Source organism: Streptococcus mitis (assembly GCF_009496155.1).
GTDB lineage: Bacteria > Bacillota > Bacilli > Lactobacillales > Streptococcaceae > Streptococcus > Streptococcus mitis_BQ.
On the sequence record NZ_WIJP01000001.1, the window covers coordinates 114,749 to 172,419 of the forward strand.

Below are 57,671 nucleotides of genomic sequence, written 5' to 3' on the forward strand. Positions count from 1 at the left end.
GCAGTTCCATTAAAGCCTTCATAACCGTCTGGTAGAGTTGAAATGACTTGCATGCGTTCAAATTCGCCAACACCATCGTAGATTAGAACCTCGATAGTGCTATTGAGTTCACAAATCAGATAAGCGATTTTATAGTGGTTATGGAAAATGATATGGCGTGAGCCTGCTCCTGGCTGGCTGTGATAGGTATAGAGTTTAGATAATTTCCCTTCTTGATCAAGGTCATAGGTAATGACCTGGTCAGTTCCCAAATCACAAGTCACTAGATAGTGGTCAGGTGTTAAGTCTGTAAAGTGAACATGGGGGGAAGCTTGGTTTTCGTGTGGACCTTGGCCACTATGTTGAACCACATCACTAAGTAGAAGACTGCCATCTTCCTGACGTTTATAAACAAGGACTTGTCCCTTGTGGTAGTTGGCTGCATAAACCAAATTACGCTTTTCATCAACGGAAACATAACAATGGGGAGCTCCCTCTTCAACGACATGATTTAATAAAGTCCCGTTAGTTTGATAGGCTGCAATCCCTCCCTTATAGTCTTGACTACCAACAGTGTATAAATGTTGGTGTTGGTCAAAGGCAAGGTAGGTTGGACTTGGCTCAGTAGCAAAAAGTTCTAGATTTGAAAGCTGACCAGTTTCTGTATCAAAGTCTGCCTTGTAAATCCCTTGGGAAGTACGACGTGTGTAAGTTCCAAAATAAACAGTTTCTTTCATAACTTTACCTCTTTATAAAGATAAGACTATTATATCACAAAATAGATTCACAATATGATATGCAGTACAATTCAATGGTATGTAAGCACTTTAAAAAAGAGTTATTTTTTCCTAAAAATGATATAATGAGAGAACGATAGAAAGGAAGTATTTATGGAGCAAAAAGAGAAACATTTTAGCCTATCTTGGTTTTTTAAGTGGTTTTTGGATAACAAGGCCATTACGGTATTTTTGGTAACCTTATTATTGGGACTCAATCTTTTTATTTTAAGTAAGATTAGTTTTCTATTTTCACCTGTTTTGGACTTTTTGGCAGTTGTGATGTTGCCTGTCATTTTGTCTGGACTGCTATATTATTTGTTAAATCCTATTGTTGATTGGATGGAGATGCATAAGATTAATCGTGTTATAGCTATCAGTATTGTCTTTGTCATCATCGCCATCTTTATCATTTGGGGCTTGGCAGTAGCTATTCCAAATCTGCAGCGTCAGGTCTTAACATTTGCAAGAAATGTTCCAGTCTACCTGGAAGATGCTGATAGGGTTATTGATGATTTGGTCACCAAGCGTTTGCCAGATGATTTCAGACCTCAGTTAGAACAAGTCTTGACAAACTTCTCTAGTCAGGCTACAGTTTGGGCGAGCAAGGTTTCATCTCAGGCAGTCAACTGGGTGAGTGCCTTTATTAGTGGGGCATCTCAAGTGATCGTTGCCTTGATTATTGTCCCTTTCATGCTCTTTTATCTCTTGCGTGATGGGAAAGGATTGCGTCACTATTTGACTCAATTCATGCCAACAAAATTGAAGGAGCCTGTGGGGCAAGTTTTATCAGATGTGAATCAGCAGTTGTCCAACTATGTTCGAGGGCAAGTAACAGTAGCTATTATTGTAGCAGTAATGTTTATCATCTTCTTCAAGATTATCGGTCTACGTTATGCGGTTACGCTGGGTGTTACTGCTGGTATTTTAAATTTGGTTCCTTATCTGGGTAGCTTCCTAGCCATGCTTCCTGCCCTAGTATTGGGCTTGATTGCTGGGCCAGTTATGCTTTTAAAAGTAGTGATTGTCTTTATCGTAGAACAAACTATTGAAGGCCGTTTTGTCTCTCCATTGATTTTGGGAAGTCAATTAAACATCCATCCCATTAATGTTCTCTTTGTTTTGTTAACTTCAGGATCCATGTTTGGAATCTGGGGAGTTTTACTTGGTATTCCGGTTTATGCCTCTGCTAAGGTTGTCATTTCAGCCATTTTCGAATGGTATAAGGTAGTCAGTGGTCTATATGAATTAGAGGGCGAGGAAGTCAAGAGTGAACAATAGTCAACAGATGTTACAGGCTTTGGAGGAGCAAGATTTAGCCAAGGCAGAGCACTATTTCGCCGAAGCTTTAGAAAATGATCCAAGTGACCTTCTTTATGAATTAGCCACTTATCTAGAAGGGATTGGTTTTTATCCTCAGGCCAAGGAGATTTACCTGAAAATCGTAGAAGATTTTCCAGATGTTCATCTTAATCTAGCAGCTATTGCTAGCGAGGATGGTCAAATCGAAGAAGCCTTCGCTTACCTTGAGGAAATCCAAGCTGACAGTAACTGGTATGTTTCGGCTTTGGCACTTAAGGCAGACCTTTACCAGATGGAAGGTTTGACAGATGTGGCGCGTGAGAAATTGCTGGAGGCTTTGACCTATTCAGAGGATCCTCTCTTGATATTGGGTTTGGCAGAGTTGGATAGCGAGTTGGAAAATTACCAAGAGGCTATTCAGGGCTATGCCCAGTTAGATAATCGTACTATTTATGAGCAAACGGGTATTTCTACCTATCAACGGATTGGATTTGCCTATGCCCAGTTAGGGAAATTTGAAACGGCTACAGAGTTTTTGGAAAAAGCCTTGGAGTTAGAATACGATGACCTAACAGCTTTTGAGTTAGCCAGTCTTTACTTTGACCGAGAAGAATACCAAAAGGCCGTCCTCTACTTTAAGCAGCTTGATACCATTTCTCCTGACTTTGAAGGCTATGAGTATGGCTATAGTCAGGCCTTACATAAGGAGCATCAAGTTCAAGAAGCCCTGAGTATCGCTAAGCAAGGCTTGGAGAAAAATCCCTTTGAAACTCGTCTCCTGCTAGCTGCTTCACAATTTTCTTATGAATTGCATGATGCTAGTGGAGCAGAGAACTATCTCCTTACTGCAAAAGAAGACGCTGAGGATACAGAAGAAATCTTACTCCGTCTAGCCACTATCTATCTAGAGCAGGAGCGTTATGAAGACATTCTAGATTTACAAAGTGAGGAGCCAGAAAATCTTTTGACCAAGTGGATGATTGCTCGTTCTTATCAAGAAATGGACGATTTGGATACTGCTTACGACCTTTACCAAGAGTTGGCAGGAGATTTGAAGGACAATCCCGAATTTCTGGAACATTATATCTATCTCTTGCGTGAATTGGGCTACTTTGAGGAAGCAAAAGTCAATGCTCAAGCTTACTTAAAACTGGTTCCAGATGATGTGCAGATGCAAGAACTATTTGAGAGATTGTAAGAATTCATACATTACAGAAAACTGCAAGTTATTTGAAGACAACTGCGGTTTTTTACTGTTTTTTTAAAAAATAAATATGGCTGAGGTTTTATTGCAATGTGACGAGAATTTTTATATAAATCAGGTTAAGATTGTTTCATTAGAAGTATAGAGTTTTGTTTTTATTCCAAAACTCTTATCTTAAAATTTCAAAATCGATTACACACAGTGGGCTACGGCTTGTGTTTTTTGTTTGACAAAATTAAAAAAATGTGTAAGAATAAGAAGAATTGAAAACAGGAAAACTCACCTCCTTTCGATTCGTCAAGCCTTATCGTTAGGCAATGAGGGGGCGGAGAGACGCGCTCGTCAACAGAAGTATCTCATTGGAAATATTGCTCACTTTTTAGTGAGCTTTTTATATAAGGAATAGGAATGAAAAGTAAGAAGTTAAAATTAGGTCAAATTGATTTAAAAATGTGCAAGAATTATGACCTTATTCAAGCGATGGATTATGATTTTAAGACAAAGGAAGTAATGAATAAAGGAAGGTGATTTGCGGTAACTGTTGTCAAAATACAGGGATTGACTTTCTTGATTCCATTTAGAAGTTATATTCCTAAAAAGTATCAGTTGAAGTATAAGCTTAGAAATTCGGCAAAAGCAGGATATGTTGAAGGGTTAGATATTGGTAAAACCTTGATTTTAGAAGAAAAAAGTTATTTACTAAATACAACTTTTCGCCTTCGGAAAATCGAAGATTATTATAAAGTAATGGATAACGATAAAGCTATAATCAATAAGTTAGTGAAAGCTATTATAGATTATAACCGCGTTTTAGAAATAAATGATAGAAACAAACTTGAAGATCCTAAACGCTTTAAATTCTCAACATTCCAGAATTATTCTACTAGATTAAAAGTAATTACAGAAAAAGACTATTTAGAATAGATAATGTTTTCGCAGGCTACGGCTTGTGTTTTTTTTGTTTGACTAAAAATGTGGGTTTAAAATCCAGGAAACATAAATAGGATAGTCAGATTTCAAATCCGTAAAATCATTTTCTTGAAGGAGTAGTCGTTTTGTCAAAAGTAAATACAGTGAAATGACTCATTGATCCTTTTGGAAACTATTAGAATCAAATTGCAAGATTCTCAACTATAGGGGCAAAGATGATTATAAAAATAAATACAAAGATGAATACGATTCTAAAAAATAACAGTAATTGCTGAAAATGATTTTAAAGAAAAAATAAGTAAAAACTCAATTATCAATAAGCAACAGAAAGCATTTGTAAACACCAATCTCTTATGCTATAATAGGAACAATTATTTTAAGGAGGTGTCAGTATGTCTTATTTATTTGAGATATTACCGAGTTTATTGAGCGGTGCAAGCATGACTTTACAGGTTTTTGCACTGGTCTTGATTTTTTCTATTCCCTTGGGCGTTTTGATTGCCTTTGCCTTGCAAGTCCATTGGAAGCCCCTCCATCATCTGATTAACATTTATATCTGGATTATGCGGGGGACACCCTTGCTCTTGCAATTGATCTTTATCTATTATGTACTACCAAGCATTGGGATCCGTTTGGACCGTCTTCCTGCAGCTATTATTGCCTTTGTTCTTAATTATGCAGCTTACTTTGCCGAAATCTTCCGTGGGGGGATTGATACCATTCCTAAAGGTCAATATGAGGCCGCTAAGGTTTTGAAGTTTAGCTCTTTTGACACAGTTCGCTATATTATCTTGCCCCAAGTGACCAAGATTGTTCTTCCTAGTGTCTTTAATGAAGTTATGAGTTTGGTTAAGGATACTTCTTTGGTCTACGCTCTAGGAATTTCAGATCTTATCTTGGCGAGTCGAACAGCTGCCAACCGTGACGCTAGTTTGGTCCCTATGTTCTTGGCAGGAGCCATTTACTTGATTTTGATTGGTATTGTGACCATTCTTGCCAAAAAAGTTGAGAAGAAGTACAGTTACTATAGATAGGAGGCTGCCATGTTAGAATTACGAAATATCAATAAGGGCTTTGGTGAAAAGCAAATTTTATCTAATTTCAGTCTAAAAATTCCTGAAAAGCAAATTCTGGCAATCGTTGGGCCTTCTGGTGGAGGTAAGACAACCCTCTTACGTATGCTTGCAGGTCTTGAAACCATTGATTCAGGGCAAATCTTTTATAATGGAGAACCTTTAGAATTGGATGAACTGGAGAAGCGGAATCTACTGGGATTTGTATTCCAAGATTTTCAACTGTTTCCTCATTTATCAGTTCTAGATAATTTGACCTTATCACCTGTGAAAACAATGGGAATGAATCAGGAAGAGGCTGAGAAGAAGGCGTGTGGACTCTTGGAACAGTTAGGATTGGCAGGACATGCAGAAGCCTATCCCTTCTCGCTATCTGGTGGGCAAAAGCAGCGGGTGGCTTTGGCGCGTGCTATGATGATTGACCCAGAAATCATTGGCTACGATGAACCAACTTCTGCCCTAGATCCAGAATTGCGCTTGGAAGTGGAAAAACTGATCTTGCAAAATAGGGAACTTGGGATGACCCAGATTGTCGTTACCCACGATTTACAATTCGCTGAAAATATCGCAGATCAGATTCTCAAGGTTGAGCCCAAGTAGGAGGTGCCGATGACTAATAAGAAAATTGCTTTAGTATTGGTTTCTCTCCTGACTCTCTTTTTAACGGCCTGTACTCAGAAGGTTAGTGATCCAAAGCAGGATAACTGGGATAAGTATCAAGAGCAGGGTGCCATTACTATTGGTTTTGACAATACCTTTGTACCCATGGGTTTTGAAGAAAAGAATGGCCAATATACAGGCTTTGATATTGACTTAGCACAAGCTGTCTCTGAAAAATTAGGTTTTAAGGTTCAATTTCAACCAATCGACTGGGATATGAAGGAGACGGAACTGCAAAATGGAACCATTGATGCCATCTGGAATGGCTATTCTGCTACTGATGAACGCCGAGAAAAGGTTGCCTTTAGCATTCCATATATGGAAAATCAGCAAGTTCTGGTTGCTAAGAAAAGTCAGCAGATTCGTTCAGTAGAGGATATGAAGGATAAGATTTTGGGAGCCCAAGCAGGTTCCTCTGGTTACTTAGACTTTGAAGCCCAGCCAGATTTACTGAAAAATCGTGTCAAAGACCAGAAGGCTAATCAGTATCAGAGTTTCAATGAAGCCTTGATTGACTTGAAAAATGACCGTATTGATGCCTTGTTGATTGACCGAGTGTATGCTAATTATTACCTCCAGTCTGAGGGGATATTAAATGACTATAATGTCTTTTCAGCTGGATTTGAAAGTGAATCTTTTGCTGTCGGAGTTAGACCAGCTGATAAAAAATTACTGCAAGCTTTAAATCAAGCCTTTGTTGAACTACATCAAGAAGGGAAGTTCCAGAAAATCAGCCAAAAATGGTTTGGAGAAGATGTAGCAACTAAAGAAGTGAAAGAAGGAAAATAGATAAGAAGCCTAGTTTTGTCTTTAAAACTGGGCTTTGTTTTTTTATAGACCTTATTTTATAAAGTAGGAGTAACTTCTAAATTTTTTAACTATTTTGGGCAGATCTTGTGTATCTAGCGTAATTCTGTAATCCCTTATCTATAGCTAAAACTCAATGAAGACCTAATAAAAAATATCAGAAAATTCCTTTTTGTAATCAAATTATATGAACAGTCGAATAATATAGAAAATCTCTAAAGTAATATAACTTTTATTTTTGTAAGGGCTTACCATAAATAGGAGTTTGTGAAATTACTTTGGCGAGTATACCTCAAAATGTTTGATTTATAGACATAAAAAGAGTATAATAAGTTGTAACCCTTTAAAATATACCTATATATTTTAGGGGGGGCTTTTTATCTAGCCTTCCTAAATATATTAACTGATAGTTATCAGAAAAAAGGAGTAAGGGAATGTTTAAACCCAAAGGGCGACATGTTCGCCAATCGCAAGTGGAGAAATTCACACGTTACAGTATTCGTAAGGTTAGTTTCGGTGCGGCTAGTGTGGCTGTAGCTACTGGATTGTTTTTCCTTGGTGGAGGAAGCGTCCAAGCGGCTGAACCAGTAACTAATTCAGAACCTACAGAAGTTCAAAATCCTCAAAATGTAAATGAGAAGTCCTCGGAACCCTCTAAGGAAGTTGCTGGACAAGGATCTGCTACTGCTAAAGAGCCCGATGGACAAAATAATACTTCTGTAAAAGAGTCTACTACTGACAAACAAGCCAGTGCAGTTGAAACTCCAAATGGAGTGACAGAAAAAGTAGCTATTAATACCGCATCGTTAGAAGATTTAGTTGCTAAAGTTGAAGGTAGATTGAGTCAATTAACTGAAGACAAGAAAACAAAATCAGTCATTGATGATGCTAAAAATTTGGTTAATAAAGCAAAAGATCTTTTAAATGATGACACAAAAACACAGGCAAAAGTTAATGCATTGGCTAAACAACTTTCAAGTAGCCTTTTCATTTTAAACAGTATCAAATCAGAAGCAACAAAAGTAAACAAAAACCAAAATCCTAGAAATGGACAAGCTATCCCAAGCAATGGAGAAAGTGGGTTTAGAACAGTAGATACTACGGTGGATACTACAGCTGCAAATGCTGCATCAGAAGCAGAAAAATATAAAGGTATTCGTGATGCTGCTATTCCAGAGTTGCAAGCAAATATTGATAAAATTCAAGCTCAAATAGCGAAAGAAGAAGCTAAGCCAGCGAATAAAAAAGATCAATTTAAAATTGATGTTTTAAAAGGTATTAAACAAAAAGCAGAAAATGTTATTACAACTGCAAATGCAGCGGATGTAAGTTCAGCTCAAATTATGAGCCAACAAGCAGAAGCGGTAAAATCGGAACGTGATTTATTAGCGTTATACTTAGCAGGTAAAGCAGATTTGGGAGCACCTGTTAGTGAAAACCACGTAGCGTACGGAAATAACCCAACTAATGGTGTCTTTGAGAGTCTGAAAGAAGGTTTTGGGGATAAAGTAACCTTTACGGATGCTGATAAGAAATCTAAGACAATTGTTAAACAACAAGCGGGTCCAGGAGAAATCAATGCTCGTACACCTGGTATCGGTAATGCTACTTACAACTGGCAAGAAAGAACAATTACAAAAGCAGAAGCAGAAGCTGGTTTGTTAAATGGTTGGAAAATTGAAAAAGGTGAGAAAGTAAATGCCGTTAAACCACTTGAAGTAACAGATATTACAGATAAAGATGGGGCACCAAGTACTAGGGTAGTACCTAAATCAAAAATATATACAAACGATGAAGAATTAATACAATATCAAAGAGAGGGTGCTCAATTATCGTATAATGCTGGTAGTGGTATCATTCCAACGATAACTCCTACTATTAACGCAATGAGAACCAATGCTTTTGGTGAAGTGAAAAATCGTGATTATTATCTTGAGTTAGGAAGCAAAGGGACGACAATATCTAAAGAATTTGATGTGAATGGAAATTCTAGACTTAATGTTAATTTGATTCATAGTGGAGCATATGGTCATGCATCAACACCTAGTACGGGTGAAAAAGTTAAACTGAAAATTGTAGATGCGTTTACTGGTGCAGAGATTAAACCAGTAGATGGTAAAAGTGGTCCTCTATCTACGGAACAAGGTCCTGGGGGAGGAAACGGATGGACCTATATGGCTCGTCTATATGATATTCCTGCGACTACTACAAAAATTAAAGTTTTAATTGAAGCGGGAGATCAAGGAACAGGATTGACTACTAATCCTTTCAATAGAAAAGGAGCTGAAATTAAAGATGGATACCTTGTAGGAGGTATCGGTATTGCTACAGCTCCAGCAGCTGAAATTGTAACAGATGTTTCTTCAGGACGAAATAAAAATGAGTATGGCTATACACCAGACACAATTTATGATAAGAATCAAAAAGGTAGTTTTAACTTTACTCTGAAAGATACGGCTGGAATGAATATTGATTACTACGCAGCTTCAAATGTTCAAGTAACGATAAAAGTACCAAAAGGTGTAGTTTTAGAAGATCGTGTAATAAACGCTAATGGAGGTAGTGCATTCCTTGGAGGTGTTTATGCTAATTCCATTAGATGGACCCCAAATGATTCTAATGATAATTCTAAAGGTGGTACATTAACATATAACGTGCCAGCGGATAAACGTATGGCTGCAGCAGAAAAAACTACTCGTTCATCAAGTATTGTATTTACTACTGCGAATAACTTTATTGGACCAGCTGACTTCAAAGTTACAGCAACAAGTGGATTTGGAGATACTGACGCGGAAGGAAATAAATTATATTCATATACAACTAATGGTTTGAAACCAGCCTATGAAAATCAGTTCCATCGAGGAGGATTGGCAAATTCTGATAATCCAGATTTTGAATATGGAAAAGTAATCTATATTAATAGCTTACAAGCAACAGGTGTTGTGACTGTTCCAATTAATACTAACAATGATCAGTTAAAAGAAGTTGCTTATGCAAAAGCACAAGAAGAAGTTAATTCAGCTAATTTCCAACAATTGCTTAGAGATATGAATGCAACGGCTGCAATGGGTCAAATTACGAATGTTACCCTTAATTCTAAAGATAAAGTTGAAATTACAAAAATAGCCGCTGATGGACGTGGTGTTGTAAAAGTTCCTGTTACTTATACTGCTGATGGAAGAACTTATGATACAACAGTAGATATCGAAGTAAATGTTGTAAAATCAACTACAGATAAGTTAGTAGTATTTGAAGGTGATAAGATTACAAATGATCAAGTAAAATCTTCAGTCACTCCTGCTACAATCGATACTAAAGCTGGAGTTGTGAATAATCCTAATGAATCAGATGTTTTTAGTACAACTGGAAAAGCTGGAGAAGCAGGATTAAAAATTCCAACAACGGTTACTCATGATTCAAATGGTACAACTATTAATGAAACAGTAGAAGTACCAGTAACAGTATTACCAAAACCAACTGGTGAAGTTGAAGTACCAAAAGGTGAGAGTGTAGATAAAGTTAAAGAAGTTGCTAAAGCAAAAGCAACGGCATTAGTAGCGGCGACAGATTTCACAGGAAAATTACCAACAGGAGCGACAGTAACAGTTGGGGATATAACAGAAGCCGTAGCAGAAACTCTAACAAATGAAAAAGGTACAAATAAAGGTGTTGTAAATGTTCCAGCAACTTATACAGTAGATGGAAAAACATACGATACGACAATTCCAGTAACGATTAACGTATTAGGTTCAGAACCAAAAACGGTATATACATTAGAAGGAACAAAACCAGATGTTGAGAAAGTTAAGGCTGCCGTAACACCAGGTACTGGAGGTACAGTTAATACTCCGAAAGAAACAGATTTACCTGCTACAACAGTAAAAGCAGGAACACCTGATGTAACCGTACCAACGACAGTAACATATTCAACAGGAGATGAAACAGTAAAAGTACCAGTTGAAGTATTACCAAAAGCAACACCAGAAAAAGTAACGACATTAAAAGATACAACTGGTGAGAACTTAACAACAGCTGTAAAAGAAAAAGCACAAGCTGCACTAGGTAAATTAACGCTACCATCAGGAGTAACAGCAGAATTAGTTCCAAATCAAGATTATACTGTTCCAGCAACAACTTCTAATGGGGATAAGGACGCTGTACCAGTAAAAGTTCAATACAAAGATAGTACAGGTACAGTAGTAGCAGAAGATACAATTAATGTACCAGTAACAGTCGTAAGTTCAACACCAAAATCATTGGTAGTCTTCGAAGGTGATGAAGTAACAGCTGATGCAGCTAAAGGTGCAGTAACACCAGGAACAGATGGAACAAAAGGTGAACCAACAACATTACCAGAAACAGCTGGTAAAGCAGGAGCAACAGATGTTAAAGTAGACGTACCAGTAACATACGACAATGGTAAGTTAACAGAAACAGTCAGTGTTCCAGTAACAGTATTACCAAAACCAGAAGCTGATGAAATTCTAGTTGCTAAAAATAGTGATAAGGATAAAGCTAAAGAAAAAGTCCTTGCTCAAGCGAAAAAAGCAATTGAAGATTCAACATTTACAGGTAAATTACCACAAGGTGCAACCGTTACTGTTGATGAAACAGCTACAGTAACAGTGCCAGACTTAACAGAAGATACTGAAGTAGAGGTAACTGTTAAGTACACAGTTCCTGGACAAGATACACCATTAACTACAACAGTTAAAGTACCAGTAACAGTAGTTGAAGGTGTTCCACAAATCGTACCAGTGGATGAAAGCAACAAACAACCAGATCCAGAAAAGAGCATTGATAAAACAGATTACCCAGATGATGCGACATTTGAGTATAAAGAAGAAGTAGATACATCTACACCAGGGGATAAGAAAGTTACTGTTGTTGTGAAACAAGGGGATAAGGTATTAGTTGAAGTACCATCTACAGTACGTGTAGTAGGTAGCACACCTCAATTTGTAGTTGCAGATCCAGCTAAGAAACAACCAGAAGCGAAAGATAGTGTTACACCAGGAGAATATCCAGACGGTACAACATTTGAATACAAGACACCAGTAGATACAACAACTGCAGGTGAAAAAGATGTGACAGTTGTAGCTAAGCTAAATGGTCAACCAATTGCAGAAGTTCCTGCAAAAGTAGTAGTTGTAGATCCTAAGACACAATACGTAGTAGCAGACCCAAGCAAACCACAACCAGATGCTTCTAAGAGTATTGATCCAGAACAATACCCAGATGGCACAACATTTGAGTACAAGACACCAGTAGACACAACAACACCAGGCGAAAAAGATGTGGTTGTAGTTGCGAAAAATGGAGAAGATAAACTTGTAGAAGTACCAACAAAAGTGAAGGTTGTACAAGGAAATCCACAAATCGTTCCAGTAGATGAAGGTAAGAAACAGCCATCTCCTGAAGATAGTATTGATCCGAATGATTACCCAGATGATGCGACATTTGAGTATAAAGAAGAAGTAGATACATCTACACCAGGTGATAAGAAAGTTACTGTTGTTGTGAAACAAGGGGACAAAGTATTAGTTGAAGTACCATCTACAGTACGTGTAGTGGGTAGCACACCTCAATTTGTAGTTGCAGATCCAGCTAAGAAACAACCAGAGGCAAAAGACAGTGTCACTCCAGGAGAATATCCAGAAGGAACAACATTTGAATACAAGACACCAGTAGATACAACAACTGCAGGTGAAAAAGATGTGACAGTTGTAGCTAAGCTAAATGGTCAACCAATTGCAGAAGTTCCTGCAAAAGTAGTAGTTGTAGATCCTAAGACACAATACGTAGTAGCAGACCCAAGCAAACCACAACCAGATGCTTCTAAGAGTATTGATCCAGAACAATACCCAGATGGCACAACATTTGAGTACAAGACACCAGTAGACACAACAACACCAGGCGAAAAAGATGTGGTTGTAGTTGCGAAAAATGGAGAAGATAAACTTGTAGAAGTACCAACAAAAGTGAAGGTTGTACAAGGAAATCCACAAATCGTTCCAGTAGATGAAGGTAAGAAACAGCCATCTCCTGAAGATAGTATTGATCCGAATGATTACCCAGATGATGCGACATTTGAGTATAAAGAAGAAGTAGATACATCTACACCAGGTGATAAGAAAGTTACTGTTGTTGTGAAACAAGGGGACAAAGTATTAGTTGAAGTACCATCTACAGTACGTGTAGTGGAAAGCTATCCTAAATATGTACCAGTAGATCCAGCTAAGAAACAGCCAGATCCAAAAGAAAACATTAATCCAAATGATTTCCCAACTGGCACAACATTTGAATATAAAGATAACACTCCAGTAGATACAACAACACCAGGTGAGAAACCTGTAACGGTAGTAGCTAAGCTGAATGGACAACCAATTACAGAAATTCCAGCGACAATTGTAGTAGTAGAACCTAAGACACAATATGTGCCTGTAAATGCTGAAAATGATAAGAAACCAAAACCACAAGATAGCATTACACCAGATGATTATCCAGAAGGATCAACATTTGAGTACAAGACTCCAGAAGGAAAAACAGAAGCCTACGATGGTTCAACACCAGGTGATAAAGATGTTACTGTAGTCGTGAAAGATTCAGATGGAGATACACTTGTAGAAGTACCTGCGAAGATTAAAGTCGTTCAAGGTAAAGAACAATTAACTCCAGTAAATGCTGAAGATAAGGATAAACCTAAAGCTGAAGATAGTATCACACCAAGTGACTATCCAGAAGGTTCAACATTCGAATACAAAGTTCCAGAAGGACAAACAACTCCATATGATGGAACAACTCCAGGGGATAAACCAGTTATAGTAGTTGTAAAAGATAAAGATGGAAAAGTGTTAGTTGAAGTTCCAGCGACTATTAAAGTAGTTGAAACAAAACCAACACCGATTGAAACACCAGTAACCACAACACCGTTAACCCCAGAGGATTACACAAAAGGAATTAAGATTCCAGAAGGTGGTAAAGTAACGAATGTTGCAAACATTCCAGACTTAACAACGCCAGGTAAGAAAGATCCAGTTAAAGTAACGATTACATTACCAAACGGTAAATCTTATACAGTAGATGTACCAGTAACTGTAACACCTATTGAAGACATTGTTAAAAAAGAGGGAGATCCAATTACTAATGAGGATGTTGAAAAACACATTCCAAAAGGAGCAAAAGTTATTTCTATTGGAGATAAACCTACAACGGATATTCCAGGAGAAAGGCCAAGTATTCCAGTTGTTATCGAGTTACCAAATGGAATTCGAGTAACTGTAAATGTACCAGTTATCGTAACACCAAAAGTTACGCCTGTGGTAGTTAAAGTTGGAACACCAGTTACGCCAGAAGATGTTAAGAAACATATCGACTTACCAAATGGATGGAAGGTAACAAAAGTAGGAGAAATTCCAACAACAGAAACACCAGGAACAAAACCAGTTGTTTCAGTGGAAATTCAATTACCAGATGGCCGTAAGATTACAGTAGATGTACCGGTAATCGTAACACCAACTGTAAGACAAATTGTAGTGCCACAAGGAACACCAGTTACACCAGATGATGTGAAAGGTCATATCGATTTACCAAAAGAACCAGGGTGGGAAATTGTTGAAGTCGGAGAAATTCCAACAACAGAAACACCAGGAACAAAACCATTTGTTAAGGTAAAAGTCAAATTACCTGACGGTCGTATTATCACAGTGGACGTTCCTGTAACAGTAACACCTAAATCACAAAATGGTGACGGAGCAATTGCTCAAAATGGTGGTTCAACTGTGCAGATTGTAACGGAATATCTAGATGAAAATGGAAACCGTATTACTTCAGATAAAGAAGGAAAACACAATCCAATAGAGTTGGAAGGATATGAGTTTAGTCATTCAACAACGGATGCTAAAGGAAATACACTACATCACTATAAGAAAGTGAAAAAACTAATCAATCAAGAGCAACCAAGCTCTAATGACAAGAAGGAATTACCAAATACTGGTACAGAGGATAAGGCTGGTCTAGCTAGTCTTGGACTTCTTGGAATGTTGGGTGCATTCGGACTTGTAGCTCGTAAGAAAAAAGAAGACTAATACTCTTCGAAAATCTCTTCAAACCACGTCAGCTTCACCTTGCCGTAGATATGTGTAACTGACTTCGTCAGTCTTATCTACAACCTCAAAGCAGTGCTTTGAGCAACCTGAGGCTAGCTTCCTAGTTTGCACTTTGATTTTCATTGAGTATAAGAAAGAAACTTCCTTTCTAAAGTCCGACAGAAAAATAGACTGAGGTGAAAACTTCAGTCTATTTCTTTTGGCCATGAAAAAATCCTCTGGCAAGTACCAGAGGATAAGGGATTATTTCATTGTTGGGAAGAGCAATACGTCACGGATAGTAGTTGTATCAGTGAGGAGCATGCAGAGACGGTCAATACCGATTCCCAAACCACCTGTTGGTGGCATACCATATTCAAGAGCTTCAATGTAGTCGTAGTCGATACCTGTTGCTTCATCGTCACCAAGTTCTTTAGCTTTAGCTTGGGCTTCAAAACGGCTAAGTTGGTCGATTGGGTCGTTGAGCTCAGTAAAGGCATTTCCGTACTCCTTAGTCATGATGAAGAGTTCGAAACGGTCAGTAAAGCGTTCGTCTTCAGGATTCTTCTTAGCAAGTGGTGAGACAGCTACTGGATGTCCATAGACAAAGGTCGGTTGGATCAAAGTTTCTTCAACAAACTCTTCAAAGAAGGCGTTGATAATGTGGCCAACTTCAGTGTAATGTTTCTCAACTGGAACTTTCTTCTCAGCAGCGATAACTTTGGCTTCTTCCAAAGTCATGTCTTGCCAGAAGTCTACACCAGTAATTTCCTTGATAGCATCCACCATGTGAACACGTTTAAATGGTTCATTGATTTTGATTTCAGTACCTTGATAGTTAACTGGGCCATCGCCTTTGACTGATTTAGCAGCGTGTTGGATAATACCTTCAGTCAAGTCCATGATGTCTTGGAAGTCTGCATAAGCTTGGTAAACTTCGATAGAAGTAAACTCAGGGTTATGAGTAGCATCCATTCCTTCGTTACGGAAGATACGGCCAATTTCATAGACACGCTCCATACCACCAACGATAAGGCGTTTCAAGTGAAGCTCAGTCGCGATACGAAGCACCATGTCAATATTTTGGGCATTGTGGTGAGTGATAAATGGACGGGCAGCAGCACCACCTGCTTCGTTGTGAAGAACAGGTGTTTCCACTTCAAGGAAACCTTTTTGGTCAAGGTAACGACGGATTTCAGAGATGATTTTTGAACGAGTGACAAAGCGCTCAAAGCTTTCACGGTTAGAAATCAAGTCAAGGTAACGTTTACGGTAAATGGTTTCAACGTCTGTTAAACCGTGGAATTTCTCTGGTAGAGGACGAAGAGCCTTAGACAAGTGTGTAATGTGGGTTGCCTTGATAGAGAGTTCTCCCATATCCGTACGCATTACTTCACCTTCGACACCAAGGAAGTCACCAAGGTCTGCTTTTTTGAAGATTTCGTAGTTTTCTTCACCGACAGCATCTTTACGAACGTAGATCTGGATTTGACCTTCGCGGTCTTGAAGGTGGGCAAAACCTACTTTACCTTTACCACGTTTGGTTACCAAGCGTCCTGCGATAATAGCTGTTTCGTTTTTATCGTGTAATTGTTCTTTATCGAGGTCAGCATATTTATCTTTTAATTCTTGTGAATTTGCAGTACGTTCAAAGCGTTTTCCGAAAGGATCGATTCCTTGTTCACGGAGCGCAACCATTTTTTCACGGCGAACGATCTGCTGGTCATTTAGTTCTTCCATATGTTCTGTTGACATGGGATCCTCCTAGTTTTACTCAAAATTGAATACGATGAGTCATTTTTTGCGATACTTCCATTTTATCATAAATAAGCAAGAAATTCACGGATAATCTTTAAAAACTAAAAAGAACTTGACGCTAAAATCAAGTTCTGTTATTGATAGGAAGTATCATTCCAAGTATCGAGTGTAAATGTTTCAAAATCATGGGTTTCTAGAATGGTTAGGCTGGCATTTGCTAGACCGCTATCTTTACGAAGAAGAGGTTCTTTATAACCTAGAAGAGTACGAAGACTAGCAGTAAGATTGGCGCCGTGACCGACAATTAGAATACGCTCAGCTGGACTATCTTTTAATGATTTGATAAATTGGATGGTCCGTTGCGTGGTGCTATAGAGGGATTCGGCTCCAAACATTTGAGTGTCAAATTTAGCAAGATTAGATCGGAAAGCTTTGATTTGTTGCGGGTAAATAGCTTCCAAGGTTGCGATTTTCAAACCTTCCAACTTCCCCAACTGCCATTCACGGAGATTAGGAACGCATTCTAAAGGACAGGGCGTCTGGAGTTGACTTTGGATAATCTCAGCAGATCTGACCGCTCGCGGTAAATCACTTGAATAAATTTTCTTAAAAGGAATTTCCTTGAGATACTTGCCAAGTTGTTTTAGGGTGTCAATGGATTCAGGAAGAAGGGGAGAATCTCCACCAGCACCTTGAAAGCGTCCTTCTTGGTTCCAGACCGTACGACCGTGGCGGACAAAGTAGAGTTTCATTACTTGTTGTCCTCCAAAATATCTACAAAGTCAGCTTTTACAAAGTTAGCCAAGTCTTGTGGTGCGACGATAATGCTGTGACCAACTTCGCCTGCAGAGACAATCATTTGATCTAAGTCTAGAGCAATCTTATCGATAAAAATGGGGTAATGGTGTTTCTGACGAATACCGACAGGATTATTGGCTCCGTGAATATAACCAGTTGTTTTCTCAAGGTCCTTTTGTGGAATCATACTCACTTTTTTATTGCCAGAAATTTTGGCTAGTTTCTTTTCAGACAAGTGTTGAGTGATAGGGATAATTCCGATAATCGGTCCTGTCTTGTCTCCCAAAAGAGCCAAGGTTTTGAAAATCTGATTTCGGTCATAACCTTGCAGAAGTTCTCCTTCCAGAGCATTGATTTGAATCCCCTGATGTGGGATACCTGCTTTAGACAGGATTTGTTCCACCAATGTTTTTTTGATTTTAACTTTTTTTGCCATTATTTATACTTATCCTCCAATTGGCTCATCCAAATACCAAGCCAGATTCCCAGCGCAAAGAAGAAGGCGATGATGACATAACCGACAAGTGAAAGGCCTGTGTATTGAATGCTTTCAGAGTTTCCTGCATTTGGAATCAAGATCAAAAGGGTGCTTGATAGAACGATTCCGATGATAAAATGATAGACGCGTGAGTGGTAGTTGTTTAAGGCATAATCCATCAATTTTGAAAAAATGATGAGAGTTGCACCTGCACCAATTCCAATCGGGAAGAAGGTTCCCAAGAGGTCAAAGGTTTTAAAACCAGTCAACATAGGAGCATAGAGTCCCAAAATCAAAAGTAGATTTGATGGACTGAGACCAGGAACCAATACACCAAGAGCCAGTAGTGCACCTGCTAGGACGAAATTAAGAAAGCTTGCACTTAAGGTTCCAACGACGAAATTTAAGGCATAGAGTCCTAATCCAGAAATGATAAAGGTTGTCCAGAACCAAGCTAGATCAATCTTGTCTCTGTCAGATTCTCGAGTCGATTCTTTGAGGAGGCTAGGAACTGTACCAATGATGGCACCCGCAAAGCTCCATAAGACAAAGACCTGATAATTTTCAAGTAGGTATTCAATCGGGTAGGAAAATAAGCCGATTCCCAGAAGCATACCAATGGCAACTGGTATAAAATACAAAACATTTTCTTTAAAATCTTTAAAGGGATGGGCCAGAAAACCAATCATTCGTTCATAAATTCCTAAGATTGCTGCTAGAACCCCTCCAGAAATTCCCGGTAGGATAAATCCAAGAGCAATGACAATCCCTTTAATAATACGTGCTAACCATGAGAGCATATTTTTCCTCCAACTATTTCTATTTCAAAAACTCCTTACTATATTGTATCATAATCAAACACAAAAAGAAAAAGCAAATGGTAAACAAATGCTTTTAAGGTTTTAAGAAGAGTTTTCTAAAGGTTTCTTCTTTGTTTTTTAAGGAAGAGATGACGTTGATATCTAAATCGTGGTCAAAGCCAGCAATTTTTCCTTTAGAAGTGTACTGATGAATGTCGTAATCTAAATCAGTCTTAGGAGTTGCTTCGTAAAATCCTGAGTCAGAACCATAGGAAGGAATCCAAACAGAGGTAAACTTGTCTGTATCAATACTGTGTTCTTCCATGAAGTAGACCCCAACGTAGATTCCGATGTTTTTAGCACCTAACGATTCTAGTTTTGCACGAAAGGCTTCAACACCTTCGTTCATATTGGACATGGTTTTGTCTTCCACGTCTAGCCAATAGTAACTAGGAGTGTATGGTGAAGAGGCATTATAAAATACTTCGGCAGCCTTTTCCATTTCTTGGACACTTTTTCCAGCTACAAAGGCATAGACCCCAACGGGTACATTTCGTTTTTGAAACTCGGTAATATGGGTTTTAAAGGCCTTATCTACCCCATTAACAAAGGAAGCATCGTTCTCTTTGGACGTTTGAGCACCACTATGGACGCGAACAATAGCCCCAGATATGTTTTGGGAGAGTATCGTAGTTAATTTCCTCAGGACGCTGCCAACCAGAGACATCAATTACTGGTTTATCTATATTGTGTAGCGCTTGTGTTTCTACTTGCGCGATATTTGACTTTGTTTTTACAGGATGTTCCTCAAAACGAGGGCGATTCAGGATTAAAATGAAAATCATAATCCCAAAAAAACCAAATAAAATAAGCGGATTAATTTTCTTTCTCATATCTCATAATTTTACCTTAAAAATGGGAAAAAATCAAAAAAAACACTCAAAAATGGGTTAAGAAAGGACTTTAGAGCATTTTTTCATTCAAGGGCGCGTAATGATTTGAAATATGGTATAATAAAAGGGAATTTCTAGAGAAAAGAGAAGATTATGTCAAATTATGCCATTATTTTAGCAGCGGGTAAAGGGACTCGCATGAAATCTGATTTGCCAAAAGTGTTGCACAAGGTTGCGGGTATTTCAATGCTGGAACATGTTTTCCGTAGTGTGGGAGCTATCCAGCCTGAAAAGACAGTAACAGTTGTAGGACACAAGGCGGAATTGGTTGAAGAGGTCTTGGCTGGACAGACAGAATTTGTGACTCAATCTGAACAGTTAGGTACTGGCCATGCAGTTATGATGACAGAGCCAATTTTGGAAGGTTTGTCAGGTCACACCTTGGTCATCGCAGGAGATACTCCTTTAATCACAGGTGAAAGCTTAAAAAACTTGATTGATTTCCACATCAATCATAAAAATGTGGCCACTATCTTGACTGCTGAAACGGATAATCCATTTGGCTATGGACGAATTGTTCGTAATGACAATGCTGAGGTTCTTCGTATTGTTGAGCAAAAGGATGCTACAGATTTTGAAAAACAAATCAAGGAAATCAACACTGGAACATACGTCTTTGACAACGAGCGTTTGTTTGAGGCTTTGAAAAATATCAATACCAACAATGCTCAAGGTGAATACTATATTACAGATGTCATTGGCATTTTCCGTGAAGCTGGTGAAAAAGTTGGTGCTTATACCTTGAAAGATTTTGATGAAAGTCTTGGGGTGAATGATCGTGTGGCACTTGCGACAGCTGAGTCAGTTATGCGTCGTCGTATCAATCATCAACACATGGTCAATGGGGTCAGCTTTGTCAATCCAGAAGCAACTTATATCGATATTGATGTTGAGATTGCTCCTGAAGTTCAAATTGAAGCCAATGTTACCTTGAAAGGGCAAACGAAAATTGGTGCTGAGACTGTTTTGACAAATGGAACGTATGTAGTGGACAGCACTATTGGAGCAGGAGCTGTCATTACCAACTCTATGATTGAGGAAAGCAGTGTTGCAGACGGTGTAACTGTTGGACCATACGCCCACATTCGTCCAGGTTCAAGTCTGGGTGCCCAAGTCCATATTGGTAACTTTGTTGAGGTGAAAGGTTCTTCTATCGGCGAGAATACTAAGGCTGGTCATTTGACTTATATCGGAAACTGTGAAGTGGGTAGCAAGGTTAATTTTGGTGCTGGAACCATTACAGTCAACTATGACGGCAAAAGCAAATACAAGACAGTCATCGGTAACAATGTCTTTGTTGGTTCAAATTCAACCATTATTGCGCCAGTTGAGTTAGGTGACAATTCCCTCGTTGGAGCTGGTTCAACTATTACTAAAGATGTTCCAGCGGATGCCATTGCTATTGGTCGCGGTCGTCAGGTTAATAAAGATGAATATGCAACACATCTTCCTCATCATCCTAAGAATCAGTAGGAGCCTATCATGGAATTTGAAGAAAAAACGCTTAGTCGAAAAGAAATCTATCAAGGACCAATATTTAAACTAGTCCAAGATCAGGTTGAATTACCAGAAGGTAAAGGAACTGCCCAACGAGATTTAATTTTCCACAATGGAGCTGTCTGTGTTTTAGCAGTAACGGATGAACAAAAACTCATCTTGGTCAAGCAGTACCGCAAAGCTATCGAGGCTGTCTCTTACGAAATTCCAGCCGGAAAGTTGGAAGCAGGAGAAAATACAGACCCTGTTGCAGCAGCTCTGCGTGAATTAGAGGAAGAAACAGCCTATACAGGGAAGTTAGAACTCTTGTATGATTTTTATTCAGCTATTGGCTTTTGTAATGAGAAGTTAAAACTATACCTAGCCAGCGATTTGACAAAGGTGGAAAATCCGCGTCCGCAGGATGAAGATGAGACCTTGGAAGTCCTAGAAGTGAGCTTAGAAGAAGCCAAGGAATTGATCCAATCAGGTCATATTTGTGATGCCAAGACAATTATGGCTGTTCAATATTGGGAATTGCACAAAAAATAGAGGAGGTCAGTATGGGTAAACCTTTATTAACGGATGAAATAATCGAAAGAGCTAATAGAGGCGAAGAAATTTCAGGTCCCCCTTTGCTAGATGATGAGGAGACTAAGATTTTACCGACCTCTTCTTCCCGTTTTGGTTATGCCAATCCTAAGGAACATGGCTTTAGTCAGGAAACCTTGAAGATTCAGGTCGAACCGTCTATTCATAAAAGCCGTCGCATTGAAAATACCAAGAGAAATATCTTCAATTCTAAATTGAATAAAATCTTATTCGCAGTCATTTTTCTCTTGATTTTGCTTGTCTTAGCAATGAAACTTTTGTAATGGAAAAGGAATTGAAATGAAAATAGGAATTATTGCGGCTATGCCAGAAGAACTGGCGTATCTGGTCCAGCATTTAGACAATGCCCAGGAGCATGTTGTTTTGGGGAATACCTATCATACAGGAAAACTTGCCTCTCATGAAGTCGTTCTTGTAGAAAGTGGAATTGGTAAGGTCATGTCTGCTATGAGTGTGGCGATTTTAGCTGACCATTTTCAAGTGGATGCTTTAATTAATACGGGATCAGCTGGGGCAGTAGCAGAAGGTATTGCTGTTGGAGATGTTGTGATTGCTGACAAATTAGCTTATCATGATGTGGATGTTACAGCTTTTGGCTATGCTTATGGACAAATGGCGCAACAACCGCTTTATTTCGAATCAGATAAAACCTTTGTTGCCAAAATCCAAGAGAGTTTATCTCAATTGGATCAAAACTGGCATCTTGGTTTGATTGCCACAGGAGATAGTTTTGTTGCAGGAAATGACAAGATAGAAGCGATTAAATCTCATTTCCCAGATGTTTTGGCTGTTGAGATGGAGGGGGCAGCTATTGCTCAGGCAGCACATGCTCTTAATCTTCCAGTCTTAGTCATCCGAGCTATGAGTGATAATGCCAATCATGAAGCAAACATATCTTTTGATGAGTTTATTATCGAAGCTGGACGTCGCTCTGCCCAAGTCTTATTAGCCTTTTTAAAGGCCTTAGATTAAGCGAAAATTTGACAGTTTTTCTAGCTTATGATAAGATTTAAGTAAAGAAAAGCTAGAAAACGTTTCAGAGGATATTATGAGTATTGAAATGACCGTCAGTGAGATTGCAGAGGTCTTAGGATTATCTCGCCAAGCAATCAATAACCGTGTCAAAGAATTACCAGAAGAAGACACAGATAAAAATGACAAAGGGGTAACAGTTGTTACCAGAAGTGGCTTGATTAAGCTAGAAGAAATTTATAAAAAAACGATTTTTGAAGATGAGCCTGTCAGTGAAGATGTCAAGCAACGTGAACTGATGGAGATTCTAGTTGATGAGAAGAATGCAGAAATTCTCCGTCTTTATGAACAATTAAAAGCCAAGGATCGTCAGTTATCAGAAAAAGACGAGCAGATGCGTATCAAAGACCGTCAGATTGCTGAGAAAGACAAACAACTCGATCAGCAGCAACAATTGACTCTTCAAGCCATGAAGGATCAAGAAAATCTTAAGCTAGAGCTGGACCAAGCAAAAGAAGAAGTCCAATCAACTAAGAAAGGCTTTTTTGCTCGTTTATTTGGAGGATAATCAAGGAGCTGTTTAGGTTAAATGCTAACCTGATGGCTTCTTTTGTTTCTAATAGTATAGTTGCTCAAATAGAATAAGAAGAGAGACAGTAGAAGAGAGGTATAGAATGGAACGATTAGAAGATTACATTGCTTTTGACTTAGAATTTAATCAGCATGAAGGACAAACACACCTGATTCAAGTATCGGCTGTGCGTTTTAGAGATGGTCAGGAAATCGACGCCTATGATTCCTATGTTCATACCAGTGTTCCCTTAAAAAGTTTTATCAATGGTTTGACAGGGATTACGGCTGAGACCTTAAAAGATGCTCCTTCAGTGGAGGAAGTTTTAAAAGAATTCCAAGATTTTGTGGGTTCTTTACCCATGGTTGGCTACAATGCTGCTAAAAGTGATTTGCCTATTCTAGCAGAGCATGGTTTAGATTATAGCCAGCAGTATAAGGTGGATTTGTATGATGAAGCTTTTGAACGTCGGAGTTCGGATTTACATGGTATTGCTAATCTCAAGTTGCAAACTGTTGCCTCATTTCTTGGATTTCAAGGTCAGTCTCATAATAGTTTAGAGGATGCTCGGATGACGGCGCGTGTTTACGAATCCTTTCTAGAGTCGGATCAAGCTAGAGAATTGTTAGGGACAGAAAGTAGCCTTTCAAACAATCCTTTTGGAGGCTTGGACTTGTCTCAATTATTTGACTAGGAGTGCCTATGAAACCTGAAAAACCTAAAAATCTAGGTTTTAAGCAGATATACTTTAATCTAGATAAAATTCTCTTTCTCTTTTTCTTGATATTTATGATGATTGAGTTTGTCTGGTTACCGCTTAATTCTTGGATTGCTGGACTGTTACTCCGTCAGACAGGTTATCTCTTTCTTTCCTACAATAATATTTTCGCTATTATAAAGGGTTCTCCCTTTGTTAGTCTCGCTTTATTTGTTCTGGTGATTGTTAATTTACTGGTCGCCTATTACCAGATAGGACTTCTCTTCATCGGAGCTCGACACCTCCTCTATCATGAAAAGAGAACCCTGCTGGAGTATAGTCGTAAGGTCTTTAGTCAGAGTTTCTTGTTTATGAAGCAAGTGACGATTTCCAAGATAACCTTTATCTTCTTTTATGTCATGATGCTCTTTCCATTGATTCGAAAGATTTTAAAGATTTACTACCTAAATAAAATTGTCATTCCAGACTTTATCGTTGATTATGTGGAAGACAAGTATTGGCTTCTAGGTATAGTGGTTACTATTTGGGCTTTACTTCTATTTTACATTTCAGTGCGTTTCATGTTTGCCCTCCCTCAGCTTTTATTTGAGAAGAAAACAGTCAAAGAAGCTGTCAGATACAGTTTAGAGAAGACAAGAAAGCACTCCTGGTTTTATACTTGGAACTTGCTTTGGATTGTCGTCAAAACCTACCTATTTTTCATTCTTTTATTGATTCCAATATTAGCAAGTCAGGCACTGATGGATGGTCTGACTCATAAGGAATCTCTTGTACTGGGAATTATCAACTTTGTTTTAATAAAGAATTTCCACTATATAGTCTTGACTTACTTTCTCATTAAGTTTGTTTCCTTCCTAACAGGAGAAGAACTTGAAATCACACCAAGGCGAAAGAAAGACCACTGGATGAGATGGGGAGTAATGGGCTGTGCAGGTATCTTTTTCGCTCTTGAGGGGTATGTTTATTTAGAAGCTCCAGTCGCCAATAAACCTTTGATTATCTCTCACAGGGGAGTATCTAATAAGAATGGTGTCCAAAATACTGTCCAATCTCTAGAAAGGACAGCCAAACTAAGTCCAGATTTCGTCGAGACAGATGTTCAGGAAACAAAAGATGGCCAGTTTGTCATGATGCATGATGCTAATATCAAGCATCTGACAGGAGTCAATGCCAATCCACAGGATCTAACTTTGAAAGAATTGACCAAACTCGATATTTCAGAAAATGGTTATCATAGTAAGGTGTCTAGTTTTGATGACTATCTCAACAAAGCCAATGAATTGCATCAAAAACTCCTTATTGAGATTAAGACCAGTCGAAAAGATAGTCCAGATATGATGAAACGCTTTATGGAAAAATATGGAACGATTCTTAAGCAGAATGGTCACCAAATGCAATCCTTGGACTACCATGTGATTGATCAGGTGCTAGCCTACGACTCACAAATTCCAGTCTATTTCATCCTACCTTACAATAGTATCTTTCCAAGAACCAAGGCCACAGGTTATACTATGGAGTATTCAACCTTGGATGAAAATTTTGTCAACAAGCTTTGGAATACCGATCAGAAATTGTACGTGTGGACCATCAATAGTTCAGAGTCTTTTGATAAATCTGTTCAGCTAGGAGCAGATGGCATGATAACGGATGACTTGGAAATGATTCAAGACCAAGTTACCATTGCCCAAGAAGACCCAGAGTATACTGAATTGCTTTTCAAACAGGCCATGGAATTCTTTAATTTTTAGTAAGCAAAAAGAGGAACAGTTGTTCCTCCCACGATAGGCAAGTATTCTCTTGAATGCTTGTTTTTCTTATGCTTAGAATGGCAATTTTCCAGCGAAAGCACCTAATTTTTTCTTAGTCGTTTCATCGATTTGTTCAAGAGCAGAGTTGATGGCTTGAACGGTCATATCAGAAAGAGTTTCAAGATCTTCTGGGTCAACGACAGCTGGATTAAAGTCAATGCTGACAACTTTCTTATCGCCAGTTAAGGTCGCTTGGACAAGGTCTTGAGCAGATTTGCCAACAAATTGCATAGCAGCAAGCTCAGCTTGGCTTTGTTCCATTTGTTTTTGAAGTTTTTGTGCTTGGCGCATCATATTTTGCATGTTCATCATGGTGATTTACAGTTTCCTTTTATCTTATTTTCTTTCCTATTTTATCAATTTTAGCGATAAAAGTCCATTATTCTTTAAATTATAAAAATTAATTATAAACATTAAATTTTCTGAAAATTTATTGAAAAATGAGTGAAAATATGCTATAATAAAACGTAAAATTAATTCAGGTTTCCTGAACAAATAGGAGTACACAATGAAAAAACTAGGTTTTGTCCTTTTATCTTCAGCCTTGCTATTGACAGCTTGTGCTAATAACCAATCTAAGCCAAGCAATACAAGTGATTCATCTAAGGTGACAGTCTTGTCTGAAGACAAGCAAAAAATGCTTGAAAAGGCCACTTCTGACTATAAAACTTTTGTGCAAGAGCAAATCGATAAACTGTTGACAGATACAGAAGGCTTTGTCAAACTTTTGAAAGAAGGTAAGTTAGAAGAAGCCAAAAAGGTTTATCCACTGATTCGTATGTCTTATGAGCGTTCAGAACCAATTGCTGAAAGTTTTGGTGAGTCAGATGTCAAGATTGACTTCCGTTTGGCAGACTACATGGATGAAAACAAGACAGAAGAAGGTTGGTCTGGTTTCCACCGTATCGAGCGTATCCTTTGGGAAGACAATACAACTAAAGGAACTGAAAGCTACGGCGATCAGTTGGTAAATGATATCAAGGAATTGAAAGCCAAGATTGCAACTGTTGATGTGGACTACAAGGTTATGTTGACAGGAGCAGTTGACTTGCTTAACGAAGTAGCAACAAGCAAGATTACAGGAGAAGAGGAAATTTATTCTCATACAGACTTATATGACTTCCGTGCTAATATTGAGGGGGCTGAGAAGATTTTCCAACTCTTTAAACCTTTACTTGAAAAATCAGACGCTAATTTAGTGAAAGAATTGGAAACAGACTTCAAGTCTGTCAATAGTTTGTTGGACAAACACATGACCGACAAGGAACACTACAAACTTTATACAGATTTGACAAAAGAAGATACTAAAGAATTGTCGGAAGCTGTGACAAAACTAGGTGAGCCTCTGTCACAAATGGGTAAATTTCTTAGTGGAGAATAAGAGTCATGACTGAAAAAGACGAAAAGTTTTTTGAAAAGAAAATGGACCGTCGAGAATTTCTTAAAAAAGCAGGGATTGGAGGGGCTGGTTTAGCGCTAGGACTCTCTGGTGCTTCTGCTTTTTTCGCACCTAAGCTAGGTACTCAGGAAAAAATCTCGTACGGAAATGAAAAAATTGCTTTTTATGGCAAGCATCAAGCTGGGATTAGTACACCCATGCAGAAGAATATCTATTTTGTTGTCCTGAACCTGCATACGACGGATAAGGATAAGATTATCCAGCTATTCAAGGATTGGACGGATTATAGTGCCAAGTTGATCGAGGGGGAACTGGTCAAAAAAGATGGACAGAATGCTCTCTTGCCTCCTAGCGATACTGGTGAGACAGTCGGACTCAATCCTCATCGTTTGACGCTGACTTTTGGTGTCTCTGCAAGTTTCTTGAAAAAGATGAACTTGGAAAACAAGCGTCCTCAAGTGTTCAGGGATTTACCGCCTTTCCCTAAAGAGCAATTACGTGAAAAATATACAGGTGGAGATATTGTGATTCAGGCCTGTGCAGATGATGAGCAGGTTGCCTTTCACGCTATTCGCAATCTCATCCGTAAGGGCAGAAATGCAGTGACCCTTCGTTGGAGTCAGTCTGGTTTTGCAGCTATCGGAGATCGAATGGAGACACCGCGTAACCTCTTTGGTTTTAAGGATGGAACAGCAAATCCAACCAAGGAGCAAGACTTTGACCGCGTTATCTGGGCTGATAGTAAGGACTGGATGGAAAATGGATCTTATATGGCAGTTCGTCGGATTCAGATGTTTTTAGAGACCTGGGATCGTACTAGTCTTGAAGAACAAGAAAATACCTTTGGTCGTTACAAGGAAAGTGGCGCCCCCTTTGGTAAGAAGAATGAGTTTGATGAAGTGGATTTGAGTCTTTTGCCTGATGATTCGCATGTTCGTTTGGCTAAGGAAGTGGAGAAACCACTTTTGCGTCGTTCTTATTCTTACTCAGATGGGATTGATGAAAAAACTGGCCAGTTTGATACAGGCTTGCTTTTCATTTCTTTCCAGAAGGATCCTGATAACTTTGTCAAGGTTCAAACCAATCTAGGTGCTACTGATAAGATGAATGAATATATCACTCACATCGGTAGTGGACTTTTTGCTTGCTTTGGTGGTGTGGAGAAAGGAGGCTACATTGGTCAGAAATTATTGGAAGGCTAGAAGCTGGTTCTTGGTTTTAGCTTTGTCATTTTTAATTCATTCCCCAGTGGGTGCCCAAGAAAGCTTGAGTTCTTACTTTGTGAAAATCACAGATGCGTCCAAAGAAGTCAAAAATGGCAATCAGTCTGAGGCCAAGAATCTCGTTAAAGAGATGGCATCAGATTTCGAAAGAGTAGAAGACAGCAATTCTGAGGCTGGTAAAGTCGTCAAGGAAAAGCTAGCCCAGTCAGGCGATATTACTGAAGACAAACTCACCGAAATTTCTTCAGCCCTATTAGCCTTTGAAAGAGAACAAAATCCTGTTGACCTAGATGCGGAAAAAGAAAAATTGGTTAACCGCCTAAGTCCTCGTTTTGAAGCCTTGGAACAGGCCATTGCCTCCAAAGATTTAGAAAAAGTTCGTGAAGCCTTTAAGAAAATGAATTCCACTTGGACTATCAATGAAAGTGTGGTTCGTGACAATAGCACGGCCCATTATGGGCGTGTTGAAACAGCTATTTCCTTCCTGCGTAGTAGCATGGAAACTGAGCCTACGGATTTTAACTCCATCCAGACTTCCTTTGAGGACTTAAAAAAGGCTATTGATGATTTTGTAACTGGAAAAGAAGTCGCAGAAGCATCTTCTAATTTGACTCTTAAAGACGGCATTGCCCTTTTGAAGAAGGCTTTGGAACAATTCCAAGCTGGTGACCAAGCATCAGGAGCAACTAGTATGAAGGAATTCATCACTATCTGGCCAACGATTGAGGGTTCTGTTAGCACGACCAATCCTTTCCTCTATACTAGAGTGGAAAGCGAAAGTCCTGTGATTATGGTCAAGGGAAGTGAGAAGGTTTACCAAGAAAAATTAGAAAAACTGATTGCAGATTTATCACAAATTGATACTAGTGCACGATACAATTCCTTTGATGCCATGCTGATTCTTCTAAGAGAAGGTGTAGAAGCGCTCTTAATCGTTATGGCCTTGGTAACAACCTTGAAAGCAGCCAAGATGCGAAAAGGGCTCAAGTGGGTTTATGGTGGAGCTATCACTGGAATCATGGCCAGTCTCATTATTGCCTTTATCTTGCAAATTGCTTTTCCAGCAGTAACATCAGGCTCCAATCGTGAAATCATCGAAGGAGCAGTGGGGATTTTTGCAGTAGCTATGATGATTGTGATTGGAATCTGGCTCCACAGCAAATCCTCGGTCAAAAAATGGAATACCTTTATGGAGTCACAAATGGAAACAGTGACCAAGACAGGTTCCTTTATTTCCATGTTTGCCCTCAGTTTTCTAGCTGTTTTCCGTGAGGGAGCAGAAACCATTCTCTTTTATGTTGGGATTTTACCAAGGATTTCCAGTTTTGAATTTGTTTTGGGAATCTCACTTGCCTTGCTAGTTCTGGTAATTATTGCCATCGTGATGAATAAGGCCAGTCAATTCTTCCTGCCTCATAAGGTCTTCTTTATCCTAACTTGGATGATTTATGCTCTGGCTTTCAAGATGCTGGGAGTTAGTGTCCATGCTCTTCAGTTGACCAATATGGCTCCTAACCACTTGCTGACAGGATTTCCAACAATCGACCTTCTTGGAATTTATCCAAGTTGGGAAGGCTTGGCCAGCCAGCTAGTCTTTGTTGTTATCGTTTTGATTGTCACTTTCAGACAGGGTGAAAAATAGATGGATAGAAAAGAATTGACAATCGTTGAACATCTGGTAGAATTTAGAAAGAGATTATTGGCAGTGGTCATTTGTTTCTTTTTGGTATTCTGTGTCTCTCTGCTTTTTGCAGGCCAGATTTACCAGTATGTGACCCAATCTTTTCAGCAAAAGTTGATTGTTTTAGGCCCTAATGATATTTTATGGATATACATACGTTTGTCTAGTCTGATGGCCTTTACTATCACCTTGCCTTATACGGTGTATCATATTTGGTCTTTCATCAAACCAGGTTTAAAGAAGGAAGAAGCTAGAGCAGTCTTTGCCTATATTCCGGCTAGTTTCCTTTGCTTTCTAGTTGGACTGGCTTTTGGTTTTTACTTTGTAACACCAGCCTTACTTCAGGTTTTATTAGGGCTAGGAGAAGGGCTATTTGAAACGCAGTTAACAGCTCAAAATTATCTGTCCTTTGTTTTTCAAACGACCTTGCCCTTGGCATTGATTTTTGAATTGCCAGTTATCATTGCCTTTTTGACGTCGATTGGACTTATTGGACCGGAGTTATTGATTGCTTATCGCCGATATGCCTATTTTATCTTATTGGTACTCGCAGTCATCTTGACACCAGCTGACTTTGTCAGCGATTTGGCAATGACTGCCCCCTTGATATTACTCTATGAATTGAGTATAGCCATCAGCAAACACATTATGAAACGCAAGCAGAAAGGAGAGAGAAATGGGAATCTTACGTGATATCGGAGCACCAGGATTGATTATCATCGTTTTAGGAGCTCTCTTGATTTTTGGACCAAAACGATTGCCTGAACTAGGCGAGTCAATCGGTAAAATGCTATCTGAATTTAAAAAAGCAGTTAAAGGAACTGAAAATCAAGATAAGGAAGAGTAAACCTTGCCAAATAAAAAAACTTTGTACTCTGGAAACCATTGTGTAGCTATAGAGAGTGCAAAGTTTTTTTGAGTTTGGAATATGAAAACAGCAGTTGATTTCAAGAAACAAAAAAAGAACAGCCGAAGCTGTCTTTTTATCATTATTTGAGACCGTATTTTTTGTTGAAACGATCCACGCGTCCATCTGCTTGAGTGAACTTTTGACGTCCAGTGTAGAATGGGTGTGAGTCTGATGAAATTTCCACACGGATCAATGGGTAAGTTTCGCCTTCGAACTCAACTGTTTCGTTAGAGCGTTTTGTTGAACCGCTAAGGAATTGGTAACCAGTAGTTGTGTCCATGAAGACAACTGGGCGATATTCTGGATGGATATCTTTTTTCATTTTGCAATATTTCCTTTCTGCCATGGTCTCTTTGCGAGCCATAGATTGTTACCATACTAGTCTATCAGATTCTGAAAAGTTTGGCAAGTATTTTATCAGTTTTTAAGCAAGTTTTTTAACTTTTGGTAGATGATTTCGTTTTCCTCTAGGCTATAGGAATTAGCACCGCTTGCTAGAGGGTGGCCTCCACCATCATGTTCTTTGGCAATTTCATTGATAGGATGGATTTTACTGCGTAAGCGAACACGGTAGTGACCATCAGCTTGTTCTACAAAGATTCCCCAGAGACTGACACTGTCAATACGTCCAGGTGCACCGACAATGGCTGCAGTTTCAGAATCGGTAACATTGAATTGTTTCAAGGTTTCTTGACTCAGGATAACGCGCGCTGCTCCATTTTCATCCACTTCCAGATGGTCGTAGATGTAGCCTTGAAGTTTTGCAATTTTGTAGCTCATAGTGTCCATTTTGCGAGTGAGAGCTGCAAAGTCAAAGTTATGTTCTCTCAAATAAGCAGCCAGGCGAAGAGTTCGTGCAGTTGTAGAAGGATAAAGGAAGCGGCCTGTATCACCAACAATTCCTGCAAAGAGCAACTCAGCAGCACGATCTGACAAGGCCAGTTGGGTTGTTTGGGCAAATAGGGTAATCATTTCGCTAGCGCTGCTTGAACTAGTATCCACCCAAGATAGGTCACCATATACATCATCATTTGGATGGTGGTCAATCTTAATGAGAAAATCACCTTGACTATAGCGTTTATCATCGATACGAGCAGTATTAGCTGTATCACAGACGATGACAAGTGCTCCCTGGTAGGTACTATCTTCAACAAGATCCATCTCAGCCATCCAAGTTAGAGTCGGTTCATCAAAACCAACGGCTTTGATGGTTTTTTCTGGGAAATGATGTTTGAGAAGAGCTTTCAAGCCCACTTGACTTCCCAAGGCATCAGGGTCTGGTTTCATATGACGGTGAATGATAATGGTGTCGTATTCTTTAATTTTTTCTAAAATATGATGGCAAATGTCCATAAATAACCTCAATTCTTTCTCATTTCATTGTAGCACAAGAATTTTTATTTTTAAAATGAAAAAGATGTGATATAATGGAGAAAGATAAATTGAGGAGGACGATATGGCATTAGCAAAAATTGTATTTGCCAGTATGACCGGTAATACCGAAGAGATTGCAGATATTGTAGCAGACAAATTACGTGACTTGGGCTTGGATGTCGATGTTGATGAATGTACAACTGTTGACGCTTCAGACTTCTTGGAAGCAGACATCGCTATCGTTGCGACCTATACTTATGGTGATGGTGAATTGCCAGATGAGATGATGGACTTCTACGAAGACCTTGCAGATCTCAACTTGAATGGTAAAATCTACGGAGTGGTCGGCTCAGGAGATACCTTCTATGATGAATTCTGTAAGGCTGTTGATGACTTTGACCGCGTTTTTGTAGCGACAGGGGCAGAAAAAGGTTCAGAGTGTGTTAAAGTTGATCTTTCTGCTGAGGAAGAAGACATTGAACGCTTGGAACAATTCGCAGAAGAATTGGCTGCTAAAGTAGGATAAGTATAAACGTGCGCTGATACAATCAATCAGTGCATTTTTCTTATCGTGAGTTGGGATTTTACTAGCCTATTTGATGGCTTTTTGATACAATAATTCAAATAAAGGAGGAGACTGTATGGATTTAGATATTATTCGTCAAGAAATTGATCAAATTGACGATCAAATTGTCAAACTGTTAGAAGAACGAATGCATTTAGTTGAAGGGGTTGTCGCTTATAAGAAGGCTTCAGGGAAACCGATTTTAGATACCAAGAGAGAAGCAATTATCTTTGAAAAGGTTAGGAGTCGTGTAGAGGACAAGCGCTATCAGGAGACTATTGTAGCGACTTTTTCGGACATACTCAAACGTTCGCGTGATTATCAGGATCAAAATATCAAATGAAAAAAGAACATTTTTATCCTCTAGGGATTTTACTAGCTGCTATGTTGGGCGGACTTGTCCGCTACCTAGTTTCCACTTGGTTACCAGCCAGTCCTGACTTTCCTTGGGGAACCCTTCTTGTTAACTATCTAGGTATTTTCTGCTTGGTTTATCTTGTTAAGGGCTATTTGGTCTATAAGGGAACCAGTAAGGGAGTTATTTTAGCACTAGGGACGGGCTTTTGTGGAGGTTTGACAACCTTTTCCAGTCTAATGCTTGATGCTGTAAAACTACTGGATACAGGGCGTTATCTTAGTTTAGTCCTGTATTTGCTTTTGAACATCGGTGGAGGCCTGCTTTTAGCTTACTATTTAGGGAGGAAGAAATGGTAATCATTTATCTTGCAATTGCTTGTGGCTTCGGAGCGCTCGTACGGTATTTCTTTTCCCGCTATAATCAAGCTTCTAAATTGCCACTCGGAACGCTCATAGCCAATCTTCTAGGTTGTTTTTTGATTGGATTATTCTACAATCATGTGGAGTCTAAGGAAGTCTATGCTATTCTAGCAACAGGATTTTGTGGTGGTTTGACAACTTTTTCGACCTTGAATGACGAACTCCAAAGGTTGCTAAGCGATAAGAAGGTCTTTTATTCGTACCTGACTTTGACCTACCTAGGTGGTTTAGTTGCGATTTTTTTAGGAATTCTGCTATAAATTTCTTTACTTTTTTGTGGAAATTTGGTAAACTGTATCTTGTGTGTAATGGACGCACAAAAATACAGTTTATCCGCTGAGGAAGGTTCCTCAAGATTGACAAAGATAGGAGAATAAAATGAATCCATTAATCCAAAGCTTGACTGAAGGTCAACTTCGTACAGATATCCCATCATTCCGTCCTGGTGACACTGTTCGTGTACACGCGAAAGTTGTCGAAGGTAACCGTGAACGTATCCAGATTTTTGAAGGTGTTGTTATTGCACGTAAAGGTGCTGGCATCTCTGAAAACTATACAGTTCGTAAAATCTCTAACGGTGTAGGTGTTGAGCGTATCTTCCCAATCCACACTCCACGTGTTGAAAAAATCGAAGTTGTACGTTACGGTAAAGTACGTCGTGCGAAATTGTACTACTTGCGTGCTCTTCAAGGTAAGGCAGCTCGTATCAAAGAAATCCGTCGTTAATTCGACTAAAAAACTCTGCTTTTCAGCAGAGTTTTTATCTAGCTCCCTTAGTTCAATGGATATAACAACTCCCTCCTAAGGAGTAGTTGCAGGTTCGATTCCTGCAGGGGGCATAGAAACTATTGATTTTTATGTAGAAATCATTCAAGTTAAAATAGAACTCCAAAAGCGTTAGATTACGCTTTTTTGTTTTTCGTGAATGAAGGAGATGGGAGAATTTTTATATAATTATATAATAGTAAAAGATTTTTAGTAATTGCTTATAATGATTTGATTTTTTAGGAAGTAAAGGGTAAAATTTAATTAATATGATAATTAGTTAGGAGTTTGATTATGAACGGTTTAGTTTTAGGTTTGGATATTGGTATTGGATCAGTAGGTGTAGGTATTCTAAAAAAAGATACTGGTGAGATTATCCATACGAATTCTCGTATTTTCCCAGCTGCAACTGCTGATAATAATGTTGAAAGAAGAAACAGTAGACAAGGTAGACGATTAAATCGTAGGAAAAAACACCGTGTTGTTCGCTTTCAGGATCTATTTGATGACTATGGTTTGTTAACTGATTTTTCTAAGGTATCCATTAATCTTAATCCATATCGGCTTCGAGTACATGGCTTGAATCAGCAACTAACGAATGAGGAGCTGTTCATAGCTTTAAAGAACATTGTTAAGAGACGTGGGATTAGCTATTTAGATGATGCTTCTGAGGATGGTGGTGCAGTATCGTCTGATTATGGTAAGGCAGTTGAGGAAAATAGAAAATTACTTACTGAACAAACACCTGGTCAAATCCAACTAGAGCGTTTTGAAAAATATGGTCAAGTAAGGGGAGATTTTACTGTTGAAGAAAAAGGCGATAAGCACCGATTAATTAACGTTTTTTCAACATCTGCTTATAGAAAAGAAGCTGAACGAATTCTTAGAAAACAGCAAGAATTTAATAATCAGATCACGGATAAGTTTATAGAAGATTACTTAAAAATCCTTACAGAGAAAAGAAAATACTATCATGGGCCAGGTAATGAAAAATCTCGGACGGATTATGGACGTTTCAGAACAGACGGCACGACGTTAGATAATATTTTTGGTATTTTAATTGGTAAATGTACATTTTATCCGAATGAATACAGGGCTTCAAAAGCTTCCTATACTGCTCAAGAGTTTAATTTGCTAAATGATTTAAATAATTTAACAGTTCCTACAGAGACCAAGAAACTGAGTGAGGAACAAAAGAAAACAATCGTTGAATATGTGAAGTCGGCGAAAACATTAGGGGCTTCAACCTTATTGAAATACATTGCTAAAATGATTGATGCTTCAGTAGAACAGATACGTGGTTATCGAGTTGATGTAAACAATAAACCTGAAATGCACACTTTTGAAGTCTATCGAAAAATGCAGTCGCTAGAAACAATTCCAGTTGGAGAATTTTCTAGAGAAGTTCTAGATGAGCTTGCTCATATTTTAACTCTAAATACTGAACGAGAAGGTATAGAAGAAGCGATTAATACAAAGTTAATGGATGTATTTAGTCAAGACCAAATACTTGAATTGGTTCAATTTAGAAAAAATAATAGTAGTCTATTTAGTAAGGGATGGCATAATTTTTCTCTTAAACTCATGATGGAATTGATACCAGAACTCTATGAAACTTCAGAAGAGCAGATGGCAATTCTAACACGATTGGGTAAACAAAAATTTAAAGAAACATCAAAAAGAACTAAGTATATTGATGAAAAAGAAGTAACAGAAGAAATCTATAATCCTGTGGTAGCAAAATCTGTCAGACAGGCCATAAAGATAATCAACGAAGCAACTAAAAAATATGGTATCTTTGATGATATTGTTATCGAAATGGCACGAGAGAATAACGAAGAAGATGCTAAGAAAGATTATATAAAACGTCAAAAGGCAAACCATGATGAGAAAAATGCTGCTATGGAAAAGGCTGCATTCCAATACAATGGGAAAAAAGAGTTACCAGATAGTATTTTTCATGGGCATAAGGAATTGGCTACTAAGATTCGTTTATGGCACCAGCAGGGAGAGAAGTGTCTCTATACTGGGAAGAATATTCCAATTTCAGATTTAATTCACAATCAGTACAAGTACGAAATTGATCATATTTTACCTCTATCTTTATCGTTTGATGATAGTCTATCTAATAAAGTATTGGTTCTAGCTACAGCAAACCAGGAGAAGGGGCAGCGAACACCGTTTCAGGCATTAGACAGTATGGATGATGCTTGGTCATATCGTGAGTTTAAATCATATGTAAAAGATTCTAAATTATTAGGTAATAAAAAGAAAGATTACCTTTTAACGGAAGAAGACATTAGTAAAATTGAAGTGAAGCAGAAGTTTATCGAACGGAATTTAGTTGATACTCGATACTCATCGCGTGTTGTTTTAAATGCTCTACAAGATTTTTATAAAGCTCATAAATTTGATACAACTATTTCGGTGGTACGTGGACAATTTACCTCTCAGCTAAGAAGAAAGTGGAGGCTTGAAAAGTCTCGTGAGACTTACCATCATCATGCTGTTGATGCCTTAATTATTGCCGCTTCGAGTCAATTAAGATTATGGAAAAAACAGAATAATCCTCTGATTTCTTATAAAGAAGGACAGTTTGTTGATTCAGAAACTGGAGAAATTATTTCATTAACTGATGATGAATACAAAGAGTTAGTGTTTAAAGCTCCTTATGACCATTTTGTTGATACATTGCGTAGCAAGAAGTTTGAGGATAGTATACTATTTTCTTATCAAGTAGATTCAAAATTCAATCGAAAAATTTCAGACGCTACTATTTACGCAACAAGAAAAGCAAAGTTGGATAAAGAGAAAAAAGAATACACTTATACTTTGGGAAAAATTAAAGATATCTATTCTTTAGGGACTAAAACCCCTTCTAAAACTGGGTTCTATAAGTTTTTAAATTTATACAATAAGGATAAATCCCAATTCTTAATGTTTCAGAAAGATAGAAAGACTTGGGATGAAGTAATCGAGAAGATAATGGAACAATATCGACCATTTAAAGAATACGATAAAACTGGAAAATTAGTTGATTTTAATCCATTTGAGAAATATAGACAAGAAAATGGATCAATCCGTAAGTACAGTAAAAAAGATAATGGTCCAGAAATTAAAAGTCTGAAATATTACGATATTTTATTAGGTAAACACAAAAATATAACTCCTGAAGGGAGTCGAAATACTGTAGCTTTGTTATCTTTAAATCCTTGGAGAACAGATGTGTATTACAATATGGAAACTAAAAAATATGAATTTTTAGGATTAAAGTATGCAGATTTGCCTTTTGAAGAAGGTGGTGCTTATGGTATTTCTACAGAGACGTATAATAAATTAAGAGAGAAAGAGGGAATTGGTAAAAATTCTGAATTTAAGTTTACTCTATATAAAAATGATTTAATTTTAATCAAAGATACTGAAACGAATTGTCAACAAATTTTTAGATTTTGGTCTCGTACTGGGAAAGATAATCCAAAAAGTTTTGAAAAACATAAAATAGAATTGAAACCTTATGAAAAAGCAAGATTTGAGAAAGGTGAAGAACTGGAGGTATTAGGAAAGGTGCCACCTTCCTCTAATCAATTACAAAAAAATATGCAGATAGAAAATCTTTCTATTTATAAAGTCAAAACAGATATTTTAGGTAATAAACATTTCATTAAAAAAGAGGGTGACGAACCAAAACTCAAATTTTAAAAAATATTTTAAAAAAGAGTTGCAAAGGCTTTTACAATGTATTATAATAGTAATTGTAAGGGACGCCTTGCACAGTTACTTAAATCTTGCAGAAGCTACAAAGATAAGGCTTCATGCCGAATTCAACACCCTGTCATTTATGGCTGGGTGTTTTCGTTTTGGGAAAGAGGAAAATACGATGACTTGGAGAATTGTGCATGTCTGTCAGAGTGAAAAAATGCAATTGAAGTTAGATAATCTTCTGATTAAGAAAATGGGTCAAGACTATGTTATCCCACTGAGTGATATTTCGATAATTGTAGCAGAAGGAGGGGATACTGTTGTAACTTTAAGGTTATTAAGTGCTTTAAGTAAGTATAATATTGCCTTAATTGTCTGCGATAATGAGCACTTGCCTACAGGAATTTACCATTCTCAAAATGGCCATTTTAGAGCCTATAAAAAATTACAGGAGCAATTATTGTGGACGCAGGAGCAAAAAGATAAATTATGGCAGATAGTTACTTATTTCAAAATAAACAATCAGCAAGATGTTCTTGCAATGTTTGAGAAGAATATTGATTGTATACAATTACTAGCGGAGTATAAAGAGCATATTGAGTTTGGAGATAAAACCAATCGTGAAGGCCATGCTGCAAAAGTTTATTTCAATGAATTATTTGGAAAGAAATTCGTACGTCTTACACAACAGGAAACGGATGTTATCAATGCTGGCCTAAATTATGGTTATGCAATCATGAGAGCTCAGATGGCACGTATTATTTCTGGGTATGGGTTAAATCCCTTAATAGGAATTTTTCATAAGAATGAATATAATCAATTTAACTTGGTTGATGACCTAATGGAACCTTTTCGGCAGATTATCGATGTCTGGGTCTATCAAAATTTACGAGATGAAGAGTATTTAAAATATGAATTTCGTCTTGCGTTGACGGATACACTAAATGCGAAGATTCGTTACGGTAAAGAAACGTGTTCTGTAACGGTAGCAATGGATAAATATGTCAAAGGTTTTCTAAAATGTATCTCTGATAAGGATACTAGTAAATTTTACTGTCCAATGGTGTCGAGTGTAGAATGGAGCTAAAGAAATGAGGTATGAAGCATTGAGATTATTGTGTTTTTTTGATCTACCAATGGAAACAAATCAAGAAAAAAGAGTCTATCGTAATTTTCGGAAAGATTTAATTGCAAATGGTTTTGAAATGTTACAGTTTTCTGTTTATTATAGAACCTGTCCGAACCGAAGTTTTGCTAGTAAATTCTATAAAAAATTAAGTCAGAGTAATTTACCAAGCGGGAATGTCCGTTTGCTAGCTGTGACTGAAAAACAATTTTCTGAAATGGTTTTAATCATTGGTGGAAAAACAAAGCAAGAAGAAGTAGTCAGCGATAATAAGTTGGTAGTTATATGAAAATGAACATTAGTCATCCGTATAAGGATAATATTTCATTAAGTTTTGATCAATTTACTCAAATTGTAGGTCAAGATCAGCAATTAAAATACTATATTTGGCAGATACTATTGTGGTATTTTGGAGGAAAAAAATATAGTGAGGAAGATTTAGTTCTATTTGAACAAAATGAGCCTAAAATACTAATAGACGATACAATGGTTTCCCGGTCAGAATTTAGTGTAATTCAAGTGTCCAATATCAATGATTTAATTGAACAAATGGAATATAAAAAAGGAACAGTAGCCTATGATTATATAAAGAAAAAGATTAATTCTATAGAGATAATGGAGCAAATTGAAAAGATCAATGACAATCTAGATAGGATTTCACTTTTATTGAATCAGAAGTTGAATCTTCAAATAGATGATATTATCTATCATACTGAAGCAAAATATTTTAATACGAATCAATTAATTCAAAAAAATTTTTTACCATACTTTGGAACAAATGATAAAAATATATCCTTTGAATTTGTAGACAATAAGACAAAGTTTTTATTATTTCTTTCCATGTTAGAAGTCATGGCGACGAACAGTTCTGAAAAGTTTTTACTTGTATTACGAAATTTGGATGATTTTTTATCCTATAATGATTTTGTTGAATGTTGCGAGAAAATGGAGTTTCTTACTAATCATAGTAACTCATTATATATTGTGTTGTTTCCTTCAAATGAAGGTTATCTTCATGTCACGAAAGAAGTTTTAGAGGAAATCAATATTGTTTCCGATTATGTTGATCATTTTTATTCTCTAGAATTTATGTATGATCGCTTTACCAATCAGTATCCAATAAATCAAATACCTAATGAGAAAGAATTTTTAATCTCTTTGAGAAAGATTGGACCGTATTTATTTAGTTCAGAAATTCTCCATATGAGTTTATCTATAGAGGATCAAGTAGCATTAAAGATTTTAAACAAATTATATCAGTATGAAATGAAAACAAAATTTCATATTGAATCAATCAATCCAATGTTATTGAAATATTTGAAAGAATGGTATTGACGAGTTGGATTTAAGATTTTATAATGGTTTTGAGGGAACAAAAATCAAAATTGACTAATTTGAGGTTTTTGTACTCTCAAGATTTAAGTAACTGTACAACTGCGAGCAAGTACGCTAGCTTTATCCATGTGTTTTTGTACTCTCAAGATTTAAGTAACTGTACAACCTTGTCCCACATAATTTCTAACTGCACGTAGTTTTTGTACTCTCAAGATTTAAGTAACTGTACAACATACTCTGACCCTTTCAAGTCTACCCATGTGTTTTTGTACTCTCAAGATTTAAGTAACTGTACAACTATTTTCTTCTAAATAGCGACATAGGTTGTGTTTTTGTACTCTCAAGATTTAAGTAACTGTACAACTTGTAAAGCGTCAACTAGGAATGATTGAAGGTTTTTGTACTCTCAAGATTTAAGTAACTGTACAACTTCTTACGCATTTTCACTACTGCGCACCATGTTTTTGTACTCTCAAGATTTAAGTAACTGTACAACATTTCTTATTCAAGAGTAGGCAAGGTCAGAGTTTTTGTACTCTCAAGATTTAAGTAACTGTACAACTATTGCCACCATCTGATACCGTCCATACTTGTTTTTGTACTCTCAAGATTTAAGTAACTGTACAACAAACCATATTGTCTATATAGTAACCTGTTAGTTTTTGTACTCTCAAGATTTAAGTAACTGTACAACAGACTGAGACAACTGTGTCAATTTCTCCAAGTTTTTGTACTCTCAAGATTTAAGTAACTGTACAACTAGACGCAGGTAAAGAACTACTAGAAGAATGTTTTTGTACTCTCAAGATTTAAGTAACTGTACAACTGTATATCGGTAAACTCACAGAAGTTACTAGTTTTTGTACTCTCAAGATTTAAGTAACTGTACAACTAAACGGTGTGGTTGCATTCCAGGTTGTCAGTTTTTGTACTCTCAAGATTTAAGTAACTGTACAACATGAAAGTCAAAATCAAGGGTTACAAACCTGTTTTTGTACTCTCAAGATTTAAGTAACTGTACAACCTCGGTTACCGATTGCGTTCCTATGGTTCGGTTTTTGTACTCTCAAGATTTAAGTAACTGTACAACAGAATCCACTTTCTTTTTCTTCCTCTGTCTGTTTTTGTACTCTCAAGATTTAAGTAACTGTACAACCAGGTGTAAGAATATGGAACTATTCAGCCAGTTTTTGTACTCTCAAGATTTAAGTAACTGTACAACTCAAACCAATAACAGACAACTTTCCAAAATGTTTTTGTACTCTCAAGATTTAAGTAACTGTACAACTGATGGGCGTTCTTGGTGAAACTGAATCTGGTTTTTGTACTCTCAAGATTTAAGTAACTGTACAACGATTAAACGATATCATGAGACAGACCGTCTGTTTTTGTACTCTCAAGATTTAAGTAACTGTACAACAGCAGGTAATAAAGCACAAGAAAAAGCTTTGTTTTTGTACTCTCAAGATTTAAGTAACTGTACAACCATCAATGAATTTCATCAATTTTTCTGGATGTTTTTGTACTCTCAAGATTTAAGTAACTGTACAACGTTGATGTTGAGACTGGTGAGAAAATCACAGTTTTTGTACTCTCAAGATTTAAGTAACTGTACAACTATTGATGGTTAAGCCAGGCTATTTCAGGTGTTTTTGTACTCTCAAGATTTAAGTAACTGTACAACGTCGATATCTAGTACAAGGCTATCAGAATGGTTTTTGTACTCTCAAGATTTAAGTAACTGTACAACAAAAAAACGAACGAGACTCGCTTCCTATCAGGGTTTTTGTACTCTCAAGATTTAAGTAACTGTACAACAGCGTTTGAGCTGACTCGCTTTGACCACCAGTTTTTGTACTCTCAAGATTTAAGTAACTGTACAACAGTATTTCTTTTTTTACTTCCTCTTGCTTAGTTTTTGTACTCTCAAGATTTAAGTAACTGTACAACCTTGAGCAACAACAAAGCACCATCACGAAGGTTTTTGTACTCTCAAGATTTAAGTAACTGTACAACAGAGCAAGGAAGCGGACGACTGGTTTAACAGTTTTTGTACTCTCAAGATTTAAGTAACTGTACAACTTCATGGATTTGTTAAATACGCAGCTCTTCGTTTTTGTACTCTCAAGATTTAAGTAACTGTACAACTATTCTTCAATGAATTTGATAAAAATATCCGTTTTTGTACTCTCAAGATTTAAGTAACTGTACAACTCTACGTCTCCACCGAACCAAGCGAAATGAGTTTTTGTACTCTCAAGATTTAAGTAACTGTACATTTAGATAATATTAGCGATTCTCTAACTTATAAAAAACCGCTCGGCTGAGCGGTTTTCGTCTATTCTATTATATTCTTTTCTTTTACAGTACCCATGTACGGATAGCATGGGCTACGCCGGATTCATCGTTAGATTTAGTGATGTATTTGGCGATTTTTTTGATTTCTGGATTTCCATTTTCCATGACCACGGGGTTACCAACGACTTCCAGCATGGCACGGTCATTTTCTTCGTCACCGATAGCCATGGTTTGATCTTTGGTCAATCCTAGTTTTTCAGCTAAGTGAGTGATGGATGAACCCTTGTCAACATTCTTTTTAAGGAGTTCGAGGTAGAAAGGAGCAGACTTGTTGATAGAGTAGCGCTCGTAAAATTCTGCTGGTATCTTTTCAATCGCAGCATCAAGAATCTCAGGTTCATCGATGAACATACACTTGACGATTTCTTTGTCAGCCATTTCTTCAGGAGTGCGGTAGAAAATCGGCATGCTGACGAGGGTTGATTCGTGCACTGTGTATTTTCCGATATTGCGATTGGCAGTGTAGATTCCATCCTTGGTAATGGCGTGCATGTGGACACCGAGCTTACGACTGAGAAATTCCATATCTAGATAATCCTCATAGGTCAAGGATTCACTGATAATATCATGTCCTGTAGCAGTTTCTTGGACAAGGGCACCGTTGAAGGTCACTACATAGTCACCCTCGTCTCTCAACTGCAAGTCGTCCAGAAGTTTGGCAACACCTGCGATAGGGCGGCCAGTTGCAATCACGACTTTGACACCAGCTTCTTTGGCGTCTTGGATGGCAGAAAAGACTTCAGGTGTGATTTCTTTCTGACTGTTGACTAGGGTTCCGTCGATATCAACGGCAATTAGTTTAATACTCATACATTTCCTCTTCTAGTTTTTATTTGGGGTAAAATGATCGTTCTCAATCAAGTGTAAAAATTGCTGGGTGATACTTGCGAAGATACTGTTTTGGTCCAACATTTCCTTTGGAAAATAGAAACGATTATCTCCGTGGCGACTGCCAGCAAGGGATTGGACGATAGGAGACAGGCTAGAGAGTTCGGCCAGTTCTCCATTTTTCTGTAAAATCTCAATCTGTGTCCGAGGATTTTCAGATTCGGGACGATAGATATCATAAGGGAGGTCAAAGTTCTTATGAATGGCAGTGTAGTAGTCTGGATCAAAGCCGATGTCCTCAACCAATTTTCTCATGCTAGCAAGTTGGTTTTGGTCTTCTTGTGAAAAGGTAATGGATTTAAAGACCTTGCGGTTGACAAAGCGTTGCGACAAGTCTGCGAGAATCTTGTCAGGACTGGTCATCCAGAGCTGGAAGTAGGTATTCATCACGCCATCATCCAGAGCCAGATAGTCAGACAAGGTCACATTTTTTTCAAAGAAAGGCAAGAGATGTGGAGAAGTTCGTGTAAAGAAGTCCTTGTCCTCAGGATAGAGTTCCTTAGCGCGTTTGAGGAGATTCTGCAGGAGAACTTCCATGGCGCGTGTTGCTGGGTGGAAATAGACCTGCATGTACATCTGGTAGCGACTGAGGACGTAGTCTTCGATGGCGTGCATGCCATTGTGCTGAAAGGCGATACCATTTTCGATAGGACGAATGACTCGGAGGATTCGAGTCAGGTCAAATTCCCCATAAGATGCTCCCGTAAAATAGGAGTCGCGCAAGAGATAGTCCATGCGGTCCGCATCAATTTGGCTGGAAATGAGTTGCACGACCTGCTTGTTAGGATAGGTGTGGTCTATGACACTGGCAACCTTTTCTGGGAAATCTGGCGCCACTTGTAGTAGGACTTGGTGAATCTCTGTCTCAGGGCTTTGGATAATCTCTTGAGTAATGGCTTCATGGTCTGTATCAAAGAGATGTTCAAAAGTATGGGAATAGGCACCATGCCCAAGGTCATGTAGGAGAGCAGCTGTCATGGTCAAGAGAGACTCGGCAGGATTCCATTCCTCAGGATATTTTTCTTCAAAAATCTCTGTGATACGTCGTGCAATTTCATAGACGCCTAGACAGTGAGAGAAGCGACTGTGCTCTCCACCGTGGAAGGTATAACTGGACGTTCCCAGTTGCTTGATCCGGCGCAAGCGTTGAAATTCTTTTGTATTGATCAAGTCGTAGATGATTTGATTATTGACATGGATGTAGTTGTGAACTGGGTCACGGAATACTTTTTCGTTCATATGACCATTATAGCAAAAAGCTAGAGTTTTTGGTAAAATAGTAGGACAAGAGACAAGAAAGAGGACCTGATGTGAAGATTCGGATGCGAAATACGATTCAGTTTGATGAGCAGTTGGAAGTGATTGACCAACTCTATGATGTAGAAGTGCATGAAAAGGGAGATTATAGCTACCTGCTTTTCTATAATGAGGAAAAGGAAAAAGTGGTTATTAAATTTCATGGTCAAGAACTGGTGATGAGCCGTTTTTCCAACCCCAAGACCATTATGCGCTTCCTAAAGGATAGTGATAGTTTGGCCTATATTCCTACACCTATGGGTGTGCAGGAGTTTATTATCCAAACCAGTCGCTATGAAGTGGATGGTCAAAAGATTCATTTAGACTATCAACTACAAAATCAAGAGGGACAGTCCTTCGCCAGCTATCAATTGGAAATTACTTGGGGCTAGGCTTATGTCTTTTTCAAATTTAGCTAGCTATCTTCTTGGATTAGCCTGTTAGTGTGGTAGATTAGGCTAATTTTTGGTATAATAAAAGTTATGGAAATTGAAAAAACCAATCGTATGAATGCGCTCTTTGAATTTTATGCGGCGCTTTTGACAGACAAGCAAATGAATTATATAGAGCTTTACTACGCTGATGATTACAGCCTTGCTGAGATTGCCGAGGAGTTTGGTGTCAGTCGTCAGGCTGTCTATGATAATATCAAGCGGACAGAAAAGATTCTGGAAGATTATGAGATGAAATTGCACATGTACTCGGACTACATTGTCCGCAGTCAGATTTTTGACCAGATTTTGGAGCGCTATCCCAAGGATGACTTTCTGCAGGAGCAGATAGAAATTTTAACAAGCATTGATAATAGAGAATAAGAGGAAGAATAATGGCATTTGAAAGTTTAACAGAACGTTTGCAGAACGTCTTTAAAAATCTACGCAAAAAAGGAAAAATATCAGAGGCTGATGTTCAAGAGGCAACCAAAGAGATTCGCTTGGCCTTGCTTGAAGCCGACGTTGCCTTGCCCGTTGTAAAGGACTTTATCAAGAAAGTTCGTGAGCGTGCAGTCGGACATGAAGTCATTGATACCCTTAATCCTGCGCAACAGATTATCAAAATCGTTGATGAGGAACTGACCGCCGTTTTAGGTTCTGATACGGCAGAGATTATCAAGTCACCTAAGATTCCTACAATCATCATGATGGTCGGTTTGCAGGGGGCTGGTAAAACAACCTTTGCAGGTAAGTTGGCTAATAAACTCAAGAAAGAAGAAAATGCTCGTCCTTTGATGATTGCGGCGGATATTTATCGTCCTGCTGCCATTGACCAGCTTAAAACATTGGGACAACAGATTGATGTACCTGTTTTCGCTCTTGGAACAGAGGTACCAGCTGTGGAGATTGTTCGTCAAGGTTTGGAACAAGCCCAAGCTAATCATAATGACTATGTCTTGATTGATACGGCAGGTCGTTTGCAGATTGATGAGCTTTTGATGAATGAACTTCGTGACGTGAAAGCACTAGCCCAACCAAACGAAATTCTGCTCGTCGTTGATGCCATGATTGGTCAAGAAGCGGCCAATGTTGCGCGTGAGTTTAATGCTCAGTTAGAAGTCACTGGGGTTATCCTTACCAAGATTGATGGGGACACTCGTGGTGGTGCGGCTCTATCTGTTCGTCACATTACTGGAAAACCAATCAAGTTCACTGGTACGGGTGAAAAGATTACGGACATTGAAACCTTCCACCCAGACCGTATGTCTAGCCGTATCCTTGGCATGGGGGATATGCTGACCTTAATTGAGAAAGCTTCTCAAGAATACGATGAGCAAAAAGCCCTTGAAATGGCTGAGAAGATGCGTGAAAACACCTTTGATTTCAATGATTTCATCGATCAGTTGGATCAGGTGCAAAACATGGGACCAATGGAAGACTTGCTCAAGATGATTCCAGGCATGGCCAACAATCCAGCCCTTCAAAACATGAAAGTGGATGAGCGCCAGATTGCGCGCAAACGTGCCATTGTGTCTTCCATGACACCTGAAGAACGTGAAAATCCAGATTTGTTAAATCCAAGTCGTCGCCGTCGTATCGCTGCAGGTTCTGGAAATACCTTTGTCGAAGTCAATAAATTCATCAAGGACTTTAATCAGGCCAAACAACTCATGCAGGGTGTTATGTCTGGTGATATGAACAAGATGATGAAGCAGATGGGAATCAATCCAAACAACCTTCCAAAAAATATGCCAAATATGGGAGGAATGGATATGTCAGCCCTTGAAGGAATGATGGGACAAGGCGGTATGCCTGATTTGTCAGCTCTCGGAGGAGCAGGAATGCCGGATATGAGCCAGATGTTTGGAGGTGGACTCAAAGGTAAAATCGGTGAATTTGCCATGAAACAGTCTATGAAACGCATGGCTAATAAAATGAAGAAAGCAAAGAAGAAACGCAAGTAAGATAAAGGAAGGCCGCAGGGCTTTCCTTTTTTAGAAAGAAGAAAAATGAGCACTTCCGTAGTTGGAAATGCTCGTTTTTTCGATGTGTTTAGATTCTTATACTCAATGAAAATCAAAGAACAAACTAGAAAACTAGCCGCAGGTTGCTCAAAGCACTGCTTTGAGGTTGTAGATAAGACTGACAAAGTCAGCTCAAAACACTGTTTTGAGGTTGCAGATAGAACTGACGAAGTCAGTAACATATATCTACGGCGACGTTGACGTTGTTTGAAGAGATTTTCGAAGAGTATTAGTCTTTATTTTCGTATGGCAAGATCAAATTCAAGATGATTCCTGTCATGGCTGATAGGGCAGTACCTGAAAGGGTAACTGGACCGAGTTTAAGTATAGCTCCTCCAAGTCCAAGGACCAACATAGCACTTGCTATGATTAGGTTACGCATTTGACCAAAATCAACACGTTCTTTGATCAAGACTTTCAAACCGTTGCTGGCGATAACCCCATAGAGAAGGATTGACATACCACCAAGTACAGCATTTGGAATGGTTGAAATCAAGGCAGTGAATTTACCAAGGAAGCTAAGGGCAATTGCGATAAAGGCAGCGTTACGGATAACTGAGACAGAAGCGATACGAGTCATACCGATAACCCCTGTATTTTCTCCGTAAGTTGTATTGGCTGGTCCACCAAGGAAGGCAGAAACAGAAGTTGCGATACCGTCACCAAGAAGAGTACGGTGAAGACCTGGTTCTTTCAAGAATTGACGGCCACAGATTTGACCCAAAACAGTATGGTCTCCGATATGTTCAGAAATTGTTACGATAGCGATTGGCAAGATGGCGATGGTTTCTGGACCAAAGTAAAGATTGTATTCTTTAAAGGCACCACCTGTGCTAAATGGCAAGTAGAAACCAGGGATTTCAAACCAGTTAGCTTTAAGAACTGGCGTAAAGTCAACCAAACCAAGAGTTAGCGCGAAGAGGTAACCACCAATAATGGCAAAGAGGAATGGAATGATTCGTAGGAAGCCTTTTCCTTTGGTATTGATAAAGGCAGCAATCAAGAAAGTAACAACTGCTACAAGAGCATTTTTCCAGTTTCCATCAGCTACAAGACCAGCGTTGGTAACAGCTGAACCCGCAAGGCCAAGACCGATAACGATGATCATAGGTCCGATGATGATTGGTGGCAAGAGTTTATCAATCCATTTTGTACCTGCAAAACGAACACCAGCAGCCACAAGGACATAGACCAAACCAGTCAAGATAACCCCTGTTTGAGCAGCAGATACATCACCACCCATTTCTTTCATAGCAAGCGACATTGCTGTGATAAAGGCAAATGAAGAACCTAGATAAACTGGAACTCTAAAACCAGTTGAAATCATGTAGATGAGTGTTCCAACACCTGAAGCAAAAAGGGCAACAGATACAGGCATTCCCAAAATCAAGGGTACCAAGATGGTCGCACCAAACATGGCGAAAACGTGTTGGAAGCTAAGGAGAATTCCTTTGCCAGCCGAAGGACGTTGGTCAACGTCTAGTAACAAATCAACAGTTGATTCTTGTTTCATATAAACCTCACTTTTGGGCATCAAAAAAAGAGCCCATTATTTTACAGCAATAGGCCCTCAGAGTAAGACTTCTTTAAAATCTAGACTTTAAAGAGTTTCAAATATTTCTGCGTCTTCGTCACCTCACGGGATGACATTAAAAACCTTTGCTTGTGATAGTATAGCAAAAATTACAAACTTTGTAAATATTTTTTTACTTAAAAATTTAAAGCGGGCGTTTATTTGGCATGCCAGCCTTTCTTGGGTATTTGTTGGGCGTTTCTTTTTTCTTTTCTACCACTGTGATATAACGCGGATCTCCATTTGGTAGGGCGTAGCTGAGATTGTCTTCGACCTTACTGAAGAGGAGATTGAGGGCATTCTTAGCTTCAAATAACTCCTCAGGCGCATTGCTGGCCTTGAGTGCCAATAGTTTTCCGCCAACCTTAAGGTAGGGAATAGTCAATTCAGACAAAACCTGCATGCGGGCAACCGCACGAGCCGTTACAAAATCATATTGAGCACGGAAGTTCTTGTCTTGGGCAAAGTCTTCTGCACGTCCATGGTAGAAATGAACATTGTCCAAATTCAGTTCTTGAGCCAAGAGTTGGAGGAAGTTGATGCGCTTATTGAGTGAATCAATGATGGTCACATCTAACTGAGGATAGAGAATTTTTATCGGCAGACTTGGAAATCCTGCTCCAGCTCCGATATCAAGAAGTTTGATAGTTTCATTGGGAATCAAACCTTGAAGAATGGGTGCAATCGAATCGTAAAAATGTTTGAGATAAACTTCTTCCTTGTCCGTAATGGCTGTTAAATTAATCTTTTCATTCCACTCGACCAAGAGCTCAAAATAACGTTCAAATTGTTTTTTTTGCTGATCCGAAAGTGGAAGTTTTTGCTCGGCAAGCAAATTGTAAAATGTTTCTGGTTTCATAGTGTTTTCCTTCTTTAGTATCATCTTATTTTACCACAATCATAAAAAATTTGATATACTGGTACTAATCTAAAAGTAGAAAGGACTTATATAATGACTTGGATTATTCTTGGAGTTATCGCTCTTGTTGTTATTTTCGTGATTGTTAGCTATAACGGTTTGGTTAAGAATCGTATGCAAACAAAGGAGGCTTGGAGTCAGATTGATGTTCAGTTGAAACGTCGAAATGACCTTTTGCCAAACTTGATTGAAACTGTAAAAGGTTATGCCAAATATGAAGGTTCTACCCTTGAAAAGGTGGCAGAACTGCGTAACCAAGTGGCGGCAGCAACTTCACCAGCAGAAGCTATGAAAGCTAGTGATGCCCTTACTCGTCAGGTTTCAGGTATTTTTGCAGTTGCAGAAAGTTATCCAGATTTGAAAGCTAGTGCAAATTTTGTTAAATTGCAAGAGGAGTTGACCAATACAGAAAATAAAATTTCATACTCTCGTCAACTCTACAATAGTGTTGTCAGCAACTACAATGTAAAATTAGAAACTTTCCCAAGCAATATTATCGCTGGAATGTTTGGATTTAAAGCAGCAGATTTCCTTCAAACTCCAGAAGAGGAAAAGGCAGTACCTAAAGTTGATTTTAGCGGTTTAGGTGACTAAGATGCTGTTTGATCAAATTGCAAGCAATAAACGAAAAACCTGGGTTTTGTTGCTGGTATTTTTCCTACTCTTAGCTCTTGTTGGCTATGCGGTTGGTTACCTCTTTATGCGCTCGGGGCTTGGTGGTTTGGTTATCGCACTGATTATCGGCTTTATCTATGCCTTATCCATGATTTTTCAATCGACAGAGATTGTCATGTCCATGAATGGAGCGCGTGAGGTGGATGAGCAAACGGCACCAGACCTCTACCATGTAGTGGAAGATATGGCTATGGTGGCTCAGATTCCTATGCCTCGTGTTTTCATCATTGATGATCCAGCCTTAAATGCCTTTGCGACAGGTTCTAACCCTCAAAACGCGGCAGTTGCTGCGACGTCAGGTCTCCTAGCTATCATGAATCGTGAAGAACTAGAAGCAGTTATGGGACATGAAGTCAGTCATATTCGTAATTACGATATCCGTATTTCGACTATTGCTGTTGCCCTTGCTAGTGCTATCACCATGCTTTCTAGTATGGCAGGTCGTATGATGTGGTGGGGTGGCGCAGGTAGCAGACGAAGTGACGATGATCGAGAAGGAAATGGCTTAGAGATCATTATGCTAGTGGTTTCCCTCCTAGCTATTGTGCTGGCACCTCTTGCTGCCACCTTGGTACAACTAGCTATTTCTCGTCAGAGGGAATTCCTAGCTGATGCTTCTAGTGTTGAGTTGACGCGCAATCCTCAAGGAATGATAAATGCTCTAGGTAAGTTGGATAATAGTAAACCGATGAGTCGTCCTGTCGATGATGCCAGCAGTGCACTTTATATCAATGATCCTAAGAGAGGGGGAGGGTTCCAAAAACTCTTTTATACCCACCCACCTATCTCAGAACGGATTGAACGTTTAAAACATATGTAAAAGGAATCCAGAGGTCGTCTCTGGATTTTTGCTATGTTGCAAATTTATAAATCTTCTAAATTAACTACCTCCAGACCGTGTTCTGTTAAGCGATAGATGGTCGAACAGACTTCTTTTAAGAAACGACGGTCATGCGAAACAGTGATGAGACCGCCTGGATAGGTTGCAAAGAGTTTTCTAATTTCGGGTTGAGAAGTTGGAGAAAAATTTCGTGTGGGTTCATCCAGCAGGAGAAAGTTTGGTTTGAGTAAGACTAAATCTAAAAGCAGGAGTTTACCCTGTTGCCCGCCAGATAAGGAGCGAATTTGATGCTGCATTTCTGGATAACTGAAATTGAGACTGGCTAAGTGAGATTGGATTTTCTGCAGTTCCTCTTTTTCCCCAGTTTTGCTGAGATAGGCGATTGGGGATAAATTCAATTGCAGTTTTTTGTGGTAATCTTGTGGCATAAAACCAAGTGAAATCTCTCTTTTTGCGCTAAGCAGTTGTTGCAACTTGGATAGCAGAGTCGATTTTCCAACACCATTTGGCCCGATGATACCGATTTTATCTTGGGCACGGACAGTTAGTTGTAGTTCTTGCATCAAAATTCGCTCGCCAATGGACAAATTTTCTTTTTCCAGTTGGATTAAGACTTTGGATGCCGGTAATGGCTGTATATCCGAGAAGAAAAGTTGAATGTGTTCTTCTTCAAGTGGCTTTTGGGTCATGGCCTGAGCTAGCTTTTCGTAGCGTTTTTCTTGAGAGAGGACAGTTTTCATCTTTTTAGCCAATAGGCGCCCAGCAGTACTATCTTTGGTAGCTCGCAGCGCAGTTTCTACATTTTGCTTGACTCGCCGATGTTTTTCCATGGTTTTATCGTAGGCTCTTTGGTCGTTAGCAGCTTGCTGGCTTTGTTTGGCAAAATTAGCCTTTCTCTGGTCGCTATAGCTATCATAGTCTAAATGCTCTACTAGCGTTTTTGCTTCTTTACGGTGCTTGACCAGTCGCAAGTGGACAATAGTATTAGCCGTTTCAGAAAGGAAGTCTTCATCATGGGAAATGAAAATAACAGTTTGCCTAATCTTGCGAATCTGACCTTTTAGCCATTCAACTGTTTCAAGGTCCAAGTCATTTGAAGGTTCATCTAAAAATAGAATCTCAAAGGGTTTGGCTAACTCATGGATGAGCTGAATTTTCAAAGCTTCGCCCCCTGATAGACTGCCAATATTTTGGTCACTAGCGAAGCGATCGCTATCAAAATGCAACTCCTCAGCCAAACGATAAAGAATACTGTAGTCTAAATCAATAGAAGACAAAAAGAAGTAGTCGTGTAAACTTATATTTTTCAGCTCCTTGGGGAGTTTTTGAGGAATGTAGGCCAGTGACTGATAGTCAGACTGGATGTCTCCCTTGATAGTGAAAGTAGGCAATGCTTCTCCCATTAAGGCTCGCAGCAATGTTGATTTGCCATTTCCTTCCTCTCCAATAATAGCTACCTTTTCCCCATCCTGGATGGTCATGCTTAGATCAGAGACAAGGTCTCGTAAATCTTTGTTTTGTGTGATGGTCAGGTGATTGATTTTTATCATATGATTGCCCTTTCTAGAATGTCGATTGTGCATAACAAAAAGCTCTACTTTACCTAGTAGAGCCAAAATCTATGTCAAAAAAACTCTATTAATACTCTTCGAAAATCTCTTCAAACCACGTCAGCGTCGCCTTACCGTAGATATGGTTACTGACTTCGTCAGTTCTATCCGCAACCTCAAAACAGTGTTTTGAGCTGACTTCGTCAGTCTTATCTACAACCTCAAAGCAGTGCTTTGAGCAACCTGCGGCTAGCTTCCTAGTTTGCTCTTTGATTTTCATTGAGTATAAAATGCCAGAAAAAGAGCATAAAAGAGCACACAAAAAGAGACAAAAACAAGATCTACTAAATAAAGTTTCTTTATTTGATAGACTTAGTTGTTCATGTCTCCCTTACCTCCGATTATTAGTACCTCTATCCTATACCTTTAAGGATATTTTGTCAACAGAAAACTGACAATTCTAATCTCTAGAATCCAAAAACAGGCCCATAAAGAGTCAGTACGTGTTTGACATGCTCGTAATGGAATCTATCATAGTTTCGCCAAGCAGTGCGTGCTTGATCGTTTAGTTTTAGGCTACCCAGTCCAATGAGAAGACTGGTAGGTTTGTAAAATTTCTCAAGGTCAATTAAGATACTGTTGTCCAACTTTTCCACTTTTTTGATCTCTTGTTTGATCTCTTGCAGAGTAGTATTTACCAGCTCTTGTAGTCGAATATCATCTGCCCTACCCTGTTTGCAGCTTTGGAAACTTTTATTTAACTCGGATAGGAGTTGGGTTGCATTAGTAATGAGTTCTTTGTTTTCCATGTGAGCATCCTCCTTGATCTGCTGTATTATTGCCTATAGTATAGCACTAAAAAACAAAGATATCATAGTAAATATGTTAAAAAACTCGAATTTCAATTATAAAGTTTGCTGTGCTGATTTGTAGCCTTTTCGTGGTATAATCAAGAGAGTAAATCTTTATGGAGGAAGTATGAAATTAAATATTCAAGAAATTCGTAAGCAGTCTGAAGGCTTGCATTTTGAACAAACGTTAGATTTAGTTGCTGACCTACGTGCACGTAATCAAGAAATTTTAGATGTAAAAGATATCCTTGCAGTTGGGAAAGTACAGTACGAAGACCGTATGTATTTCTTAGATTATCAGTTGTCTTATACCATTGTCCTTGCTTCAAGTCGTAGTATGGAGCCAGTTGAGTTAGTTGAATCTTATCCAGTCACGGAAGTTTTCATGGAAGGCGCAACCAACCAGCTAGATCAAGAGGTTCTCGATGATGATTTGGTCTTGCCTATCGAAAATGGAGAACTTGACCTTGCTGAGAGCGTGTCAGACAATATCCTACTAAACATTCCTATCAAGATCTTGACGGCTGAAGAAGAAGCTGGTCAAGGTTTTGTGTCAGGAAATGACTGGCAAATCATGACAGAAGAAGAATACCAAGCTCAACAAGCAGTCAAAAAAGAAGAAAACAGTCCTTTTGCTGGCTTACAAGGACTATTTGATGGAGACAAATAATGGTCTTGTCAAAAAAACGAGCACGAAAGGTGCTAGAAGAAATCATTGCTCTTTTTCCAGATGCCAAGCCCAGTCTTGATTTCACCAATCATTTTGAACTCTTGGTTGCGGTCATGTTGTCAGCGCAGACGACGGATGCAGCGGTAAATAAGGCCACACCGGGTCTCTTTGCTGCCTTTCCAACGCCACAAGCCATGTCTGTTGCGACAGAGGGTGAGATTGCTTCACACATTTCTCGCCTGGGACTGTATCGGAATAAGGCTAAATTCCTTAAAAAATGTGCCCAACAGTTACTAGATGATTTTGATGGTCAAGTTCCTCAGACACGTGAGGAATTAGAGAGTCTAGCAGGTGTTGGTCGCAAGACAGCCAATGTTGTCATGAGTGTAGGGTTTGGAATTCCAGCCTTTGCAGTAGACACTCATGTGGAGCGTATTTGCAAACACCACGATATCGTCAAAAAATCAGCGACACCACTTGAGGTGGAAAAGCGGGTCATGGATATCTTGCCACCTGAGCAGTGGTTAGCTGCCCATCAGGCCATGATTTATTTTGGAAGAGCTATCTGTCATCCTAAAAATCCAGAGTGTGACCAGTACCCACAGTTATATGACTTTAGCAATTTATAAGATGGGGGCTCAAAAGTTTTTGCTTGATTTTAGGCCCGCTTTGTGCTATAGTATTTGATAACTAAATATTCCTTTAAACCTGTCCCGTGAGGCAGGCAAGGAGCGTGATAAAGTAGAAGGGTGAAGTCTATACTATTTGTAGTAGGGCTCGCTTAGCTATACATTTCAAGTCTCCTTGTTTAAGGAGACTTTTCTTTTTGGAGGTTTGTCATGAAGACAAAAGAAGTTGTAGACGAATTGACCGTCAAACGGGCGATTACGCGTATTACTTACGAGATTATCGAACGCAACAAAGATTTGAATAAAATCGTCTTGGCTGGTATTAAAACTCGTGGTGTCTTTATCGCCCACCGTATTCAAGAACGTTTGGAGCAACTAGAAAATCTTTCGGTTCCTGTTGTGGAATTGGATACTAAACCTTTCCGTGATGATATTAAAAGTGGAGAAGATACTTCTTTGATTTCTGTTGATGTAACAGGTCGTGAAGTTATCTTGGTGGATGATGTGCTTTATACAGGTCGCACTATCCGTGCTGCTATTGATAATATTGTCGGTCATGGTCGTCCTGCGCGCGTGAGTTTAGCAGTTCTAGTCGATCGTGGACATAGAGAATTGCCAATCCGTCCAGATTACGTTGGGAAAAATATCCCTACTAGTCGTTCTGAAGAAATCATCGTAGAGATGGCAGAACTTGATGGCCAAGACAGAGTTCTGATTACTGAAGAAGCTTAGAAAGCTAAAGGAGTAGCCATGTCAGAAAATCAACAAGCATTGAACCATGTGGTGTCCATGGAAGACCTCACTGTCGATCAAGTGATGAAATTGATCAAGCGAGGAATTGAGTTTAAAAACGGAGCTCAGCTTCCTTATGAAAACCACCCGATTGTTTCCAATCTTTTCTTTGAGGATTCTACACGGACGCATAAGTCCTTTGAGGTGGCAGAGATCAAACTGGGACTGGAACGACTTGACTTTGATGTCAAGACCAGCTCGGTAAATAAGGGTGAGACACTTTATGATACTATTTTGACTCTATCTGCTCTAGGAGTAGATGTCTGTGTGATTCGTCACCCAGAGGTTGACTACTACAGAGAGTTGATTGCTAGTCCGACGATTACGACTTCCATCATCAATGGTGGAGATGGTTCGGGACAACACCCTAGCCAGAGCTTGCTTGATTTGATGACTATTTATGAGGAATTTGGTCACTTTGAGGCTCTAAAGGTCGCTATTGCAGGTGACTTGGATCACTCACGTGTTGCCAAATCCAATATGCAGATTTTGAAACGCTTAGGTGCAGAACTTTATTTTGCTGGACCTGAGGAATGGAGAAGTCAAGAGTTTGCAGACTATGGACAGTTTGTAACCATTGATGAAATCATTGATCAGGTGGATGTCATGATGTTTCTCCGTGTGCAACATGAACGCCATGATAGTGGAACTGTCTTTTCAAAAGAAGATTACCATGCTCAACATGGCTTGACTCAAGAACGTTACGACCGTTTGAAAGAAACAGCAATCCTCATGCACCCAGCTCCAGTCAATCGTGATGTAGAAATCGCAGACCACTTGGTTGAAGCACCAAAATCACGGATTGTCCAACAAATGACCAATGGTGTCTTTGTTCGAATGGCAATCTTAGAATCCGTACTGGCGAGTAGAAACGCCAACTAAAACACAAGACGTTAAAAGACGCCAGTGAGCGTCCACGAGAGGTGAAAATATGACAAAAAGACTTCTAGTATTAGAAGATGGCACAGTTTTTGAAGGTAAGGCCTTCGGAGCAGATATTGATGTAACGGGCGAAATCGTCTTTAATACAGGTATGACCGGCTACCAAGAATCCATTACAGACCAGTCTTATAATGGACAAATCTTGACCTTTACTTATCCTTTGGTGGGAAATTATGGAATTAATCGTGATGATTACGAATCCATCATTCCAACTTGTAAAGGAGTCGTTGTTTTTGAAGAAGCACGAAGAGCAAGCAACTGGCGAAATCAAATGACGCTGGATGAATTTTTGAAAGCCAAGAAAATTCCAGGTATTTCAGGAATTGATACGCGTGCCCTCACCAAGATTATCCGTAAGCATGGTACCATGCGAGCAACCTTGACCCATGTTGGGGACAGCATGGACCATGTAACTGACCAGCTCCAAGCAACAGTATTGCCGACAGACAATATTAAACAGGTTTCTACTAAAACATCCTATCCAGCTCCAGGAGTTGGTTTGAGCGTCGTGTTAGTGGACTTTGGTCTCAAGCACTCAATCCTACGTGAACTTTCTAAACGTAACTGTAACGTGACGGTTGTTCCGTATTCGACAACGGCAGAAGAAATTCTC

Annotated in this window: 53 protein-coding genes, 1 tRNA gene, 1 pseudogene and 1 CRISPR repeat array (2 of these 56 running past the window's edge); of the genes and pseudogenes, 39 read left to right on the forward strand and 16 right to left on the reverse strand. The window is 38.7% G+C overall.

Features of this window, described 5'->3' with window-relative positions; genetic code table 11:
• On the reverse strand, positions 1 to 716 hold the 5' portion of the coding sequence (locus GEZ84_RS00590) for a lactonase family protein (RefSeq protein ID WP_153222889.1). The gene continues 298 nt to the left of window position 1, outside the view; the window shows 716 of its 1,014 coding nt (coding positions 1-716); the start codon lies at positions 714 to 716; the stop codon falls past the left edge of the window.
• A gap of 153 nt (positions 717 to 869) precedes the next feature.
• Between GEZ84_RS00590 and GEZ84_RS00595 the strand changes: the two genes are divergently transcribed.
• The 7 genes from GEZ84_RS00595 (at position 870) to GEZ84_RS00625 (ending at position 14,818) form a co-directional block, all read left to right on the forward strand.
• Complete coding sequence (locus GEZ84_RS00595) at positions 870 to 2,036, forward strand: AI-2E family transporter (RefSeq protein WP_153222890.1); 1,167 nt, start codon at positions 870 to 872, stop codon at positions 2,034 to 2,036.
• Entirely contained in the window at positions 2,026 to 3,255 is a 1,230-nt protein-coding gene (locus GEZ84_RS00600) for a tetratricopeptide repeat protein (RefSeq protein ID WP_319946397.1), read from the forward strand. Before GEZ84_RS00595 ends, GEZ84_RS00600 begins: the two co-directional genes overlap by 11 nt.
• Positions 3,256 to 3,828: 573 nt before the next feature.
• Positions 3,829 to 4,185: a hypothetical protein gene (locus GEZ84_RS00605; RefSeq protein ID WP_228112999.1), complete on the forward strand. Its 357-nt coding sequence runs from the start codon at positions 3,829 to 3,831 to the stop codon at positions 4,183 to 4,185.
• A gap of 398 nt (positions 4,186 to 4,583) precedes the next feature.
• Positions 4,584 to 5,225 (forward strand): amino acid ABC transporter permease, encoded by a 642-nt coding sequence (locus GEZ84_RS00610; protein WP_153222891.1) that lies wholly within the window; start codon positions 4,584 to 4,586, stop codon positions 5,223 to 5,225.
• 9 nt (positions 5,226 to 5,234) lie between these two features.
• On the forward strand, positions 5,235 to 5,864 hold the full coding sequence (locus GEZ84_RS00615; RefSeq protein WP_153222892.1) for an amino acid ABC transporter ATP-binding protein: 630 nt from the start codon (positions 5,235 to 5,237) through the stop codon (positions 5,862 to 5,864).
• A 9-nt stretch (positions 5,865 to 5,873) separates the two neighbouring features.
• A complete protein-coding gene (locus GEZ84_RS00620) occupies positions 5,874 to 6,713 on the forward strand; it encodes an amino acid ABC transporter substrate-binding protein (RefSeq protein ID WP_153222893.1) in 840 nt (279 codons plus the stop codon).
• Between the two features lie 452 nt (positions 6,714 to 7,165).
• Positions 7,166 to 14,818 carry a Rib/alpha-like domain-containing protein gene (locus tag GEZ84_RS00625; protein ID WP_153222894.1) on the forward strand — a complete coding sequence of 2,551 codons (7,653 nt, stop codon included), beginning with the start codon at positions 7,166 to 7,168 and terminating at the stop codon, positions 14,816 to 14,818.
• A 264-nt stretch (positions 14,819 to 15,082) separates the two neighbouring features.
• Here the strand turns inward: GEZ84_RS00625 and lysS are convergent, their stop codons facing one another.
• The 5 genes and pseudogenes from lysS to GEZ84_RS00655 all read right to left on the reverse strand — a co-directional run bounded on the left by lysS (position 15,083) and on the right by GEZ84_RS00655 (position 19,545).
• Positions 15,083 to 16,573 (reverse strand): lysine--tRNA ligase, encoded by a 1,491-nt coding sequence (lysS, locus tag GEZ84_RS00635; protein WP_153222896.1) that lies wholly within the window; start codon positions 16,571 to 16,573, stop codon positions 15,083 to 15,085.
• 137 nt (positions 16,574 to 16,710) lie between these two features.
• The gene (locus GEZ84_RS00640; protein WP_153222897.1) at positions 16,711 to 17,328 is read right to left on the reverse strand and encodes a histidine phosphatase family protein; all 618 of its coding nucleotides are present in this window, start codon (positions 17,326 to 17,328) and stop codon (positions 16,711 to 16,713) included.
• On the reverse strand, positions 17,328 to 17,810 hold the full coding sequence (locus GEZ84_RS00645; protein WP_153222898.1) for an aminoacyl-tRNA deacylase: 483 nt from the start codon (positions 17,808 to 17,810) through the stop codon (positions 17,328 to 17,330). The genes GEZ84_RS00640 and GEZ84_RS00645 overlap by 1 nt, the downstream gene beginning before the upstream one ends.
• Positions 17,810 to 18,652, reverse strand: a complete 843-nt coding sequence (locus GEZ84_RS00650) for a DUF368 domain-containing protein (protein ID WP_153222899.1) — start codon at positions 18,650 to 18,652, stop codon at positions 17,810 to 17,812. Before GEZ84_RS00650 ends, GEZ84_RS00645 begins: the two co-directional genes overlap by 1 nt.
• A 94-nt stretch (positions 18,653 to 18,746) precedes the next feature.
• Positions 18,747 to 19,545: pseudogene (locus tag GEZ84_RS00655) on the reverse strand (GH25 family lysozyme).
• A 153-nt stretch (positions 19,546 to 19,698) separates the two neighbouring features.
• On the opposite strand from GEZ84_RS00655, the gene glmU reads away from it, so the two are divergent.
• From glmU to GEZ84_RS00690, 7 genes are all read left to right on the forward strand, one after another.
• Positions 19,699 to 21,078 carry a bifunctional UDP-N-acetylglucosamine diphosphorylase/glucosamine-1-phosphate N-acetyltransferase GlmU gene (gene glmU, locus GEZ84_RS00660; RefSeq protein WP_153222900.1) on the forward strand — a complete coding sequence of 460 codons (1,380 nt, stop codon included), beginning with the start codon at positions 19,699 to 19,701 and terminating at the stop codon, positions 21,076 to 21,078.
• Between the two features lie 9 nt (positions 21,079 to 21,087).
• On the forward strand, positions 21,088 to 21,633 hold the full coding sequence (locus GEZ84_RS00665; RefSeq protein ID WP_153222901.1) for an NUDIX hydrolase: 546 nt from the start codon (positions 21,088 to 21,090) through the stop codon (positions 21,631 to 21,633).
• A gap of 11 nt (positions 21,634 to 21,644) precedes the next feature.
• Entirely contained in the window at positions 21,645 to 21,956 is a 312-nt protein-coding gene (macP, locus tag GEZ84_RS00670; protein ID WP_153222902.1) for a cell wall synthase accessory phosphoprotein MacP, read from the forward strand.
• A gap of 16 nt (positions 21,957 to 21,972) precedes the next feature.
• The gene (locus GEZ84_RS00675; RefSeq protein WP_153222903.1) at positions 21,973 to 22,665 is read left to right on the forward strand and encodes a 5'-methylthioadenosine/adenosylhomocysteine nucleosidase; all 693 of its coding nucleotides are present in this window, start codon (positions 21,973 to 21,975) and stop codon (positions 22,663 to 22,665) included.
• A gap of 76 nt (positions 22,666 to 22,741) precedes the next feature.
• Positions 22,742 to 23,233, forward strand: a complete 492-nt coding sequence (rocS, locus tag GEZ84_RS00680) for a chromosome segregation protein RocS (protein ID WP_000021242.1) — start codon at positions 22,742 to 22,744, stop codon at positions 23,231 to 23,233.
• 106 nt (positions 23,234 to 23,339) lie between these two features.
• Positions 23,340 to 23,930: a 3'-5' exonuclease gene (locus tag GEZ84_RS00685; protein ID WP_153222904.1), complete on the forward strand. Its 591-nt coding sequence runs from the start codon at positions 23,340 to 23,342 to the stop codon at positions 23,928 to 23,930.
• 8 nt (positions 23,931 to 23,938) lie between these two features.
• Positions 23,939 to 25,702, forward strand: coding sequence for a glycerophosphoryl diester phosphodiesterase membrane domain-containing protein (locus GEZ84_RS00690; RefSeq protein WP_153222905.1), 1,764 nt, complete (start codon positions 23,939 to 23,941; stop codon positions 25,700 to 25,702).
• A 72-nt stretch (positions 25,703 to 25,774) separates the two neighbouring features.
• Here GEZ84_RS00690 and GEZ84_RS00695 read toward each other — a convergent pair whose 3' ends face one another.
• Positions 25,775 to 26,074, reverse strand: coding sequence for a YbaB/EbfC family nucleoid-associated protein (locus GEZ84_RS00695; protein WP_000981526.1), 300 nt, complete (start codon positions 26,072 to 26,074; stop codon positions 25,775 to 25,777).
• Positions 26,075 to 26,270: 196 nt separating this feature from the next.
• On the opposite strand from GEZ84_RS00695, the gene efeO reads away from it, so the two are divergent.
• Genes efeO through tatA form a run of 5 tightly spaced genes read left to right on the forward strand, consistent with a single transcriptional unit; the run spans position 26,271 to position 30,912 of the window.
• The gene (efeO, locus tag GEZ84_RS00700; protein WP_153222906.1) at positions 26,271 to 27,143 is read left to right on the forward strand and encodes an iron uptake system protein EfeO; all 873 of its coding nucleotides are present in this window, start codon (positions 26,271 to 26,273) and stop codon (positions 27,141 to 27,143) included.
• Positions 27,144 to 27,148: 5 nt separating this feature from the next.
• On the forward strand, positions 27,149 to 28,363 hold the full coding sequence (gene efeB / locus GEZ84_RS00705; protein WP_153222907.1) for an iron uptake transporter deferrochelatase/peroxidase subunit: 1,215 nt from the start codon (positions 27,149 to 27,151) through the stop codon (positions 28,361 to 28,363).
• A complete protein-coding gene (locus GEZ84_RS00710) occupies positions 28,338 to 30,026 on the forward strand; it encodes an FTR1 family protein (RefSeq protein ID WP_153222908.1) in 1,689 nt (562 codons plus the stop codon). Before efeB ends, GEZ84_RS00710 begins: the two co-directional genes overlap by 26 nt.
• Entirely contained in the window at positions 30,027 to 30,758 is a 732-nt protein-coding gene (gene tatC, locus GEZ84_RS00715; RefSeq protein WP_153222909.1) for a twin-arginine translocase subunit TatC, read from the forward strand.
• Positions 30,742 to 30,912, forward strand: coding sequence for a twin-arginine translocase TatA/TatE family subunit (gene tatA / locus GEZ84_RS00720; RefSeq protein ID WP_000512113.1), 171 nt, complete (start codon positions 30,742 to 30,744; stop codon positions 30,910 to 30,912). The genes tatC and tatA overlap by 17 nt, the downstream gene beginning before the upstream one ends.
• Positions 30,913 to 31,054: 142 nt before the next feature.
• On the opposite strand, the gene GEZ84_RS00725 is transcribed toward tatA, so the two are convergent.
• Positions 31,055 to 31,297 carry a type B 50S ribosomal protein L31 gene (locus GEZ84_RS00725; RefSeq protein WP_000710764.1) on the reverse strand — a complete coding sequence of 81 codons (243 nt, stop codon included), beginning with the start codon at positions 31,295 to 31,297 and terminating at the stop codon, positions 31,055 to 31,057.
• Between the two features lie 95 nt (positions 31,298 to 31,392).
• A complete protein-coding gene (locus GEZ84_RS00730) occupies positions 31,393 to 32,328 on the reverse strand; it encodes a DHH family phosphoesterase (RefSeq protein ID WP_153222910.1) in 936 nt (311 codons plus the stop codon).
• 103 nt (positions 32,329 to 32,431) lie between these two features.
• Here GEZ84_RS00730 and GEZ84_RS00735 point away from each other — a divergent pair, with 103 nt between their 5' ends.
• The 10 genes from GEZ84_RS00735 (at position 32,432) to csn2-St (ending at position 40,616) form a co-directional block, all read left to right on the forward strand.
• Positions 32,432 to 32,875 (forward strand): flavodoxin, encoded by a 444-nt coding sequence (locus GEZ84_RS00735; protein ID WP_001162125.1) that lies wholly within the window; start codon positions 32,432 to 32,434, stop codon positions 32,873 to 32,875.
• A 115-nt stretch (positions 32,876 to 32,990) separates the two neighbouring features.
• Entirely contained in the window at positions 32,991 to 33,257 is a 267-nt protein-coding gene (locus GEZ84_RS00740; protein ID WP_020902342.1) for a chorismate mutase, read from the forward strand.
• Complete coding sequence (gene crcB / locus GEZ84_RS00745; protein WP_153222911.1) at positions 33,254 to 33,628, forward strand: fluoride efflux transporter CrcB; 375 nt, start codon at positions 33,254 to 33,256, stop codon at positions 33,626 to 33,628. Before GEZ84_RS00740 ends, crcB (GEZ84_RS00745) begins: the two co-directional genes overlap by 4 nt.
• Positions 33,622 to 33,951, forward strand: coding sequence for a fluoride efflux transporter CrcB (gene crcB, locus GEZ84_RS00750; protein ID WP_084891611.1), 330 nt, complete (start codon positions 33,622 to 33,624; stop codon positions 33,949 to 33,951). Before crcB (GEZ84_RS00745) ends, crcB (GEZ84_RS00750) begins: the two co-directional genes overlap by 7 nt.
• A gap of 118 nt (positions 33,952 to 34,069) precedes the next feature.
• On the forward strand, positions 34,070 to 34,417 hold the full coding sequence (gene rplS, locus GEZ84_RS00755) for a 50S ribosomal protein L19 (RefSeq protein WP_001068669.1): 348 nt from the start codon (positions 34,070 to 34,072) through the stop codon (positions 34,415 to 34,417).
• 41 nt (positions 34,418 to 34,458) lie between these two features.
• Positions 34,459 to 34,530: transfer RNA gene (locus tag GEZ84_RS00760), tRNA-Arg, on the forward strand.
• 220 nt (positions 34,531 to 34,750) lie between these two features.
• Positions 34,751 to 38,155, forward strand: coding sequence for a type II CRISPR RNA-guided endonuclease Cas9 (gene cas9, locus GEZ84_RS00765; protein WP_153222912.1), 3,405 nt, complete (start codon positions 34,751 to 34,753; stop codon positions 38,153 to 38,155).
• Between the two features lie 178 nt (positions 38,156 to 38,333).
• Positions 38,334 to 39,242 (forward strand): type II CRISPR-associated endonuclease Cas1, encoded by a 909-nt coding sequence (gene cas1, locus GEZ84_RS00770; RefSeq protein WP_153222972.1) that lies wholly within the window; start codon positions 38,334 to 38,336, stop codon positions 39,240 to 39,242.
• Positions 39,243 to 39,246: 4 nt separating this feature from the next.
• Positions 39,247 to 39,570, forward strand: coding sequence for a CRISPR-associated endonuclease Cas2 (cas2, locus tag GEZ84_RS00775; RefSeq protein ID WP_001268300.1), 324 nt, complete (start codon positions 39,247 to 39,249; stop codon positions 39,568 to 39,570).
• Positions 39,567 to 40,616, forward strand: a complete 1,050-nt coding sequence (csn2-St, locus tag GEZ84_RS00780; RefSeq protein ID WP_153222913.1) for a CRISPR-associated protein Csn2-St — start codon at positions 39,567 to 39,569, stop codon at positions 40,614 to 40,616. Before cas2 ends, csn2-St begins: the two co-directional genes overlap by 4 nt.
• A 64-nt stretch (positions 40,617 to 40,680) precedes the next feature.
• A CRISPR array of direct repeats spans positions 40,681 to 42,896; the repeat unit is 36 nt; unit sequence GTTTTTGTACTCTCAAGATTTAAGTAACTGTACAAC.
• An 81-nt stretch (positions 42,897 to 42,977) separates the two neighbouring features.
• Here csn2-St and yidA read toward each other — a convergent pair.
• Together yidA and GEZ84_RS00790 are read right to left on the reverse strand one after the other, a co-directional pair.
• Complete coding sequence (yidA, locus tag GEZ84_RS00785; protein WP_153222914.1) at positions 42,978 to 43,784, reverse strand: sugar-phosphatase; 807 nt, start codon at positions 43,782 to 43,784, stop codon at positions 42,978 to 42,980.
• Between the two features lie 12 nt (positions 43,785 to 43,796).
• Complete coding sequence (locus tag GEZ84_RS00790; protein ID WP_153222915.1) at positions 43,797 to 45,101, reverse strand: HD domain-containing protein; 1,305 nt, start codon at positions 45,099 to 45,101, stop codon at positions 43,797 to 43,799.
• A 71-nt stretch (positions 45,102 to 45,172) separates the two neighbouring features.
• Here GEZ84_RS00790 and GEZ84_RS00795 point away from each other — a divergent pair, with 71 nt between their 5' ends.
• The 3 genes from GEZ84_RS00795 (at position 45,173) to ffh (ending at position 47,556) form a co-directional block, all read left to right on the forward strand.
• Positions 45,173 to 45,550 carry a DUF1934 domain-containing protein gene (locus GEZ84_RS00795; protein ID WP_319946398.1) on the forward strand — a complete coding sequence of 126 codons (378 nt, stop codon included), beginning with the start codon at positions 45,173 to 45,175 and terminating at the stop codon, positions 45,548 to 45,550.
• 90 nt (positions 45,551 to 45,640) lie between these two features.
• Positions 45,641 to 45,973, forward strand: a complete 333-nt coding sequence (locus GEZ84_RS00800; RefSeq protein ID WP_000402066.1) for a putative DNA-binding protein — start codon at positions 45,641 to 45,643, stop codon at positions 45,971 to 45,973.
• A gap of 11 nt (positions 45,974 to 45,984) precedes the next feature.
• Positions 45,985 to 47,556: a signal recognition particle protein gene (gene ffh, locus GEZ84_RS00805; RefSeq protein WP_000863612.1), complete on the forward strand. Its 1,572-nt coding sequence runs from the start codon at positions 45,985 to 45,987 to the stop codon at positions 47,554 to 47,556.
• 289 nt (positions 47,557 to 47,845) lie between these two features.
• Here ffh and GEZ84_RS00815 read toward each other — a convergent pair whose 3' ends face one another.
• Complete coding sequence (locus GEZ84_RS00815) at positions 47,846 to 49,129, reverse strand: uracil-xanthine permease family protein (protein WP_031227914.1); 1,284 nt, start codon at positions 49,127 to 49,129, stop codon at positions 47,846 to 47,848.
• A gap of 205 nt (positions 49,130 to 49,334) precedes the next feature.
• The gene (rsmG, locus tag GEZ84_RS00820) at positions 49,335 to 50,048 is read right to left on the reverse strand and encodes a 16S rRNA (guanine(527)-N(7))-methyltransferase RsmG (RefSeq protein ID WP_153222916.1); all 714 of its coding nucleotides are present in this window, start codon (positions 50,046 to 50,048) and stop codon (positions 49,335 to 49,337) included.
• A gap of 93 nt (positions 50,049 to 50,141) precedes the next feature.
• Between rsmG and GEZ84_RS00825 the strand changes: the two genes are divergently transcribed.
• Positions 50,142 to 50,702: a LemA family protein gene (locus GEZ84_RS00825; protein ID WP_000219828.1), complete on the forward strand. Its 561-nt coding sequence runs from the start codon at positions 50,142 to 50,144 to the stop codon at positions 50,700 to 50,702.
• A 1-nt stretch (position 50,703) separates the two neighbouring features.
• Positions 50,704 to 51,603, forward strand: a complete 900-nt coding sequence (gene htpX / locus GEZ84_RS00830) for a zinc metalloprotease HtpX (protein WP_153222917.1) — start codon at positions 50,704 to 50,706, stop codon at positions 51,601 to 51,603.
• Between the two features lie 44 nt (positions 51,604 to 51,647).
• On the opposite strand, the gene GEZ84_RS00835 is transcribed toward htpX, so the two are convergent.
• The 3 genes from GEZ84_RS00835 to GEZ84_RS00845 form a co-directional block, all read right to left on the reverse strand.
• Positions 51,648 to 53,207, reverse strand: a complete 1,560-nt coding sequence (locus GEZ84_RS00835; protein ID WP_153222918.1) for an ATP-binding cassette domain-containing protein — start codon at positions 53,205 to 53,207, stop codon at positions 51,648 to 51,650.
• Between the two features lie 55 nt (positions 53,208 to 53,262).
• Positions 53,263 to 53,454, reverse strand: coding sequence for a hypothetical protein (locus GEZ84_RS10765; protein WP_228113000.1), 192 nt, complete (start codon positions 53,452 to 53,454; stop codon positions 53,263 to 53,265).
• A 187-nt stretch (positions 53,455 to 53,641) separates the two neighbouring features.
• Complete coding sequence (locus GEZ84_RS00845; RefSeq protein ID WP_153222919.1) at positions 53,642 to 53,983, reverse strand: helicase BlpT; 342 nt, start codon at positions 53,981 to 53,983, stop codon at positions 53,642 to 53,644.
• Between the two features lie 169 nt (positions 53,984 to 54,152).
• Here GEZ84_RS00845 and GEZ84_RS00850 point away from each other — a divergent pair, with 169 nt between their 5' ends.
• The 5 genes from GEZ84_RS00850 to GEZ84_RS00870 form a co-directional block, all read left to right on the forward strand.
• Positions 54,153 to 54,695 (forward strand): YceD family protein, encoded by a 543-nt coding sequence (locus GEZ84_RS00850; protein ID WP_153222920.1) that lies wholly within the window; start codon positions 54,153 to 54,155, stop codon positions 54,693 to 54,695.
• A complete protein-coding gene (gene nth / locus GEZ84_RS00855) occupies positions 54,695 to 55,324 on the forward strand; it encodes an endonuclease III (protein ID WP_033681985.1) in 630 nt (209 codons plus the stop codon). The genes GEZ84_RS00850 and nth overlap by 1 nt, the downstream gene beginning before the upstream one ends.
• Before the next feature lie 210 nt (positions 55,325 to 55,534).
• A complete protein-coding gene (pyrR, locus tag GEZ84_RS00860) occupies positions 55,535 to 56,056 on the forward strand; it encodes a bifunctional pyr operon transcriptional regulator/uracil phosphoribosyltransferase PyrR (protein WP_000850022.1) in 522 nt (173 codons plus the stop codon).
• An 18-nt stretch (positions 56,057 to 56,074) separates the two neighbouring features.
• Entirely contained in the window at positions 56,075 to 56,998 is a 924-nt protein-coding gene (locus GEZ84_RS00865; RefSeq protein WP_153222921.1) for an aspartate carbamoyltransferase catalytic subunit, read from the forward strand.
• Between the two features lie 49 nt (positions 56,999 to 57,047).
• On the forward strand, positions 57,048 to 57,671 hold the 5' portion of the coding sequence (locus tag GEZ84_RS00870) for a carbamoyl phosphate synthase small subunit (protein ID WP_000166853.1). It continues 456 nt past the right edge of the window; only the first 624 of its 1,080 coding nucleotides appear in the window; the start codon lies at positions 57,048 to 57,050; its stop codon lies beyond the right edge, outside the window.

Excerpts from the sequence above, each read along its gene's own strand:
- GEZ84_RS00595 (WP_153222890.1), top strand. The coding sequence starts at position 870 with ATGGAGCAAAAAGAGAAACATTTTAGCCTATCTTGGTTTTTTAAGTGG.
- GEZ84_RS00610 (WP_153222891.1), top strand. The coding sequence starts at position 4,584 with ATGTCTTATTTATTTGAGATATTACCGAGTTTATTGAGCGGTGCAAGC.
- GEZ84_RS00615 (WP_153222892.1), top strand. The coding sequence starts at position 5,235 with ATGTTAGAATTACGAAATATCAATAAGGGCTTTGGTGAAAAGCAAATT.
- GEZ84_RS00620 (WP_153222893.1), top strand. The coding sequence starts at position 5,874 with ATGACTAATAAGAAAATTGCTTTAGTATTGGTTTCTCTCCTGACTCTC.
- GEZ84_RS00625 (WP_153222894.1), top strand. The coding sequence starts at position 7,166 with ATGTTTAAACCCAAAGGGCGACATGTTCGCCAATCGCAAGTGGAGAAA.
- lysS (WP_153222896.1), bottom strand. The coding sequence starts at position 16,573 with ATGTCAACAGAACATATGGAAGAACTAAATGACCAGCAGATCGTTCGC.
- GEZ84_RS00640 (WP_153222897.1), bottom strand. The coding sequence starts at position 17,328 with ATGAAACTCTACTTTGTCCGCCACGGTCGTACGGTCTGGAACCAAGAA.
- GEZ84_RS00645 (WP_153222898.1), bottom strand. The coding sequence starts at position 17,810 with ATGGCAAAAAAAGTTAAAATCAAAAAAACATTGGTGGAACAAATCCTG.
- GEZ84_RS00650 (WP_153222899.1), bottom strand. The coding sequence starts at position 18,652 with ATGCTCTCATGGTTAGCACGTATTATTAAAGGGATTGTCATTGCTCTT.
- glmU (WP_153222900.1), top strand. The coding sequence starts at position 19,699 with ATGTCAAATTATGCCATTATTTTAGCAGCGGGTAAAGGGACTCGCATG.
- GEZ84_RS00665 (WP_153222901.1), top strand. The coding sequence starts at position 21,088 with ATGGAATTTGAAGAAAAAACGCTTAGTCGAAAAGAAATCTATCAAGGA.
- macP (WP_153222902.1), top strand. The coding sequence starts at position 21,645 with ATGGGTAAACCTTTATTAACGGATGAAATAATCGAAAGAGCTAATAGA.
- GEZ84_RS00675 (WP_153222903.1), top strand. The coding sequence starts at position 21,973 with ATGAAAATAGGAATTATTGCGGCTATGCCAGAAGAACTGGCGTATCTG.
- rocS (WP_000021242.1), top strand. The coding sequence starts at position 22,742 with ATGAGTATTGAAATGACCGTCAGTGAGATTGCAGAGGTCTTAGGATTA.
- GEZ84_RS00685 (WP_153222904.1), top strand. The coding sequence starts at position 23,340 with ATGGAACGATTAGAAGATTACATTGCTTTTGACTTAGAATTTAATCAG.
- GEZ84_RS00690 (WP_153222905.1), top strand. The coding sequence starts at position 23,939 with ATGAAACCTGAAAAACCTAAAAATCTAGGTTTTAAGCAGATATACTTT.
- GEZ84_RS00695 (WP_000981526.1), bottom strand. The coding sequence starts at position 26,074 with ATGATGAACATGCAAAATATGATGCGCCAAGCACAAAAACTTCAAAAA.
- efeO (WP_153222906.1), top strand. The coding sequence starts at position 26,271 with ATGAAAAAACTAGGTTTTGTCCTTTTATCTTCAGCCTTGCTATTGACA.
- efeB (WP_153222907.1), top strand. The coding sequence starts at position 27,149 with ATGACTGAAAAAGACGAAAAGTTTTTTGAAAAGAAAATGGACCGTCGA.
- tatC (WP_153222909.1), top strand. The coding sequence starts at position 30,027 with ATGGATAGAAAAGAATTGACAATCGTTGAACATCTGGTAGAATTTAGA.
- tatA (WP_000512113.1), top strand. The coding sequence starts at position 30,742 with ATGGGAATCTTACGTGATATCGGAGCACCAGGATTGATTATCATCGTT.
- GEZ84_RS00725 (WP_000710764.1), bottom strand. The coding sequence starts at position 31,297 with ATGAAAAAAGATATCCATCCAGAATATCGCCCAGTTGTCTTCATGGAC.
- GEZ84_RS00730 (WP_153222910.1), bottom strand. The coding sequence starts at position 32,328 with ATGGACATTTGCCATCATATTTTAGAAAAAATTAAAGAATACGACACC.
- GEZ84_RS00735 (WP_001162125.1), top strand. The coding sequence starts at position 32,432 with ATGGCATTAGCAAAAATTGTATTTGCCAGTATGACCGGTAATACCGAA.
- GEZ84_RS00740 (WP_020902342.1), top strand. The coding sequence starts at position 32,991 with ATGGATTTAGATATTATTCGTCAAGAAATTGATCAAATTGACGATCAA.
- crcB (WP_153222911.1), top strand. The coding sequence starts at position 33,254 with ATGAAAAAAGAACATTTTTATCCTCTAGGGATTTTACTAGCTGCTATG.
- crcB (WP_084891611.1), top strand. The coding sequence starts at position 33,622 with ATGGTAATCATTTATCTTGCAATTGCTTGTGGCTTCGGAGCGCTCGTA.
- rplS (WP_001068669.1), top strand. The coding sequence starts at position 34,070 with ATGAATCCATTAATCCAAAGCTTGACTGAAGGTCAACTTCGTACAGAT.
- cas9 (WP_153222912.1), top strand. The coding sequence starts at position 34,751 with ATGAACGGTTTAGTTTTAGGTTTGGATATTGGTATTGGATCAGTAGGT.
- cas1 (WP_153222972.1), top strand. The coding sequence starts at position 38,334 with ATGACTTGGAGAATTGTGCATGTCTGTCAGAGTGAAAAAATGCAATTG.
- cas2 (WP_001268300.1), top strand. The coding sequence starts at position 39,247 with ATGAGGTATGAAGCATTGAGATTATTGTGTTTTTTTGATCTACCAATG.
- csn2-St (WP_153222913.1), top strand. The coding sequence starts at position 39,567 with ATGAAAATGAACATTAGTCATCCGTATAAGGATAATATTTCATTAAGT.
- yidA (WP_153222914.1), bottom strand. The coding sequence starts at position 43,784 with ATGAGTATTAAACTAATTGCCGTTGATATCGACGGAACCCTAGTCAAC.
- GEZ84_RS00790 (WP_153222915.1), bottom strand. The coding sequence starts at position 45,101 with ATGAACGAAAAAGTATTCCGTGACCCAGTTCACAACTACATCCATGTC.
- GEZ84_RS00800 (WP_000402066.1), top strand. The coding sequence starts at position 45,641 with ATGGAAATTGAAAAAACCAATCGTATGAATGCGCTCTTTGAATTTTAT.
- ffh (WP_000863612.1), top strand. The coding sequence starts at position 45,985 with ATGGCATTTGAAAGTTTAACAGAACGTTTGCAGAACGTCTTTAAAAAT.
- GEZ84_RS00815 (WP_031227914.1), bottom strand. The coding sequence starts at position 49,129 with ATGAAACAAGAATCAACTGTTGATTTGTTACTAGACGTTGACCAACGT.
- rsmG (WP_153222916.1), bottom strand. The coding sequence starts at position 50,048 with ATGAAACCAGAAACATTTTACAATTTGCTTGCCGAGCAAAAACTTCCA.
- GEZ84_RS00825 (WP_000219828.1), top strand. The coding sequence starts at position 50,142 with ATGACTTGGATTATTCTTGGAGTTATCGCTCTTGTTGTTATTTTCGTG.
- htpX (WP_153222917.1), top strand. The coding sequence starts at position 50,704 with ATGCTGTTTGATCAAATTGCAAGCAATAAACGAAAAACCTGGGTTTTG.
- GEZ84_RS00835 (WP_153222918.1), bottom strand. The coding sequence starts at position 53,207 with ATGCACAATCGACATTCTAGAAAGGGCAATCATATGATAAAAATCAAT.
- GEZ84_RS10765 (WP_228113000.1), bottom strand. The coding sequence starts at position 53,454 with ATGAAAATCAAAGAGCAAACTAGGAAGCTAGCCGCAGGTTGCTCAAAG.
- GEZ84_RS00845 (WP_153222919.1), bottom strand. The coding sequence starts at position 53,983 with ATGGAAAACAAAGAACTCATTACTAATGCAACCCAACTCCTATCCGAG.
- GEZ84_RS00850 (WP_153222920.1), top strand. The coding sequence starts at position 54,153 with ATGAAATTAAATATTCAAGAAATTCGTAAGCAGTCTGAAGGCTTGCAT.
- nth (WP_033681985.1), top strand. The coding sequence starts at position 54,695 with ATGGTCTTGTCAAAAAAACGAGCACGAAAGGTGCTAGAAGAAATCATT.
- pyrR (WP_000850022.1), top strand. The coding sequence starts at position 55,535 with ATGAAGACAAAAGAAGTTGTAGACGAATTGACCGTCAAACGGGCGATT.
- GEZ84_RS00865 (WP_153222921.1), top strand. The coding sequence starts at position 56,075 with ATGTCAGAAAATCAACAAGCATTGAACCATGTGGTGTCCATGGAAGAC.